The sequence below is a fragment of the Paenibacillus lentus genome (assembly GCF_042714055.1).
Lineage (GTDB): Bacteria > Bacillota > Bacilli > Paenibacillales > Paenibacillaceae > Fontibacillus > Fontibacillus lentus_A.
This window is the reverse complement of record NZ_JBHGVC010000001.1, coordinates 692,060-748,720: the sequence shown is the minus strand read 5'-3', so window position 1 is coordinate 748,720 and position 56,661 is coordinate 692,060. Positions and strand designations below refer to the sequence as shown.

Annotated in this window: 59 protein-coding genes and 2 pseudogenes (1 of these 61 running past the window's edge); 50 read left to right on the top strand and 11 right to left on the bottom strand. The window is 47.0% G+C overall.

Annotation, left to right across the window (positions count from 1 at the left end; all coding sequences use genetic code 11):
- The first annotated feature begins 144 nt into the window (after positions 1-144).
- From ACE3MQ_RS03275 to nrdF, 6 genes are all read left to right on the top strand, one after another.
- The gene (locus tag ACE3MQ_RS03275) at positions 145-1,170 is read left to right on the top strand and encodes an iron-hydroxamate ABC transporter substrate-binding protein (protein WP_379390544.1); all 1,026 of its coding nucleotides are present in this window, start codon (positions 145-147) and stop codon (positions 1,168-1,170) included.
- Positions 1,171-1,228: 58 nt separating this feature from the next.
- Positions 1,229-2,284, top strand: coding sequence for a FecCD family ABC transporter permease (locus ACE3MQ_RS03270; protein ID WP_379390542.1), 1,056 nt, complete (start codon positions 1,229-1,231; stop codon positions 2,282-2,284).
- On the top strand, positions 2,285-3,325 hold the full coding sequence (locus ACE3MQ_RS03265; protein ID WP_379390540.1) for a FecCD family ABC transporter permease: 1,041 nt from the start codon (positions 2,285-2,287) through the stop codon (positions 3,323-3,325).
- Positions 3,326-3,601: 276 nt separating this feature from the next.
- On the top strand, positions 3,602-4,012 hold the full coding sequence (gene nrdI / locus ACE3MQ_RS03260; protein WP_379390538.1) for a class Ib ribonucleoside-diphosphate reductase assembly flavoprotein NrdI: 411 nt from the start codon (positions 3,602-3,604) through the stop codon (positions 4,010-4,012).
- Positions 4,013-4,022: 10 nt separating this feature from the next.
- The gene (gene nrdE / locus ACE3MQ_RS03255; RefSeq protein WP_379390729.1) at positions 4,023-6,077 is read left to right on the top strand and encodes a class 1b ribonucleoside-diphosphate reductase subunit alpha; all 2,055 of its coding nucleotides are present in this window, start codon (positions 4,023-4,025) and stop codon (positions 6,075-6,077) included.
- A 91-nt stretch (positions 6,078-6,168) separates the two neighbouring features.
- Complete coding sequence (gene nrdF, locus ACE3MQ_RS03250; protein ID WP_379390536.1) at positions 6,169-7,164, top strand: class 1b ribonucleoside-diphosphate reductase subunit beta; 996 nt, start codon at positions 6,169-6,171, stop codon at positions 7,162-7,164.
- 120 nt (positions 7,165-7,284) lie between these two features.
- Here the strand turns inward: nrdF and ACE3MQ_RS03245 are convergent, their stop codons facing one another.
- Complete coding sequence (locus tag ACE3MQ_RS03245; protein ID WP_379390727.1) at positions 7,285-7,713, bottom strand: VOC family protein; 429 nt, start codon at positions 7,711-7,713, stop codon at positions 7,285-7,287.
- A gap of 212 nt (positions 7,714-7,925) precedes the next feature.
- Positions 7,926-8,159, bottom strand: a complete 234-nt coding sequence (locus ACE3MQ_RS03240) for a hypothetical protein (RefSeq protein ID WP_379390534.1) — start codon at positions 8,157-8,159, stop codon at positions 7,926-7,928.
- Positions 8,160-8,946: 787 nt separating this feature from the next.
- Here ACE3MQ_RS03240 and ACE3MQ_RS03235 point away from each other — a divergent pair.
- The gene (locus ACE3MQ_RS03235) at positions 8,947-9,219 is read left to right on the top strand and encodes a DUF6809 family protein (RefSeq protein ID WP_379390532.1); all 273 of its coding nucleotides are present in this window, start codon (positions 8,947-8,949) and stop codon (positions 9,217-9,219) included.
- 198 nt (positions 9,220-9,417) lie between these two features.
- Entirely contained in the window at positions 9,418-10,887 is a 1,470-nt protein-coding gene (locus ACE3MQ_RS03230; RefSeq protein WP_379390530.1) for a stalk domain-containing protein, read from the top strand.
- Between the two features lie 263 nt (positions 10,888-11,150).
- On the opposite strand, the pseudogene ACE3MQ_RS03225 reads toward ACE3MQ_RS03230, so the two are convergent.
- From ACE3MQ_RS03225 to ACE3MQ_RS03205, 5 genes and pseudogenes are all read right to left on the bottom strand, one after another.
- Positions 11,151-11,330, bottom strand: a pseudogene (locus ACE3MQ_RS03225) (transposase); the annotation flags it as partial.
- Positions 11,324-11,674, bottom strand: coding sequence for a hypothetical protein (locus tag ACE3MQ_RS03220; protein ID WP_379390528.1), 351 nt, complete (start codon positions 11,672-11,674; stop codon positions 11,324-11,326). The pseudogene ACE3MQ_RS03225 and the gene ACE3MQ_RS03220, both read right to left, overlap by 7 nt.
- 8 nt (positions 11,675-11,682) lie before the next feature.
- Positions 11,683-12,225: a MerR family transcriptional regulator gene (locus ACE3MQ_RS03215; protein WP_379390737.1), complete on the bottom strand. Its 543-nt coding sequence runs from the start codon at positions 12,223-12,225 to the stop codon at positions 11,683-11,685.
- Between the two features lie 30 nt (positions 12,226-12,255).
- Positions 12,256-12,336: pseudogene (locus ACE3MQ_RS03210) on the bottom strand (MerR family transcriptional regulator); the annotation flags it as partial.
- A gap of 66 nt (positions 12,337-12,402) precedes the next feature.
- Positions 12,403-12,756 carry a magnetosome magnetite crystal formation protein family gene (locus tag ACE3MQ_RS03205; RefSeq protein ID WP_379390526.1) on the bottom strand — a complete coding sequence of 118 codons (354 nt, stop codon included), beginning with the start codon at positions 12,754-12,756 and terminating at the stop codon, positions 12,403-12,405.
- Positions 12,757-12,867: 111 nt separating this feature from the next.
- Here ACE3MQ_RS03205 and ACE3MQ_RS03200 point away from each other — a divergent pair, with 111 nt between their 5' ends.
- From ACE3MQ_RS03200 to ACE3MQ_RS03170, 7 genes are all read left to right on the top strand, one after another.
- Positions 12,868-13,236: a helix-turn-helix domain-containing protein gene (locus ACE3MQ_RS03200; protein ID WP_379390725.1), complete on the top strand. Its 369-nt coding sequence runs from the start codon at positions 12,868-12,870 to the stop codon at positions 13,234-13,236.
- Positions 13,237-13,547: 311 nt separating this feature from the next.
- Positions 13,548-14,615, top strand: a complete 1,068-nt coding sequence (locus ACE3MQ_RS03195) for an ABC transporter substrate-binding protein (protein ID WP_379390524.1) — start codon at positions 13,548-13,550, stop codon at positions 14,613-14,615.
- Positions 14,599-15,465: an ABC transporter ATP-binding protein gene (locus tag ACE3MQ_RS03190; RefSeq protein WP_379390522.1), complete on the top strand. Its 867-nt coding sequence runs from the start codon at positions 14,599-14,601 to the stop codon at positions 15,463-15,465. Before ACE3MQ_RS03195 ends, ACE3MQ_RS03190 begins: the two co-directional genes overlap by 17 nt.
- 1 nt (position 15,466) lies before the next feature.
- Positions 15,467-16,321: an ABC transporter permease gene (locus ACE3MQ_RS03185; protein WP_379390520.1), complete on the top strand. Its 855-nt coding sequence runs from the start codon at positions 15,467-15,469 to the stop codon at positions 16,319-16,321.
- Between the two features lie 120 nt (positions 16,322-16,441).
- Positions 16,442-17,800 (top strand): LLM class flavin-dependent oxidoreductase, encoded by a 1,359-nt coding sequence (locus ACE3MQ_RS03180; protein WP_379390518.1) that lies wholly within the window; start codon positions 16,442-16,444, stop codon positions 17,798-17,800.
- Positions 17,801-17,836: 36 nt separating this feature from the next.
- Complete coding sequence (locus ACE3MQ_RS03175; RefSeq protein ID WP_379390516.1) at positions 17,837-18,742, top strand: TauD/TfdA dioxygenase family protein; 906 nt, start codon at positions 17,837-17,839, stop codon at positions 18,740-18,742.
- Between the two features lie 170 nt (positions 18,743-18,912).
- Positions 18,913-19,146 carry a sulfurtransferase TusA family protein gene (locus ACE3MQ_RS03170; protein ID WP_379390514.1) on the top strand — a complete coding sequence of 78 codons (234 nt, stop codon included), beginning with the start codon at positions 18,913-18,915 and terminating at the stop codon, positions 19,144-19,146.
- Here the strand turns inward: ACE3MQ_RS03170 and ACE3MQ_RS03165 are convergent.
- Entirely contained in the window at positions 19,126-20,013 is an 888-nt protein-coding gene (locus ACE3MQ_RS03165; RefSeq protein ID WP_379390512.1) for a LysR family transcriptional regulator, read from the bottom strand. The two genes, ACE3MQ_RS03170 and ACE3MQ_RS03165, sit on opposite strands and share 21 nt — an antisense overlap.
- Before the next feature lie 168 nt (positions 20,014-20,181).
- Here ACE3MQ_RS03165 and ACE3MQ_RS03160 point away from each other — a divergent pair, with 168 nt between their 5' ends.
- The 4 genes from ACE3MQ_RS03160 to ACE3MQ_RS03145 all read left to right on the top strand — a co-directional run bounded on the left by ACE3MQ_RS03160 (position 20,182) and on the right by ACE3MQ_RS03145 (position 23,116).
- Complete coding sequence (locus ACE3MQ_RS03160; protein WP_379390510.1) at positions 20,182-20,871, top strand: YeeE/YedE thiosulfate transporter family protein; 690 nt, start codon at positions 20,182-20,184, stop codon at positions 20,869-20,871.
- A 148-nt stretch (positions 20,872-21,019) separates the two neighbouring features.
- On the top strand, positions 21,020-21,247 hold the full coding sequence (locus ACE3MQ_RS03155) for a sulfurtransferase TusA family protein (protein ID WP_379390508.1): 228 nt from the start codon (positions 21,020-21,022) through the stop codon (positions 21,245-21,247).
- A 38-nt stretch (positions 21,248-21,285) separates the two neighbouring features.
- Complete coding sequence (locus tag ACE3MQ_RS03150; RefSeq protein WP_379390506.1) at positions 21,286-21,834, top strand: YeeE/YedE thiosulfate transporter family protein; 549 nt, start codon at positions 21,286-21,288, stop codon at positions 21,832-21,834.
- 58 nt (positions 21,835-21,892) lie between these two features.
- Positions 21,893-23,116, top strand: coding sequence for an FAD-dependent oxidoreductase (locus ACE3MQ_RS03145; RefSeq protein ID WP_379390504.1), 1,224 nt, complete (start codon positions 21,893-21,895; stop codon positions 23,114-23,116).
- Positions 23,117-23,180: 64 nt separating this feature from the next.
- Here the strand turns inward: ACE3MQ_RS03145 and ACE3MQ_RS03140 are convergent, their stop codons facing one another.
- Complete coding sequence (locus tag ACE3MQ_RS03140; RefSeq protein ID WP_379390502.1) at positions 23,181-26,195, bottom strand: hybrid sensor histidine kinase/response regulator; 3,015 nt, start codon at positions 26,193-26,195, stop codon at positions 23,181-23,183.
- Between the two features lie 340 nt (positions 26,196-26,535).
- On the opposite strand from ACE3MQ_RS03140, the gene ACE3MQ_RS03135 reads away from it, so the two are divergent.
- The 20 genes from ACE3MQ_RS03135 to ACE3MQ_RS03040 all read left to right on the top strand — a co-directional run bounded on the left by ACE3MQ_RS03135 (position 26,536) and on the right by ACE3MQ_RS03040 (position 42,358).
- On the top strand, positions 26,536-27,144 hold the full coding sequence (locus ACE3MQ_RS03135) for a class I SAM-dependent methyltransferase (protein WP_379390500.1): 609 nt from the start codon (positions 26,536-26,538) through the stop codon (positions 27,142-27,144).
- A 207-nt stretch (positions 27,145-27,351) separates the two neighbouring features.
- Positions 27,352-27,987 (top strand): hypothetical protein, encoded by a 636-nt coding sequence (locus tag ACE3MQ_RS03130; protein WP_379390498.1) that lies wholly within the window; start codon positions 27,352-27,354, stop codon positions 27,985-27,987.
- Entirely contained in the window at positions 27,968-28,483 is a 516-nt protein-coding gene (locus ACE3MQ_RS03125) for an accessory gene regulator ArgB-like protein (RefSeq protein ID WP_379390496.1), read from the top strand. Before ACE3MQ_RS03130 ends, ACE3MQ_RS03125 begins: the two co-directional genes overlap by 20 nt.
- Positions 28,484-28,485: 2 nt before the next feature.
- A complete protein-coding gene (locus ACE3MQ_RS03120; RefSeq protein WP_074048639.1) occupies positions 28,486-28,608 on the top strand; it encodes a cyclic lactone autoinducer peptide in 123 nt (40 codons plus the stop codon).
- Between the two features lie 209 nt (positions 28,609-28,817).
- The gene (locus tag ACE3MQ_RS03115; RefSeq protein WP_379390493.1) at positions 28,818-29,843 is read left to right on the top strand and encodes a phosphotransferase; all 1,026 of its coding nucleotides are present in this window, start codon (positions 28,818-28,820) and stop codon (positions 29,841-29,843) included.
- 83 nt (positions 29,844-29,926) lie between these two features.
- Positions 29,927-30,649 (top strand): RNA polymerase sigma-I factor, encoded by a 723-nt coding sequence (sigI, locus tag ACE3MQ_RS03110; RefSeq protein ID WP_379390491.1) that lies wholly within the window; start codon positions 29,927-29,929, stop codon positions 30,647-30,649.
- A gap of 2 nt (positions 30,650-30,651) precedes the next feature.
- On the top strand, positions 30,652-32,214 hold the full coding sequence (locus ACE3MQ_RS03105; RefSeq protein WP_379390489.1) for an anti-sigma-I factor RsgI family protein: 1,563 nt from the start codon (positions 30,652-30,654) through the stop codon (positions 32,212-32,214).
- Positions 32,215-32,295: 81 nt separating this feature from the next.
- Positions 32,296-32,502, top strand: a complete 207-nt coding sequence (locus tag ACE3MQ_RS03100; protein WP_379390487.1) for a hypothetical protein — start codon at positions 32,296-32,298, stop codon at positions 32,500-32,502.
- A gap of 66 nt (positions 32,503-32,568) precedes the next feature.
- Entirely contained in the window at positions 32,569-33,924 is a 1,356-nt protein-coding gene (locus ACE3MQ_RS03095) for an S-layer homology domain-containing protein (RefSeq protein WP_379390485.1), read from the top strand.
- Between the two features lie 163 nt (positions 33,925-34,087).
- Positions 34,088-35,086 carry an HD-GYP domain-containing protein gene (locus ACE3MQ_RS03090; RefSeq protein WP_379390483.1) on the top strand — a complete coding sequence of 333 codons (999 nt, stop codon included), beginning with the start codon at positions 34,088-34,090 and terminating at the stop codon, positions 35,084-35,086.
- 86 nt (positions 35,087-35,172) lie between these two features.
- Positions 35,173-35,730: a cupin domain-containing protein gene (locus ACE3MQ_RS03085; RefSeq protein ID WP_379390481.1), complete on the top strand. Its 558-nt coding sequence runs from the start codon at positions 35,173-35,175 to the stop codon at positions 35,728-35,730.
- Between the two features lie 242 nt (positions 35,731-35,972).
- Entirely contained in the window at positions 35,973-36,797 is an 825-nt protein-coding gene (gene erm, locus ACE3MQ_RS03080; RefSeq protein WP_379390479.1) for a 23S ribosomal RNA methyltransferase Erm, read from the top strand.
- A gap of 70 nt (positions 36,798-36,867) precedes the next feature.
- Positions 36,868-37,971, top strand: a complete 1,104-nt coding sequence (locus ACE3MQ_RS03075; protein ID WP_379390477.1) for a GIY-YIG nuclease family protein — start codon at positions 36,868-36,870, stop codon at positions 37,969-37,971.
- Positions 37,972-38,011: 40 nt separating this feature from the next.
- Positions 38,012-38,479, top strand: a complete 468-nt coding sequence (locus tag ACE3MQ_RS03070; protein ID WP_379390475.1) for an SRPBCC family protein — start codon at positions 38,012-38,014, stop codon at positions 38,477-38,479.
- A gap of 457 nt (positions 38,480-38,936) precedes the next feature.
- Positions 38,937-39,770 (top strand): lytic polysaccharide monooxygenase, encoded by an 834-nt coding sequence (locus ACE3MQ_RS03065; protein WP_379390473.1) that lies wholly within the window; start codon positions 38,937-38,939, stop codon positions 39,768-39,770.
- Between the two features lie 293 nt (positions 39,771-40,063).
- A complete protein-coding gene (locus ACE3MQ_RS03060) occupies positions 40,064-40,267 on the top strand; it encodes a cold-shock protein (protein ID WP_379390471.1) in 204 nt (67 codons plus the stop codon).
- A gap of 98 nt (positions 40,268-40,365) precedes the next feature.
- On the top strand, positions 40,366-40,680 hold the full coding sequence (locus ACE3MQ_RS03055; protein ID WP_379390469.1) for a hypothetical protein: 315 nt from the start codon (positions 40,366-40,368) through the stop codon (positions 40,678-40,680).
- A gap of 138 nt (positions 40,681-40,818) precedes the next feature.
- On the top strand, positions 40,819-41,085 hold the full coding sequence (locus ACE3MQ_RS03050; protein ID WP_379390467.1) for a transcriptional regulator SplA domain-containing protein: 267 nt from the start codon (positions 40,819-40,821) through the stop codon (positions 41,083-41,085).
- The gene (splB, locus tag ACE3MQ_RS03045; protein ID WP_379390464.1) at positions 41,082-42,110 is read left to right on the top strand and encodes a spore photoproduct lyase; all 1,029 of its coding nucleotides are present in this window, start codon (positions 41,082-41,084) and stop codon (positions 42,108-42,110) included. Before ACE3MQ_RS03050 ends, splB begins: the two co-directional genes overlap by 4 nt.
- A 71-nt stretch (positions 42,111-42,181) precedes the next feature.
- Positions 42,182-42,358, top strand: a complete 177-nt coding sequence (locus ACE3MQ_RS03040; protein WP_379390462.1) for a hypothetical protein — start codon at positions 42,182-42,184, stop codon at positions 42,356-42,358.
- A 34-nt stretch (positions 42,359-42,392) separates the two neighbouring features.
- On the opposite strand, the gene ACE3MQ_RS03035 is transcribed toward ACE3MQ_RS03040, so the two are convergent.
- The gene (locus ACE3MQ_RS03035) at positions 42,393-43,265 is read right to left on the bottom strand and encodes an AraC family transcriptional regulator (protein WP_379390460.1); all 873 of its coding nucleotides are present in this window, start codon (positions 43,263-43,265) and stop codon (positions 42,393-42,395) included.
- A 114-nt stretch (positions 43,266-43,379) separates the two neighbouring features.
- On the opposite strand from ACE3MQ_RS03035, the gene ACE3MQ_RS03030 reads away from it, so the two are divergent.
- The 8 genes from ACE3MQ_RS03030 (at position 43,380) to ACE3MQ_RS02995 (ending at position 53,867) form a co-directional block, all read left to right on the top strand.
- Complete coding sequence (locus ACE3MQ_RS03030) at positions 43,380-43,547, top strand: hypothetical protein (RefSeq protein WP_379390458.1); 168 nt, start codon at positions 43,380-43,382, stop codon at positions 43,545-43,547.
- Positions 43,548-43,722: 175 nt separating this feature from the next.
- Complete coding sequence (locus ACE3MQ_RS03025; RefSeq protein WP_379390456.1) at positions 43,723-44,850, top strand: nucleotide disphospho-sugar-binding domain-containing protein; 1,128 nt, start codon at positions 43,723-43,725, stop codon at positions 44,848-44,850.
- Between the two features lie 181 nt (positions 44,851-45,031).
- Complete coding sequence (locus tag ACE3MQ_RS03020) at positions 45,032-46,519, top strand: protein adenylyltransferase SelO (RefSeq protein ID WP_379390454.1); 1,488 nt, start codon at positions 45,032-45,034, stop codon at positions 46,517-46,519.
- 301 nt (positions 46,520-46,820) lie between these two features.
- Positions 46,821-47,990, top strand: a complete 1,170-nt coding sequence (locus ACE3MQ_RS03015) for a radical SAM/SPASM domain-containing protein (protein ID WP_379390453.1) — start codon at positions 46,821-46,823, stop codon at positions 47,988-47,990.
- A gap of 141 nt (positions 47,991-48,131) precedes the next feature.
- A complete protein-coding gene (locus ACE3MQ_RS03010) occupies positions 48,132-49,355 on the top strand; it encodes an MFS transporter (RefSeq protein WP_379390450.1) in 1,224 nt (407 codons plus the stop codon).
- Entirely contained in the window at positions 49,352-50,593 is a 1,242-nt protein-coding gene (locus ACE3MQ_RS03005; RefSeq protein WP_379390448.1) for an ATP-grasp domain-containing protein, read from the top strand. The genes ACE3MQ_RS03010 and ACE3MQ_RS03005 overlap by 4 nt, the downstream gene beginning before the upstream one ends.
- A 41-nt stretch (positions 50,594-50,634) precedes the next feature.
- Positions 50,635-52,920: a hypothetical protein gene (locus tag ACE3MQ_RS03000; protein ID WP_379390446.1), complete on the top strand. Its 2,286-nt coding sequence runs from the start codon at positions 50,635-50,637 to the stop codon at positions 52,918-52,920.
- 5 nt (positions 52,921-52,925) lie between these two features.
- Complete coding sequence (locus ACE3MQ_RS02995; protein ID WP_379390444.1) at positions 52,926-53,867, top strand: agmatinase family protein; 942 nt, start codon at positions 52,926-52,928, stop codon at positions 53,865-53,867.
- A gap of 118 nt (positions 53,868-53,985) precedes the next feature.
- Here the strand turns inward: ACE3MQ_RS02995 and ACE3MQ_RS02990 are convergent, their stop codons facing one another.
- Positions 53,986-54,501: a GNAT family N-acetyltransferase gene (locus ACE3MQ_RS02990; protein ID WP_379390442.1), complete on the bottom strand. Its 516-nt coding sequence runs from the start codon at positions 54,499-54,501 to the stop codon at positions 53,986-53,988.
- Positions 54,502-54,670: 169 nt separating this feature from the next.
- On the opposite strand from ACE3MQ_RS02990, the gene ACE3MQ_RS02985 reads away from it, so the two are divergent.
- The 3 genes from ACE3MQ_RS02985 to ACE3MQ_RS02975 form a co-directional block, all read left to right on the top strand.
- Complete coding sequence (locus ACE3MQ_RS02985) at positions 54,671-55,822, top strand: sensor histidine kinase (protein WP_379390439.1); 1,152 nt, start codon at positions 54,671-54,673, stop codon at positions 55,820-55,822.
- The gene (locus ACE3MQ_RS02980; protein ID WP_379390437.1) at positions 55,819-56,460 is read left to right on the top strand and encodes a response regulator; all 642 of its coding nucleotides are present in this window, start codon (positions 55,819-55,821) and stop codon (positions 56,458-56,460) included. The genes ACE3MQ_RS02985 and ACE3MQ_RS02980 overlap by 4 nt, the downstream gene beginning before the upstream one ends.
- Positions 56,461-56,613: 153 nt before the next feature.
- On the top strand, positions 56,614-56,661 hold the beginning of the coding sequence (locus ACE3MQ_RS02975) for an ABC transporter ATP-binding protein (RefSeq protein WP_379390435.1). The gene runs 885 nt beyond the window's last position; 48 of the gene's 933 nt are visible here — the first part of the coding sequence; its start codon is at positions 56,614-56,616; its stop codon lies beyond the right edge, outside the window.

Genomic DNA, 56,661 nt, shown 5'->3' with positions numbered 1-56,661 from the left:
ACATCGTATTTCCTTGACGATATTTATCTTAGGACATATAATGAGAACGATTATCAATATCATCGGATGTTTGTCGAGGATTAAATTGCTTCTAGTCTAGGATAAGTAATCACTAGCGATATTAAGAAGGGGAGATAAATAGAGATGAGGAGCCATCTAGCACGTAGATTCAGTTTTGCTATGATCGTTATTTTACTGTTAGGAATGTTGTCCGCGTGCGGGAAAAATACGGTAGCTGATCCTGTATCCAGTTCAGGCTCTAACGTTAGCGCCGGGACTGATACTAATTCGCAATCGGCCAATTCTGCGAACAGCGGCAATAATCCCGATCTTACTGGCACGATTACATATCAAGCGGCGAACGGCGAGGTGGAAATACCGAAAAATCCGCAGCGTGTCGTCGTATTGGCGGATAGCTATGTAGGCTACTTCCTTGCGCTGGGTATCGAGCCTGTTGGCGTATCGCAGCATGTATTGAGCAATCCGTACTTCAAAGGTCATTTGGACGGGATTGAAAATTTGGGGGACGGGAAATCCGTGGAGAAAATATTGGAGCTGCAGCCTGATTTAATTATCGAATTTGCCGCTACGGATACGGCACATATCGACAATCTATCAAAAATTGCCCCGACAGTTGGCGTGGAATATGGAAAGCTGCCATTAAGAGAACAAATGCTGGAATTCGGTAAAATGACTGGCAAAGAGGATGAAGCAAAGGAATGGATCTCCAAATGGGAGCAGCTGATCGCTGATAACGAACCTAAAGTGAAAGCCGCTGTTGGGGATCAAACGGTTTCTATTTTACAGCCTTATTCCAAAGGGGTATACGCCTTCGGTCATAATTATGCCAGAGGCGGGGAAATCATTTATGGCGAGTTTCAGCTAAAAGCGCCTGAGCTTCTTCAAAAGGAAGCGATTGACAGCGGTACAGGGTGGGCGAGTATATCGCTGGAGGTGCTGCCTGATTATGCAGGGGACTTTATATTCACCAGTCCATGGTCAGGGGACGATGCTAACCCTGATGTTGTATTTGAGAGTACGATTTGGAAGGATCTCTCGGCTGTCAAAAATAATCGTGTGTTTCCGCTTGATGCTGCGGGCTCCTACTTCAACGATCCGATTTCTTTGGAAGCACAATTGGAGTTCATTGTCGAAAGCTTAACCCAATAATCATTAATTCCGTGAATCGAGCTTACCGATTCGAGCTGATGGATGAGGAGAACTTAGTATGACAGATTTGTTGGAAAGTACAAAGACGGAGGGACGTGTACCTGTATCGAAGCCTCGGACAAGACCGATGGTCACTTCCTTTATCTTATTAGGGGGGATTGCGGCTTTAGTATTTGGAATCGCGTTGTCTGTCTCCTTTGGTGCGGCGGACATCGAGTTCCTCACCGTCTGGGAAGCGGTGTTTCGCTTTAATCCGGAGCTGACCCAGCACCAGATCATTCAGGAGCTGCGACTGCCCCGTGTGCTTGGCGGAGCGATGGTTGGCGCAAGCTTCGCTGTCGCGGGCGCGCTCATGCAAGGAATGACCCGAAATCCAATGGCGGATTCCGGGCTGCTCGGTCTTAATGCGGGGGCGGGCTTTGCGCTGGCGCTGTGCTTTGCATTTTTTCCGGGATTATCGTTTAATTTACTCATTTTGTATTCCTTCTTGGGTGCTGGTATTGGTGCCGGGCTTGTATTCGGGATCGGTTCTCTGGCGAAAGGGGGACTGACTCCGGTTCGTCTTGTATTAGCTGGGGCGGCTGTCAGCGCATTGCTAGTAGCTCTAAGTGAAGGGGTAGCGTTATATTTTCGGATCGGGCAGGATCTGGCATTTTGGTCGGCAGGCGGTGTTGCCGGAACGAAGTGGTTCCAGTTGAAAATTATTTTTCCCTGGGTCGGGGGCGCAATTCTCGGTGCAATGATGCTCTCCAGATCAATTACGATGTTAAGTCTTGGAGAAGAGGTGGCTGTCGGACTAGGACAACGTACTGGGCTTGTTAAGCTGGCAGGAACGATTATCGTGCTGATTTTGGCTGGTTCAGCGGTTGCGGTTGTCGGTTCCGTCGGCTTTGTGGGACTTATTATTCCGCATTTAACCCGGTTTCTCGTTGGTGTTGATTATCGCTCAATCATACCTTGCTCGGCAATTTTGGGCAGTCTGCTTGTCGTCTTTGCCGATCTTGCAGCCAGAATGATCAATCCGCCATTCGAAACGCCGATTGGGGCGCTCATCGCCCTGATTGGCGTGCCATTCTTCCTCTATCTCGCGCGTAAAGAGAGGAGGGAGCTATAGATGGAACCCGTACAAGCAGTGTCTTCATCTTCGAACAAACGTAGAATGAAGCGCGGGGTTGTCGTGATGACGATTTTGGGCATTTTAATTATTAGTGCTTTTATTGTAAGTATGAATACGGGATATATCCGTTTGTCGCCGCTTGATGTAGTCAAAACGCTATTTGGCATGGGAACGGAGAAGCAGTCGCTCATCTTGTTTCAATTTAGGCTTCCGCGCATCGTCATTTCCGTGCTTATCGGTGCAGGACTAGCTGTATCAGGCTGTATTTTGCAAGGGATTTCTCGCAATGCGCTGGCTGATCCGGGTATTCTTGGCATCAATGCTGGCGCCGGGCTTATGGTGATGCTGTATGTTTCCTTCTATCCGACAACATCAGCAGGCTCCATATTTCTGCTTCCCGTGCTGGCGCTAGTTGGTGCTGGATTTACCGCTGCACTGATCTATGTGCTGTCTTATAAGCGGAATGAAGGGATCTCGCCGACAAGGCTCATTCTTACGGGAATTGGTGTAGCAGCCGGGATTAGCGCGGCGATGATCGTACTGACGCTGAAGCTTGATCCAAATAAGTATCAGTTTGTAGCGACCTGGCTAGCGGGAAGTATTTGGGGTTCAAACTGGAAATTTGTACTTGCACTGCTGCCGTGGATCGTTATACTTCTTCCGTATGTCTTTTATAAAGCCCGTGTCATGAACGTGCTGAATCTTGGCGAGAACACAGCAACCGGGCTTGGTGCGCCTGTAGAGAAAGAGCGTCTGCTGCTGCTTGCCGCTGCGGTTGGCTTGGCTGGCTCCTCCGTTGCGGTGAGCGGCGGGATTGGCTTTGTCGGTCTGATAGGCCCTCACCTGGCAAGGAGACTTGTTGGCCCTAAGCATCAACTGCTACTGCCGACATCGGCTTTGATAGGAGCGCTGCTGGTTGTCGTTGCCGATACGATTGGGCGCTGGATATTGCAGCCATCGGAAATACCGACGGGCATTGTTGTCGCTGTCATCGGTGCGCCATATTTTCTTTATTTACTCACTAAAACAAGAGTATAATAATAAAGCTGTGACGACTGCGGATAGCGGGGGTCACAGCTTTTTTTCTGGGGAAATACGGATGCGGAAATGAGCTTTACATTTTGGGGAAATACCTCTTGATTAATTTCGGGAAAACAGGTATATTACAAGCACGCACTATATTTAGTGTGAAATATTGGATGGATACACTATATGTAGTGTGATGTGCAATGATACGGCTTTAATGCAATAGGAAGGATGCTGCCGATGGCTCATCTCCTGCGGGTGGGCTATTTTTTTACGGGAGGGAAAGCAATGCTCGTGGTTTTTGATTCGAAGACGGGTAACGTCAAACGCTTCGTCAGCAAATTGGATGTAGAGCATGTCCAGATTCAAGACGGCTTGATCCTTGATCAGCCATTTGTACTCATTACATATACGACAGGCTTTGGCCAGGTTCCTCAGACGACCCTGAAATTTCTGGAGGACAACGGCGAGCTGCTGCAGGGCGTGGCCTCGAGCGGCAATACGAATTGGGGCGTACGTTACGGACTCGCCGGAGATCAAGTGGCGGAAATGTACTCTGTTCCCTTATTAATGAAATTCGAGCTTAGCGGCACCAAGAAGGATGTCGAGCGATTTAAACAGGAGGTTAAGCAAATTGTCTACACTTACTCAAACCCAAACACTCACCCAAACGCAAATTCCCAATTGGATACAGCTTAATAATGAAATCATGGTGCAAAAGGACGGGCAGTTCCAGTTCCATAAAGATCTGGAGGCGGCTCGCAGCTACTTTGTCGATTACGTGAATCAGAATACGGTTTTCTTCCACGACCTGAAGGAGAAAATCGATTATTTAATAGAGCATCAATATTACGAAGAAGAGCTGTTCGCAAAATACGATTTCGCGGACGTCAAGAAATTATATGAAGCACTATACGCTCGCAAGTTTCGCTTTCCTTCCTTTATGAGCGCCTTTAAATTTTATAATAATTATGCGATGAAAACGAATGACGGCACGAAATTCCTGGAGCGCTATGAGGATCGGATTGCCGTAACCGCACTGTTCCTCGGAGATGGAGATATTCAAAAGGCCCGGGCTTATGCGGATGTATTGATTTCGCAGGAATATCAGCCTGCTACGCCAACCTTCCTGAATGCGGGGAAGAAGCGCCGCGGCGAGCTGGTCAGCTGCTTCCTACTGGAAGTGGATGATTCCATGAACGCGATCGGCTTCTCCATCAATTCCGCGCTGCAGCTCAGCAAGATCGGCGGCGGCGTTAGTCTGAATTTGAGCAAAATCCGCGCAGCCGGTGAGCAAATCAAAGGTCTCGACGGCAAGGCGAGCGGCGTGCTGCCGGTGATGAAGCTGTTCGAGGATGCGTTCTCTTATGCGAACCAGCTAGGCCAGCGGGACGGCAGCGGGGTCGTCTATCTCAATTTGTTCCATGCGGACATTCATGAATTCCTGGACACGAAGAAGATCAACAGCGACGAGAAAATCCGTATCAAAACCTTGTCCCTTGGCGTTGTGGCCCCGAATAAGTTCTTCGAGCTGGTGGAGCAGGATAAGGATATGTATCTGTTCTATCCGCATACCGTCTATCAGGAATATGGCGTTCATCTGGACGATATGGATTTAACGGTCATGTACGATGAGCTCGTGAACAATCCTAAAGTGCGGAAGAAGAAAATCGTGGCGAGAGATCTGATCATCAAGATCGCGCAAACGCAAATGGAATCAGGCTATCCCTATATAATGTATGTGGATAATACGAATGAGCAGCATGCCCTCAAGGACATCGGGCGCGTCAAGTTCTCGAATCTGTGCAGCGAGATTGCGCAGTTGAGCGAAGTATCGACGATTAACGATTACGGGCAGGAGGACGTCGTCAACCGCGATATCTCCTGCAACTTGGGATCACTGAACATCGTGAATGTGATGAAAAACAACCGCATGCGCGAGACGGTTCATCTGGCGATGGACGCGCTGACCGAAGTGAGTGACCGCACGGAGCTGGAAATTGTGCCTTCGGTGGCGAAAGCGAACCGGGAGCTGCATTCCGTCGGCCTCGGAGCAATGAATTTGCATGGATATTTGGCGCTGAACCATATCCCTTATGAATCCAAGGAAGCGATTGATTTTGCGCGTACGTTCTTCATGATGCTAAACTACTACTCGATTGAGCGCTCCATGCTGATCGCGAAGGAGAGACAAGTGACGTTCAAGGACTTTGAGCGCAGCGAATATGCGAGCGGAACGTATTTCAAGCGTTATGAAGAGAATGATTACTCGCCGCGAACCGATAAGGTGAAGGCGCTCTTTGCAGGCCATCCTATCCCTACTCGCGAGGACTGGCTGCGCCTGAAGGAAGAGACGATGAAGCACGGGCTGTATCATGCCTATCGATTGGCCATCGCGCCGACCGGCTCAATTTCATATTTGCAGTCGTCGACGGCTTCGATCGCTCCGATTACGCAGCGCATTGAAGAACGCGAGTATGGCGATTCCAAGACGATCTATCCGATGCCATTCCTGAATGAGAGCAATTACTTCTTCTATAAGGAAGCTTACGATATGGATATGTTCAACCTGATTGACCTCGTAGCCGAGGTTCAGGTGCATATCGATCAAGCGATCTCGACAATTCTATACGTGAAGGACAATCTGACGACGAGAGACTTGGCGAAATACTATATTTATGCACAGAAAAAAGGGCTGAAGACGCTCTATTATACCCGCACGAGAAAAAGAACGATCGAGGAGTGCATCAGCTGCGTCATTTAAAGCAGTAAAGCTGCTGTGGTGCAAGAAATGCAGCTAGTGATGGCTAGCGCGATGAATGAAGCGGGTCGCAGAATACAGGAGGAAAGATAGAATGACAAAGTTCGAAGCTGTCAACTGGAACGCGCCGGAAACGGACTATACGGAAATGCTATGGACGCAAAATACGTCGCAGTTTTGGCTGGACACGGAAATTCCGATATCCAAGGACTTGAAGTCCTGGACGGAGCTGAGCAGCGACGAGAAAAATACGTTTATGAAGGTATTAGGCGGATTGACGCTGCTCGATACGGAGCAAGGAAACGTCGGAATGCCGCTGATTGCGCAGCATGTGGAAGGGAAGCAGAAGAAGGCGATCCTGATTTTTCAGGCGGCGATGGAGGAAATTCATGCGAAGAGCTACAGCACGATCTTTACGACGGTAGCCAGCAGCGAGATGATCAGCGATACCTTTCAATGGGTGCGCAGCAACAAGTATTTGCAGTACAAGACGCACCGGATCGACTCATACTATAGGAATATAGAGCAAGGCGGACGGTTAAGCCTGTACCAGGCAATGGTGGCTTCGGTGTTCCTGGAAAGCTTCCTGTTCTACTCGGGGTTCTTTTATCCGCTGTACCTGGCGGGGCAAGGCAAAATGGTGGCGAGCGGCGAGATCATTAAGCTGATTATTCGCGACGAGAGCGTGCATGGCGTGTTTGTCGGCCTGCTGGCTCAGGAGGTGTTCCAGCAGCTAAGCGCAGAGGAACAGGACTTCGCCGAGAAGTTCGTGAACGAGCTGCTGATGGATCTTTATAAGAATGAGCTGGAGTACACCGAGGAGCTGTATGATCCGATCGGCTTGACCCATGAAGTGAAGAAATATATTCGTTACAACGCGAACAAAGCGCTGATGAACCTGGGGCTTGAGCCGGCATTTGAAGAGGAAGAGATCAACCCGGTCGTGCTGAACGGGATTCGCACGGAAACGAGCACGCATGACTTTTTCTCCACGAAGGGGAAGGGGTACCAGAAAGGAACCGTTGAGCCTCTGCGTGATGATGACTTTGCGTTTCTGGATCAAAGGGTGAAGGAATCGAATATTTGGTAATCGCATTTGCTTTACCTGCGGCAACAATAAAACATCCCATTACACTAGGCCGTGTGATGGGATGTTTGCTTGGATACGTTATTTTTTGCTTGAAATTGTTAAAGTTGTTCCGTCGTTAAGTTACATGGCGTTTTCGCCACTGTCGTGGCTGACCTGCCACTCGGTGCCGAACTTGTCCTTGACGCTGCCATAGCATTTGCTCCAAAATGTCTCCTGCAGCTCCATGTTCACCGTGCCGCCTTCCTTCAATTTATGGAACACGGACTTGATTTCATCCAGATCGGTGCTGACGAAAGCCAGGGTGATGTTGTTGCCCTGAACGTAAGGCATTCCCGGAAACACGTCGGAGAACATCACGTTGCTTCCATTAACGTTGATGCGTGCATGCATGACTAAGTCCTTGGCTTCCTCGGGAAGCTTGTACTCCGGATTCGGCGGCGCTTCTCCAAAGGTCATGATTTGCGGTGCTTCAGTGTTAAATACATCGGCGTAGAACTCAACAGCTTCGCGACAGTTGCCATTAAAATTGAAATACACATCAACAGCCATTTGCCACACTCCTTCTTGAAATAGGGTCATGCTTGACCTACTTATTGTAGCATTTGGCGAAGTGAAAATAAATTAGTTTGAATTTTAGTTTTATTTTTATATGTTGTTGCTGGTTGGGGAAAGTGTTATATTTAAAAAGGGAACATACGTTCTATCTTTGCGAAATGGGATAACGTATGGTTTATAGGGAGATGTTAGGTAACCAATCTTATTTAGTCTCTGTTTATCGGGGGATATTTCTTTAGAAGAAAGGCTGAAATACTAGCAATAACTAATAGAAGGCCGCCGCCGATCGTGAAATTAGGAATTTTCCATATGATGTCAGGCGTAAGGCTCTTAAGGGTTTCATAATCATAGGGGGCCTTTTGTGCAAGCGAGGCAAATATGATGATCTTTTCAAAACCGCCTATAACGATCAATGAGATACCTAGAGAAAATAATTTCAAAGCTAACACTCCTGCAGGATTATTTTTAATAGGAAAAATGAATTGTAACAAACTGGGGTATCAGCCTAGAGCTACCCATATAGTACCATGTATAGTACTATGTGGGTAGGAGGTGGGTTGGTTAGGATGGAGCCCTACAGGAAGTGAATAAGAAGAGTAGGTGAGATTTTAACCAAAAGCGATGGAAAATAAGGATTTGGATTATTTCATGTCGTTGCCCTATACCATACAGATCGTACGGATTGAAGAAGCTTTTTGTTATTTTTATAGTATTCTCTTGGCAGATCCATAGTGAATTCTAAAATGTATTCATCAGTTTCCATCATAGTCAGCAGCATCATATTCCTGGGTTGCTTATTGTCTTTCCAGCCTTCTTCCATAGGAGAGAAGGACATAACGTGGAGCCTATTCTGGAGTCGCTCTTTAGAGTTTAGTACATAAGCCCTTTATAGTAACCCTCCTCTTCACTATAAAAATGACTTTTATATCTATCCGTAGAGAATGAATAGATGTAAAAAATAGCTTTGCCCCTCCTTCGGTATCAAAGTTGTAGCTAAGTTCTCTGCTACTTTCTCCAGAAGGCTCTCCCCATTCTGCCGAAAACTTGAATGATATACCGTTAAACTCCTTGCTGGTATAGTTCTCCTCTGAGCTGTTAAACTCGGAATGGATGGGACTCAATATATTCATGGTTCTTAATATTATTGTTAGCGATAAACTCGCTATTTTCTCTCATCAAGGACATTTTTGAAATATAATTGAGGGCAACAGGAAAGGAGGCCACCAAGTGAAAAGCTTCTTGGAAGAACTGTATTACGGAAACCTTAAGCCGAGCGAACAGATTGTTTCCGATGATCCGAGATACCGTCCGTTGAATCAGCAAATATCCGAGATGATGCAAATGTGGAGGCAGAAGCTGTCGGAAGAGGATTTCAGGCAGCTTGAAGCGATGCTGGATCTACAGGGGGAATCGAATTCGATGCATAATATGGCGACCTTTGTTCAGGGCTTTAAGCTTGGGGCTTCTATGATGATTGAGGTACTGCAAGGGAAAGAGTAGCGTGGTTGAGGCAAATAATGCATTAGGAATAAGGAATGATATTTTATAGCGAAGATACCTAGAGCCAATAGAGCCTATAGAATCAGTAGAGCCGATTCTTAGCGAATCGGTTTTTGGGTTTTGCAGAAACTTTATTGTGGAAGTTTGCGTCTTATTCTTATAACAAGAAATGATTGTAAATGATGAGGAGAAGATTCGATGAGAATAAAGCTAAGGAAATTTGGCCGCCCTCGAGCAGCTCTGGCAGGGATGTTGCTGTCCTTAACCATGCTTATGCCTTTTACAGCCCAAGCAGCTCAAACGGAGCAAGTGCCGGGCCAGAAAGGTAAATGGTTGTCGGATGTCGTGGCAATCTCTTCGGGAGATTATGCCGTATATGCGATCAAGAAGGACGGAACGGCATGGGCTTGGGGAGGAATGCGGGATAGAGGACTCCTTGGGAATGGCTCCATCGTTCCGGTGAAGAGTCCGGTGCGGATGCATATTGATGAGGTGAAGGATATCGCTGGGGGACATATGCACACGCTCATTCTGCGAAAGGATGGAACGGTGTGGGCCACCGGGGCGAATAACGAGGGACAGCTGGGCATCGGCACGACCTCGAACCAACCGGTTCTGGAACCGGTTCAAGTCCCTGGGCTGGACAATATCATCGCCATCGCAGCGAGTTATGATCAGAGCCTAGCGCTTGGAGCGGATGGCACGGTATGGCAGTGGGGGAGAAAGAATAGTGTACACACGCCGTCTCCCGTACCCGAAAAGCTGGAAGGAATTCCTTCGAGCACGGCCATTGCTGCGGGCTCTTTGACGGCAACCACATTGGACAAAGACGGACAGGTATGGATCACCGGATCGGCTGTGACGGATATGAATCCAGATCGCCTATGGGAGCCGACTACGGTGAAGGGTGATGGGATGGGTAAAGCTAAAGCGATTGCTGCAGGAAGTCAAAAAGCAGCAGCACTGCTGGAGAATGGCTCGGTCGCCATTTGGAAAAACTCTAAAACATACCCTACTGCGGGAGAACTGCTTAGCCCGATCAAGGTGCAGAATACTGCGGACACCGTTCATTTGGCAGGGGGCAGCTTCTCGACGTTTAGCACCATCAAGAAGGATGGAACGGTGTGGGTATGGGACAGCTACATGGATGCCAGCGAATACGCGGCCGTAAAGGTGGAAGGAATCAGCAGCGCAATTGATCTTGCGAATACAAGCATGAGGGAGCAATATGCCCTTTTGAGCAATGGGACGGTAATGAAATGGCATTATAACGGCGGATCCAGCACGCCATCGAAGCCGCAGCTTGTAGAGGATGCCATTCACGTCGAGATCAACGGTGAAAGTGTGGATTTCAGTTATCCGCCAGCACTCGTCAATAACGTGAGCTATGTTCCGCTTCGCGGAGTTTTTGAGCATATGGGCGCGAAGGTGACCTGGATGAATCAAACGAACTCCGTCATTGTGAGCAAAGATAAGATGAAGATTGAGATCGATCTCTATACGCTGAACACGATGATCAATGGGAAGAAAATTGCTGCTAGCCTGCAGCCGTTCAATGAGAACTATACGACGATGGTACCCCTGCGCTTTATAGCCGAAGCGTTGGGAGCCAAAGTGACTTGGGTCGAGGAGCAGCATGCGATACGTATTGAGCTCCCTCATCCTTAAGGCAGAAGGAAGGACATCCTCTAACTGATATGCTCCCCATACGGTAGACAGGTGAAATAATAAAACTTGGGGTAATCGGAAAATGTGTGGAAAGAGGGTTGAAAAGAACCCTCCTCCATGGCCTTAATCAGTGTGGAAAAATCAGCACCATAGGTTTCTTCATATACCCATTCGTAGCCAGTCTGTGACCAACCTGGAAATTGATTAGGTAACATTTTCCCGAAAGTAAATTCAACTTCTTTGAATTTCTTTTTCCTTTTAACTTTACGATAGCCTTGAGTGAATAAAATCTTTGCTCTGAGAGCTTCAAAAGAGTATCCACGACTAATATGATTCATTGTTTTAATTAAGCGATTTAGGGACTCTGTATAGGCGTTTGTTATGGGTGAATTGAAATAGTTGAATATCTCTTCTTCCCAGTTGTTTATTGCCTTAATCAGATCGCTTTTTGAAAACGCCTATTAATAAAACGATCAGAATTACTCCTTGCTTTTTCAGAAAATAAAGACCTTATAAAAGAAGAAAATACTATTACAGCCATAACAGACAGCCAATTGGCAGTAACCCCCACTAAAACCACAAGAATAAAAGGTAGGTCTAAAAGCACCCCGATTGGTACAGCTACGAAAGCCTCAAGAAAAGGCACAAATCCAATTATAAATACAGCTATATATTGATAAATAACGTTTACTTCTTCAACCCTTTGAAGAATTTCTTCAATCCATACTAATTCCTCCCTAAATGAACTTTGTTTTTTATTTAGTGATTGTGGATACTGTCTTTCCATAAAATATATTATTCTTGTAATTTTGACATATGAGCAAAAGCATTTTTAAGAAACGTTCTTTCTTCTTCAGTGAATGGATTTAGTATATTGGGTTCATCATATTGATTCGCTAAATTTATTTCCTCCGTCTCCATCTTTGATAACGTTTGGTTAGAAAGAGCCACCAACTGTTTGATAAACATTAATGCTTCATCAGATTCAGGATTTATTTCGTTAGCTACAAGTTTTTTCAAATTCATAAATAATGAAAAATACTCTTTATCTAAATTAACTCTTTCTTCATTTCTAAAATTGTGAATAGAACCTTTGACTTGACTATATTCATTAAGATTTTCTTCTTCAAAAAGAATTGAATGAATAATAAAGCAAAATAATTTTACATCTATTTTTTCATAGCCTGAAATAATAGCTTTCATATGGTCTAACTGGTCAATAGTTTGTCGGATTCTCTCTTGTTCTGCGATAAGTTCTCTTTTTTTGAATACAATTGAATGGATAAGTTGCTGTTCTTCTATATAATGCGATTCTAATAAATCTGCAATATCTTTCAAAGAAAATCCTATGAATTTAAGAGATTGGATTTGCTGTAAACGTAAGAGATCATTAAGACTATAAAGTCGGTGTCCTCCTTCCTTGTAGTCCGTTGGTATAAGTAAACCCAATCGTAATATCTAAGTGTCCGTATGGTAACGCCCGTTCGTTTAGCCAATTGTCCGATCGTCAACATATTACCTAACATGCGAATACCTCTCTTCTATATTTTCTTCTTTGCTTTTAATGTAGGGAATGGCTGGATAATAATATGATTTTTGAAAAGCTATTCGAATAATAGCATACATGATTATTAATGTTTCTATAGCCAATATAGCGTACTTAACCCACGTAGGAAGAAGACTGCTGATAATAAATAATGGAAAAATCGTCAAGTGGAAGTTAAGAGCTTTCCGACTTGATTCACAATAATATAAATTTTTCTTCCTTGTCATTAAAAACATAATAAAGGGAGGTATTACACCAAGAAGCAGTGAGACTCCGAGCATTAATTGGACTGAAAGTATTTCCTTTTTTGATGGTTTATTCATTTTTTCACCTCTCTAATCTTTTCTTAAATATAAGTATAAAAGGTGACGTGGGTAGAGTATCAAGGAAATATAATTTTAGTTTTTCTACACGATAATCCGTTTTGTGATTCCATGAACACAAATTTATTATTATTGATTTTCCACAGGATAATCCGAATACCCAAAACTTGTTACTGTAAGGGGAGTGCGGTTAAGGATTATCTGGATGGGGAATTGTCGCAGAACCAAATTATCGAAAAATATATGATTGCGAGTCGAACGCAACTTGCCGACTGGATTAAGAAGTATAATGGTCATAGCAGTTTAAAAGCTTATACAGGGGGAACCTTGAAATGCGAGAAGTATTATTTGCATACCTACCGAAGCTTTGAGGAACTCAAAAAAAATATTGATGACTATATACACTTTTACAATTACGAACGACTACAGATAAAACTAAACGGCCTCAGTCCAATGGAATTCAGGATCAAGGCCGCTTAACTGACTTTTATTTTTTGTACTGTCTACTTGACAGGGAGCGGTTCTAACATGGCGAGGGTGTCCTTTTTTTGAGAAGAGAATTTGTGATCATTTTATGAAAAAAATGGTTGACAGCCGTTAGAAGGGAGGGTAGTATGTTCAATAAATCATAGTAATCAGATAGGGATTAAATAACAACCAATCGACCGGACCTCCGGAGAGACCGCCATCAGCAGATGGGTGCGTCTCTTTTTTTTCGCTTATGAGCAAGGCTGGCGGCAGGCGGCTGTCTGATTCGCATCGCGATCAAGGTACTGAAGGAGGTAATCTTTATGAATCATTTATTTCGTAAATCGGTATGCATCACCACGGCTCTGCTGCTTGCAGCGTCCATTCTGCTTACGGGCTGCGGCGATAAAGGGACGTCAGCGTCGAGCGCGGCGAACCCGGATGGAATCGAGGTTGCCGAGCTTCGTTATCAGGGCGGCGTTGGGGCTGTTACTTTTCCGGAGCTGGCCGAGGATTTGGGCTATCTCGCCCCGCTCAAGCTGAAGTTCATTGGCACGACGATTAGCGGGCCGCAGGATATTCAGGCAGTGGTTACCGGGGACACTGATTTTGGCGGGGCATTCAATGGCGCCATAGTGAAGCTGATCGCGGCCAAAGCGCCGATTACGCCTGTCATTTCCTACTATGGCGTCGATGAGAATACTTGGTCTGGCTATTATGTGCTGGAGGATAGCCCGATCCAAACGGCGAGAGACTTGATCGGGAAGAAGATCGCAGTCAATACGCTCGGGGCGCATCATGAGTTCGTCATCAAAGAATATTTGCGCCGTGAGGGGCTGACAGCGGAAGAGATTGAGCAGGTGACGCTAGTCGTCGTGCCGCCGGTGACCGGGGAACAGACGCTGCGAGCGAATCAGGTAGATATGACCACGCTTGGCGGTGTGCTGCGGGATAAGGCGCTGGAGCGGGGCGGGATTCGTCCCTTGTTCACGGATAAAGATTTATTCGGTGTCTTTAGCGCCGGAAGCTATGTGTTGACCAATAAGTTCATACAGGAAAATCCGAAGGCGACGCGCAAATTCGTTGAGGCGACGGCCAAGGCGATCGAATGGGCAAGAACGACTCCACCGGAAGAGGTGAAGGCCCGCTACGTGAAGATTATCAAGGAACGCGGCCGTAAGGAGGATGACAGCAACATTAAATATTGGAAGAGTACCGGGGTAGCAGGCACGGGAGGGCTAATCGCCCCTGAGGAATTTGAGACCTGGGTGAACTGGCTGGTGAAGGAGGGGACGATTCAGGAAGGCGAAATAGACGGGAGCCGCATTTTTACAAATGAATTCAATCCTTATCAGGATGGAGGCGAGCAGAACGATGACGGCAAAAATTAATATCCAGCACGTGCACAAGGCTTTTCGGATCAAGCGGAACTTAGGACATCTGCAGGAATCCTCGCAGCCCATCTCCGCGCTGCAGGATATTCACCTGGAGGTGAAGCAGGGAGAATTCATGGTTATTGTCGGCCCAAGCGGCTGCGGGAAATCGACGCTGCTCGATCTGCTGGCGGGACTGACCAAGCCGAACAGCGGCCAGATTCTACTGGATGGGAAGGCAATTACGGGGCCTGATTTGGATCGGGGGATCGTTTTTCAGCAATATGCGTTATTTCCGTGGAAGACAGCGCTGGCCAATGTGGAGTTTGGCCTGGAGGCCAAGGGAGTCGGGAAGAAGGAGCGTCGTGCTGCCGCGCTTGAATATATCCAGCTCGTCGGGCTGTCGGGCTTCGAGAACCGCTACCCGCATGAGCTGTCAGGAGGAATGAAGCAGCGGATCGCCATCGCGAGAAGTCTCGCTTACGATCCCGAGGTGCTGCTGATGGATGAACCGTTTGCCGCGCTGGACGCGCAGACCCGGGAGACGCTGCAAAGTGAACTGCTGCGCATTTGGGAGGCAACGAAGAAGACGATTATTTTCATTACGCATGGCATTGAAGAGGCGGTATATCTTGGGCAGAGGGTGGCGGTGATGACATCCAGGCCTGGACGGATTAAAGAAGTCATCGACGTGCCTTTCCAGGCGCGATCCTCAGAGGAGGATTTGCGGGCTCACCCTGAGTTTGTAAAGCTCCGGCATCAAATTTGGGATTTACTCAAGGATGAGGTGCATAAGGCGCAGGAGCAGGAGAAATCGACTAGTCTTCATCAGCGTCATTCGAAATTTAAAGACAAAGGAGGAGCTTGAAGTGGCTGGTTCAGGTACGGGAGAGGTATTGGTTCGCTTTGAAACGGAGCAAAGGCTGCAAGGGCGCAGGCTGAATCTGGTTAGATGGTCATTTGGCAAGCTGTATCGAGGGATCAAATCATCCATCGCGATTATCGCCTTTCTATTATTGTGGGAGTTCGCACCTCGTTTGGGGATCGTGAACGTGACCTTTTTGCCGCCTCTGAGCACGGTGGTTACTGCCTGGTGGCAGCTGCTGCTCTCGGGAGATCTTGCCGATCATCTATTAGCCAGTTTAACGCGATCCATTGGGGGATTTCTCCTGGCGGTAGCCGTAAGCATTCCGGTTGGCTTAGCCATAGGCTGGTGGAAGGGGGTGGCCGAGTTCCTGAATCCGCTGCTGGAAATGTTTCGCAACACACCCGCTCTGGCGATTTTACCCGTTTTCATTTTGCTGCTGGGCCTTGGGGAAACGTCGAAAATTGCCATCGTCTTCTACGCCTGCGCCTTTCCGCTGCTGCTGAACACGATTAGCGGAGTAAGGAATGTCGATCCGCTATTGATTAAATCGGCGCGCTCGATGGGGCTATCGTCCGTGAGCCTGTTTTGCAAAGTCATTTTACCCGCGTCCGTACCGACGATCTTCGTTGGCATTCGGCAGGCGGGAGCCAGCTCGATTCTCGTACTGGTTGCTGCGGAGATGGTCGGCGCAAAGTCAGGGCTGGGCTATTTGGTTCAATATACGCAGTTCAGCTTCCAAATTCCGCAAATGTATGCGGGCATTCTAACCATTTCGGTGATTGGCCTCGTCGTTAACTACTTACTAGTTCATCTCGAGAGAAAACTGACATCCTGGAAACAGACCTATAGCGAGTAATCACACCAGCAGGATCGGGCAGTTAACCTTAAAAATCGAGCAACCCAACTATCAACATGGAGCAACCAAGGCATTCAAGCGCAAACATCCAAACCATCAAGCGGTGAAAGGAAGAGGTACATGGCGAAGAAGCAGCGACAAATGAACTTAAACGTATTCATTATGAACGCGGGACATCATGAAGCGGCCTGGCGGCGCTTAGATACCAAGGCGGAGCGGATTACGGATATCCGGTATTTTCAGCGGCTTGCCGAGATTGCGGAGCAGGCGAAGTTCGATTCGTTATTTCTGGCGGACATATTAGCCGTCGGTAAAAATGTGCAGCATGGCGTATCCTCATTCGGGCTGGAGCCGTTCACGCTGCTCTCGGCGTTAGCCGCCGTCACCGAGCGAATCGGATTGATCGGAACCGTATCGACTACCTATAACGAACCGTTCCATGTCGCGCGCAAGTTCGCCTCCCTGGATCATATCAGCCAAGGGAGAGCGGGCTGGAACATCGTCACATCAGGCAATGACATTGAAGCAAATAACTTTGGCCAAGAGGCTCATCTAGAGCATAGCAAGCGCTATGAACGCGCAAGAGAATTTTTAGAGGTGACGACGGGCTTGTGGGACAGCTTTGAAGACGATGCTATCGTGATCGATCGCAGCACGGGCCAATTTACGGATGGCACTAAAGTGCATGAGCTGAACCATTCAGGGCCGTTCTTCCGGGTCAAAGGCCCGCTCAATGTGCCCCGAAGCCCACAAGGGTATCCGGTGCTCGTTCAGGCCGGCTCGTCCGAGGACGGCAAGGAATTCGCCGCCGAGTATGCGGAAGCGATCTTTACGGCTCAGCAAACGCTGGAGGAGGCGCAGAAGTTCTACAGTGACGTTAAATCCAGACTGGTTAAGTATGGACGGCATCCCGATGAGCTTAAAATATTGCCAGGCATCTCCGCGATCATCGGCGAGACGGAGTCGGAGGCTAAGGAGAAGGAGCAGGAGTTAAATGAGTTAACAATTCCTGCATATGGATTGAACCAGCTATCCAACATGCTGAAGGTGGATTTGTCGGGCATTTCGCTCGACGGGCCGCTGCCTGAGCTGCCGAGTGTGGAAGCGATTAATGGAAACAAGAGTCGGTTCCAGCTTGTAGTTGATTTGGCCAAACGAGAAAATTTGACGATACGGCAATTGATCCATCGGTTGGCCGGTGGACGCGGACATCGTACGTTCGCCGGGACTGCCGTACAAATCGCAGATCAGTTGGAGGAATGGTTCACGAACGGAGCAAGCGATGGCTTTAATGTTATGCCGCCGTATTTGCCCGGCGGTCTGGAGGATTTTGCCCGGCTGGTCGTACCTGAGCTGCAGCGTCGCGGGCTGTTCCGCACCGAATATACAGGCCGAACCCTACGGGAGCATTACGGGCTGAAGCGGCCGGCCAACCAATACGCCCTAAGGCAACTTGTATCCAGGCTAGCTGGCTGCTAACGGAACCACCAAAATTTATAATATGGAGGAATGGAAATGAGTACATTGGAGAAAAGTCACGTCATTGAGGGAACGACGGTTGAGGTCGTGCCTGTAGCTGGACGGATCGGGGCAGAAATTCGCGGGGTTGTCCTGTCCCCGGATTTGGATCCAGCGACGACCACGGCAATCCGGGAAGCGCTGCTGAGCTATAAAGTCATCTTCTTCCGCGGACAGCAGCATTTGGACGACGCCGGGCAGGAAGCGCTGACGCGCCTGTTCGGCGACGCGGTCGCCCATCCAACGGTTCCGATCAAGCAAGGGACGGACTATGTGCTGGAGCTTGACTCGCAGCATGGCGGACGGGCGAATTCCTGGCATACGGATGTCACGTTCGTGGATGCTTATCCCAAAGCCTCGATTCTCCGCGCTGTTGTCGTTCCCGATTCCGGCGGCGATACCGTATGGGCAAACACGGCCGCGGCCTATGAGCATTTGCCTGAGGATTTGCGGAATTTGGCCGATCAGCTTTGGGCGGTGCACTCCAATGAATATGATTACGCAGCTCAGCGCGAGAGCATTTCAGATGAGGCTGTCCAGCATCATAAGAAGGTGTTTACGTCTACGGTATATGAGACAGAGCATCCCGTCGTTCATGTGCATCCGGAGACAGGAGAGCGCTCGCTCATTCTGGGGCATTTTGCGAAGAAGATCGTCGGTCTCTCGACGGCTGACTCCCAGGCGATTATTGGCCTGCTGCAAAATCATGTGACCCGCCTGGAGAATACGGTGCGCTGGCGCTGGTCCGTCGGAGACGTCGTCATTTGGGATAACCGTGCGACTCAGCATTATGCGGTCAATGACTATGGCGATCAGCACCGGGTTGTGCGAAGAGTGACCGTCGACGGGGACGTTCCGGTCAGCATCGATGGCCGCAAAAGCGTGACGCGTGTCAGAGAATAAATAGATTGGATCCCTATGTCCATGTCCAGGCCGCCTTGGAATTCAGCATCTAATAGTATCTCGGGATAAATTGTCTCCCGTGTGAACGAGCTCATAATCCCCAATTGAAGGTTAACGTTATACTAGGTTCATCAGATAATCCTAGTGATACGAAGGGATGGTGGCAGCGTATGCTTGAAATCGATTGCTTGGGAGAAATATGTCCTGTGCCTGTGATGATGCTGAAGAAGCACCACCAAGCGATTCTCCGCGGCGAGAAAGTGCTGCTCATAACGGATCATAGCTGTGCGAGAAAATCGATTACGGAGTATTGCGATCAGGCCAATCTGCGCTGCTCCATCCAAGAAGTCATCAACGGTGTATGGGAAATTAGCATTGAAGCTTCAGCACAACGTATCAATTAAGGTTTGTTCGATATAATGGATCAGTTGTTTCGTATCACGATCACATCTTTGATTTTTTTTCTTGATCATATGAACCTCATTATAAACCTGAAAATTACGAATATGGATCGTTTTGAGCTGTTTGCTGTACAGCTCTTTTTTTATGGACATGTACGGCAGAAATGCAGCGCCATGCCCTTTGATCGCAGCCAGCTTGACGGCTTCGATGGAATCGAGATTATAGAGAATATTCAGCTTCACGTTCTCTGCCAATGCCTGAGCCAGCGTCCGTTGGACGCAGCAGAGCTGTGCCGACCAAATGAGCGGATAACGTGGCAGCTCCTCTAATGAAATTTCTTCGGGGCAAAGCCTGGAGCTGCTCGAAACGAGCATGACTTTGTCTGAAAATACCTTATATGAGCTCACATCGGGTTTTGAGGAAGGGCCGGAAATGAAGCCGATATCGCCTTCTTCCAGCAGAATATGCTCCTCGATTTGCGGAGTGAGTGATTCGTTTAACGTGATATTGCAATGGGGAAAATGTCTCTTTACTTCAAATAAAGTACAGGGCAGAGCGTAGTTGCATACCTCCGGGATCGCGTAAATGGATAGCTGGTGCTGGCTGGGCCGCAATTGCTCGATTTCCGTAACCATATCCTCGTATAATTTGCAGATTTGAGCTGCGTATTTCTCCGCGATTACTCCCGCCTCGGTCAGCTTAGCACCTTTATTGCTTCTTTGCAGCAGCTCCGTGCCAAGTGAGGTTTCCCAGGATTTTAATTGTTGACTGAGAGCGGACTGTGTAATATGAGATTTTTGCGCCGCCTTGGAGATGCTCTTGAGCATGGCAATATCAAGAAATAATTTAAGCGTTTCCAAATTCATCATATGCTCCTCCTGTTGCCAGCCTTTGATCAAAGTATATCACACGTGTCTATGACTAATTTGCCATTAGAAAAACTTATGCAGCATCAAAAAAGCAGATAACCACAGGCTGAAAAAGAATGTTATTATTTTCACATAGTCAATTGACATCAATGTTGGAGGTGTTCATTCATGGGACAAAATGCTAGTCCCGCAACGAAGCCCGCTCGCACTAGAGCACCGAGAAAACCTAAAAAGAGTCAGCTGCCCATCGCATTGCTGGCTACGGCTCTCGTCATTGGATTTGGTTTTTTCCTGAATCAGTACAATGACAAAATGGTTGTCTATTTGCTCTTCGGGCTTTCGTTTGGCGTGATTTTACAAAGATCACGATTTTGCTTTACCGCTTCAATGAGAGATCCGTGCATTACGGGGAGTACTTCCGTGACGAGGGCGGTTTTAATCGCTTGCTCCATTGCAACGATTGGTTTCACGGCGATTAAGTACTCCGCATTTGCGGGAGGCAACCCGATTCCGGGCATGGATAATGTCGGCCAGATCAGTCTGGCATTGGTCATCGGCGCCGTCATCTTCGGAATCGGGATGGTCATTGCCGGCGGCTGTGCCTCCGGTACGCTGATGCGGGTAGGGGAAGGCTTCACGATGCAGATGATTTCACTGCTGTTCTTCGTGATCGGCTCCCTGTGGGGCGCGCATGATATGGGCTGGTGGCGGGCGAATGTGATCAAGGATGCGCCGGCCGTATTTTTACCAGATGTATTTGGCTGGTTGGGAGCATTGGTGGTTCAGTTCCTGATCATCCTGCTGCTCTATATCGCTTCTGTCAAATGGCAGGAGAAAAAGATGGGCAGCGCGGAGTAAGAAAGTACAGCGAAGCAAAGAAGGTTACCTTGACAGATTGCTTGATTCTTTTTCACTCAAAAGTGAATTATTTCACAAATAATCCAGAGCGAGATCAAAAACAAAACAGTCGAACGATTCACAAAAAAAATTAAAGGTGGTTTTCAAAATGGCAGAATTTACGTTGGATTGCATGGGAGAAGCTTGTCCGGTTCCTTTGATGAGAACAGAGAAGAAAATGACGGAGCTGAAGGTCGGCGATGTGCTGGTCGTTGCGATTGACCATAGCTGCGCGATGAAGAATGTTCCGGAGTGGGCTAGGAAGCAGGGCCACAATGTGGAAATCGAAGAAATCGATGACGGAGAATGGGAAGTTATCATTGAGAAGGCCAAATAGAATTTTCGAAATGAGGAGAAAGGAGGGGGATTCGAGCGATGAACGCATTTTGGTTGAAAATATCCTCTAACCGTTTCTACAAGCAGCTGTTGAAGGAGCCCTTTACCTACGTTACCGGAGCGGTGCTGCTCGCAGTATTTGCTATAGCCCATCTCGCTGTGTTCTCGAAAGGCTGGGGGGTAACGGGCACCTTTGCCGATTGGGGAGCCTGGCTGTACCAGCTGGTGGGCGGCAATGCCGATCAATGGGCGTATTTCAGCTCGGAAAAGGCGCAAGAGAAGCTGTCTGCCGGATTTTTGAACGATGGCGGCTCAATCCGCAACCTAGGTATTATTCTGGGGGCGCTGCTAGCTACGCTTTTTGCCTCTGAGTTCAAGCTGAAGAAAATCCGATCGATGAAACAGGTGCTTGCGGCCATACTGGGCGGACTGCTGATGGGCTATGGGGCGAGACTTGCGAATGGATGTAATATCGGGGCATTGTTTACCTCGATATCGTCGCTGTCGCTCTCCGGATGGATTTTCTGGTTATTCTTGTTCGCTGGAGCTTTTATAGGCAGTAAATTATTAGCCAAGTTCTTTATGTAAAGAGAGTTCGAGCAGGCTGACGCAGGTCAGCCTCTTTGATTACAGGAGGGTGAATGGCATGGAGAAGAAAACGGAACAGTATGATGTCGTCATTATCGGCGGCGGGGCAGCGGGATTAACGGCGGGTATTTACTGTGGGCGCGCCAAGCTCAAGACATTGATCCTGGAAAAAACTTTGGTTGGCGGTCTTGCCACCTATACCAATGAGATCGAAAATTATCCCGGTTTTCCAGAGGGAACGACGGGGACGGAGCTAATGGGTCTTTTTCATAAGCAGGCTAAAAAATTCGGCGTGGATTTTAAGATGACCGATGTAAAAGCGGTGTCCGCTGCCGGGGAGGTGAAGGTCGTCGAAACATTCCGGGTTCGTTACGAATGCAAAGCGATCATCGTTGCCAGCGGCGGGAAACCGAGGCTGACAGGGGCGAAGAACGAGGAGAAGTATTTGTATGATAAAGGGATTTCCTTCTGCGCCACGTGTGACGCCGCAGCCAATACGGGAAAAACGATAATGGTCATCGGCAGCGGGGACGCCGCGATTGAAGAAGGGATTTTCCTGACGAAATTTGCCGATAAAGTTATCGTCTCCGTCATGCATGACCATGGCAAAATGGATTGTAATGAAATTGCCAGAAACCAGGCGCTCGATAACCCGAAGATGGAATTTATGTGGAATACGATGGTGAACTCTTTTGAAGGCGAGGAGAAATTGGATACCGTTGTCTTGAAAAATTTGAAAACCGGTGAGCTGCAGCCCGTGAAAGTCGATGCCTGCTTCCTGTTCATTGGATATACTCCGAATACCGAAGTATTGTCCGGTGTGCTGGAGCTGAATCGAAACGGTTACGTACTCGTTAACGAGAAGATGGAGACGAGCATTCCCGGCGTGTTCGCAGCAGGGGACGTATGCGACAAATTCCTTAAGCAAGTGGCTACTGCGGTAGGAGATGGCGCGATTGCCGGTTATGGGGCCGAGAAATATATATCTGAATGCGAAGTTTATGAAAATCAGATTCAAAATCACGGCAAGCCTTCGGTCGTCTATTTATGGAATGCGACGGAGCCGCAGTGCCGCGAGCTGCTGCCGTTGATCGAGAAATTCGAGCAGCTTCATTCTGGGGAGCTGCGGATGACTAAGGTGGACGTATATAAATCCCCTGGACTTGCTGCCAAACTGGGGATAGACACCGTACCGGCCGTGGCTTACCTAACGGATGGGAAGATTCAAAGGGTTCTCACCGGGAAGATAAATGAAGCACAGTTAAACAGCCTCTTATCCTAGGAGCATAGGGAACAACGAAGCAAGAACCCGATCAGGTAATGATTCGGGTTCTTGCTGCTCGCGTTTATTTCCTAATCGAAAAAGAAACCGTGGTTCCCTCGCCAAGCTTGCTTTCGATCTTGAGGCCGCTCCCATAAAACTGCTTCAGCCGCCTGTCCGTATTATGAAGGCCGATTCCAGTGCGCTTGTCGAACTGGCGATCAAGAATATACGCAAGCCTTGCTTCATCGATGCCCTCCCCGTTATCTGAAATGCGTACCTCGACGTCGTAGTCGCTCTGCGTAATGCGAATTCTTACTTCTCCGCCTGCCGCACGATTCAGAATGCCGTGGGTAATCGCGTTCTCTACGAGTGGCTGGATTGTGAGCGGGGGAATATCGATCTGAATAGGATTATCGACCTCCCAGACGATCTGCAACCGGTCGCCGAAGCGTTCCTTCTGAATGTATAGGTACGAACGCACCAGACTAAGCTCATGCTCCAGCGAAGCGGTCTGATCGAAGTTCTGGAAATCGATGCTGAGCCGGATATAATTGTTCAGCTCCTCAACCAACGCATCCATGCGCTCCATATCCACTTTGCTGAGTTCCGCAATCGCCGTAAACGTATTTAAAATGAAATGAGGCTTGATTTGCGCTTGAAGCCAGGCCGCTTCCAGGCGCAGCCGCTCGTTCACGGATTTTTTTAGCTTCGTTAATGATTTAACTCGCGATTTCAGCTCGGTTGCTTTCATTGGCTTGGTGACATAATCGTTGGCCCCGGCCCGGAAGCCAGCCTCAATGTCCTCGTCTCTGCTGCATGCTGTCAGCAGCAATACAGGCAGTTCGGACAACGAATGACGCTCCCGAATCCGGGACGTCAGCTCATAGCCGGACATGTTCGGCATCATGACATCGCTGATAATTAAATCCCAATCGAGCTGATCGAGCAGGGACAATGCAGCCGGGCCGCTTGTTGCTGTTAATATTTCATATGGTTCGGCCGCAAATATACTCTCCAGCACCTTCAAATTGACCGGGTCGTCATCTACAGCCAGCAGATGGATGCGGTCGCTTAGCTGCTCGGAAATCAACTTGGCCATCGGCTCAGGCAGCGGCTTGGACATCGAATTTTGCAGCGGACTTTCTTTGGTAACGGCATATTGCTCTCCTGGAATGTCCACTATGGCTGGCTGCTCCTGCGCCAATGTGACGTCCTTCGTTGGTTGTTGAAGCATTGGTTCTTCGAGCTGATCGACTGGAGCGGCTAATTTCATTGTAAAGGTAAATACCGAGCCTTCGTTTAGCTTTGAGCTGGCTTTTATGGTTCCGCCGTGCAGCTCCACGAGCTGCTTGCAGATGCTGAGCCCAAGGCCGAAGCCGCTTCCCAGCGCGGTTATGCCTTGAGCTGCCTGCTCATAAGGCTCAAAGATTCTCTCCAGCACCTCCGCCTCGATGCCGATGCCTGAATCCGCAACGGAAATAACCGCCCAGCCGTTCTCTACCGAGGCTTGAATCGACACCTCCCCTGCATACGAATACTTCACGGCATTGTGCAGGAGATTGACGAGAATTTGAATCGAGCGGTTCTCATCAGCGATGACGAGGGGGAAGGTGCTGGGAATCCGATTGCTGAACTTGATTTGCCTACCATCGGTCATAAATTGCAGCATGTCGATAACGGTTGACGTTACGCTATGAATGGAGACAGGGGCCGGCGACAGTTCAATGCGATTTTCCTTTAGCCGTCCGAGATCGAGTAATTCATTCAGCATATATGACATGCGGCGTCCGACAGTAAGCAGCAGCTCGAGATCTTTAGCGCTTTTATTTCCAAGGCTGTCTTTCTCCCGCTCCGACACCGATTGCGAGATATTTAAAATGCCATGCAGTGGATTGCGCAGCTCATGGGCGACCGTGGCGAGGAAATCGTCTTTATGCTTGTCGGCTCTTTGCAGCTTTGTTGTGAGCTTTTGGGTTTCGTTCAGAACTTGAAAATATCGTTTAAACCAATACGACGCAAAACAGATGGTGGCGATGATAAGATCGAACGGGTAGGAAACCATCTCGATGCGAAGCGCATAAATGATAAATAGCCAGATCAAGCTGCTAATCGCCGCGATGGCAGCAAGCAGCAAAAAGATATTCTCTCTGCTGTTCCGGATCGTTGAGCCGAACATGACCGTTGGGGCCAGCAGACAAGGGATAGACATGATCAGTAAGTAGACGGGCTCCAATATAAATATGTAGGAAGCTGGCAGCAGCAAAATCGACATTATGGCCGCAGCGCATGCGATGATAAAGATGAGAGAGCCCGTAGTTTTTAGAAAATATGGCAGCCGATACCGAATCGTTTGCAGCAGGAAATAGCCGCCGGAAATGACGACGATATATTGGAATTTAATCCCCCATTGATAGTCGAAGGGGAACCACACAAACAGCAGCCTCTCGCCATCCAGCAGCGTACCAAGCACGATGCAAGTGATCATGCCCGAAAAGTAAATTAAGCGCTTGTCCCGATTGCCGATAAAAAACAGCACAACTCCATAAAGCGCATGGATCATGTAAGCTACACAGGCGAAACGAACCATATCGTTGGCAAAATGTATCTTCCGATTCAATGTATCTTCCAATCCAAACTTAATAGACCGATCAATACCGCCCTTACGGGTGTTATCAAAATTAGCCACTTGAATGACGAGATCGAGAACGCCCTCGTTTTCCAATGTGTAGTAAGCTGTATAAGGGATATTTTGCGGCTTGTATGCCTCTTTATGATCCGCGGGCTGTCCGCTTTGTGCGAGCAATTGGCCGTTGACGTATACCTCAGAGGAGGTCGAGATGTTTGTAATATGGAAACCGTAGGACTTGCCCAGGTCAGGATCGACTAGAATTCGCAAGCGGTAAGAGCCGTATCCATAATAAGAGTTGGTATTCGGCTTCTGGAGAAATTTCCAGCTGCCCGGAACCGGTATGTAATCGGCTTTATCCTCTAAAGCCATGTTAATATCGCTGTTTTGCATGAATAGTGTATACGGATAAAATTCCCACTCGCCGTCCAGTTTTATCGGGTGCTCTGTCAGCTGATCCCAATTCCTCAAATCCAATTCTCCTTGAATTGCAGTCGGCTGAGCCGGTGCGGTGAAGAAATACATCCACACAAAGCGAAAGCCCGTTAGGATGGATAGAAATAATAGGGATATAAGAAGTGTTTTTCTTTTAGTCATCATAGTCTACCTAAATTCGACAATTTCGCCAAACCCCTCTAGTTAAATATGAGAACACTCAAACGCGCTATCAAGGATATATTAACATACCTGAAACCCCTAAAATCATCCTGTTCCCGATTTAAAGTTTTTTCGGGGTAAGCGGTTGAATAAATATAGGATATAATATTGGGAGTCAGCACAAAATCAATGATCATGGAAGGAGAGATGCCATATGACGCAGCCCTATCATTCTTGGGATGAGCGATTTAAATCAGAGGAATACGTGTACGGGAAAAGCCCAAACGTTTTTCTGGAAGCGATGCACTCTAATCTCGTCGCAGGGGGAGAGACGCTCACGATCGCGGAAGGAGAGGGGCGTAACGCTGTTTTTTTGGCGGAGAAAGGAATGCGGGTAACGGCTTGGGATTATGCTCCCTCGGGCATCGAGAAAATGAATGCCTTGGCGACGGAGCGAGGAGTAACCCTTCAGTCTGAGCTCGTAGATTTAAATACAGCAAGCTGGGAAAAAGAAAGATGGGATCAGGTTGTGAATATTTTTGGTCACTTTCCGGCTACGCTCAGAGAGAAGACGCTTTTCGCCGTGAAGGATGCGGTAAAGCCCAAAGGTCTATTCATCAGTGAAGTATACTCCGTTCATCAGCTTGCTTATCAAAGCGGCGGGCCAAAGGAATTGGACATGCTGTATCGTCCGGAGGAATTTCTTGAAATCTTTGCAGGCTGGCGGATTATTCATTTTTTTATGGGGGAAGTGGAACGACGGGAGGGGAAGCTTCATCAAGGACTCTCCCATGTTATACAATTTATAGGCCAAAAAGTATAGGATATCAGGAGAAACGTCTCAAATATACCAAAAATAGAAAAATATTCTTGTAAAATAGGCTCGTTTATCGTATATTCTAATTAACTCGATAGTCCATATTTTCCCAAAGATAATTACTGGCTTCCAGTAATTTCGGACGAGGTCATTTAGAAGGCGACCGCAAACAAATAGAAAGATGTTTTATCGCTAAAAGGGTGATCTCTAACTATGGAATCAGTCGCATTTATGGTTTTTTCAACCATCGAAGGCCTGGGTATTTTCGCGTTGATGATGACTATTTTCAAGATTAACCCGTTTCATTATTTCTGGCAGGCCTTATTTGTTGTCCTGTTAATGTCACTGCAGAGCTATCTGCTGCGCAGCGAGCTTTCTCTCTATTATTTAGCGCCGATTACCAATATTATGTTATTTATATTTTTTGTAGCTACGGTGGTTAAAGAGCCTTTGGTTGGATCTGCAATTATTACGTTCATTGGTTATACAGCATTCAGTTTGCTGCAAACGATGATTGTAACGATCGTATTCGACTCCATCATTGAATCACAGACCGTTCTGATTTATGGATATGCTCTGCAGACGTCCAGCGCAATTACGATCGGGCTTGTAGCTTGGCTGCTCTATAAGCTGGGAATCGGATTTACATGGAGCTTCGAGAAGGTCAGATTCAAGCGGGAGGATCTAATCGTCAGTTCTGCGATTTTTGTCGTATTGATATTTTTCACCATTATTCTTTACCGGAATGAGATATGGTCTAATATATTGTTTTTCTCTATCACGCTCTCCTTTTTTCTATTTTATGCGGTAAGGAAGGAGAAGAAGGATTATGATCCATTTGATGGCTGACAAAATTGCGATCAAAATTAAAAGAACGGCTCCCGATCATCCGGCCTCCATTGCCGTTCTGCGGTATTCCATCGCCCTGTTGCTGAATGCCGCTCTGATCATATCCATAACGCTGCTGCTATCGGCGTTAACAGGCAGGACGAAGGAAGTAATCATGCTACTTGTATCGTTTGCCGTCCTTCGTCAGGTTTCGGGCGGGATTCATCTCAATTCCGGCATGAAATGCGTCCTTTCAACGACAGCGCTGTTTACATTGCTTTCTTTAATCGAGCTTAGCTTTCCCTTGGCGATGACGATCAACGGGATAGCTGCCATACTTTGCCTCATCTTCTCCCCATCCAGAATACAGCAGCAAACGCGTATTCCCGTGAAATATTATCCACTGCTTAAATTGGCTTCCGTGCTGATCGTATGCTCCAATTTTCTAATCATGTCACCCATTCTTAGCCTTTCCTTTTTTGCTCAGTCGATGCTGTTAATCAAACTAAGGAGGTGAAAATGATGAAAAAAGTAGCTTATGCCAGTGCTTCCATGTTGTCTCTCTTCGCTGCGTTTGTTGTATCCACTGCTAGCTTCTTGTATATCTATCAAGGCGAAACGCCGGAAGAATTGCTCAAATAATTAAGCATGGTAACTGAATCAAAGCAGTCATGCATGAAGGTTGGGAAACTGTTGAAATGCGAAATTTTAAATTGAATACTAGGCAAGGCAGGAAACCCAGTGGCGCTGTGAAGAGCTATTGGGTTTCTTTGTTTTGAGTTTTATTTTTATTAGAGTAAAATAGTTTGATATGAAATCCCTTCCATTAGGGAGCCAGAAAGGATAGAGAGATGCTGAAATCAATTCTGAATCATTATCCGCTGGAATACAGCGGGGATATACGGCAGGGAGCAAGCGGCTGGAACAATACGACTTATTTTATTGAAGGCAGCCTGCATCGCAGTGTACTGCGGATTTATGAAACGCATCGCGATATCGAAAAAATACGATTTGAACACGCGGTGCTGCAGGCGCTGAATCAGCTTGCCATGAGCTTTAGCGTTCCGCTTCCCATTCAAACGATGACCGGTGAGACGATGGTGCAATTGGAGGATGGCAGCGGCAGATATGCCTGTATGTTTGAGTACATTGAAGGTATGCGGTCAGAAGGGGAGAGCGGTAGAGCAGCCTTTTCATTCGGGGAGGCCGCCGGAGAATTATTGAGCTGTTTGGCTGAGGTTGAGCCCGGTGTGCAGCCGGCATATCGACCCTATTATGAATTGCCCCAGTCTTATCCTTCATGCAGCCGTGAAATCGTTCTGAAATTTTGCGGGCAGCCTCCCGAACCGTTCAAGGATTTGCAGGAATCGTTGAGCGAGCTGGGACAAGCCTATACCGGTATGCTCCAGCAGCTGAACGGGCTGGGGAAGCTGCCGCAGCAGCTCATACACGGGGATCTCAATTATTCCAATCTGCTGATAGATTCACATGATCCCGCGCAAGTGACGGCGCTGCTCGATTTCGAATTTTGCACAAAGGATGTACGGGCGATGGAGCCTGCAGTCATTATTTCCGGGCTGCTGGGCCAGGGCAATGATGAGGGACGGGAGGCTGTAAGGCTGTTCTGCCGAGGCTTCGGCGGCCGGATTCGTCTTACACCTGAAGAGGTTGAAGCTATTCCGGTACTTATGCGCTTGCGCCAAATCGATGTATTCCTGCACTTTATGAGCCGCTTCTTAAACGGTATCGACGGCGCCGAGGTGCTGCGTAAGCAAGTGGGGTATATCTCGTCCGAGCTCAGGCAGCTAGAGAGGAACGAAGGCTGGTTTGCTGAGGCGTTGATGAGTGATCTCCATCCTAAGACTTCTCAACTCTAATTACGATATATATCTTATATAAGTTTTAAGAGCACCCCCATAAACAGCTATGATACACACGTAATAGGAAGTGATTACTTTTGATGGACAGGCCGATAGAACATATTCTTAAAATAGTCCAAGAAGAGGGCAATGCAGCTGAGAGAGAGAGGCTGATCGAGCACTACCGCCCCTTTATTCTTCGGACGGTTTCCCATGTGTGCAAACGGCAAATCGGATGGGAGCATGACGAGTCCAGCATAGGCTTGATCGCTTTTAATGAGGCGATTGACCGTTATAACGATACGATGGGCAAATCCTTCGATAACTTCGCTTTTATGCTGATCCGCAATCGCCTGGTTGATGAATTTCGCAGGCAAGGAAAAATATTGCGGGCCGAAAGCGTCGTATATGATGACGTTCAGGATGAGTTTGATCAAACAGCAATGGAAATCGCCAGCTCGATGGAAGCTTATGAACGGGAGCAGTCTGCGTTCGAATTGGCGCAGGAGCTCATACTCTACGGTGAAACCTTGCAAGAATACGGTGTAACCCTAGAGGAATTAGAGGATTTATCACCCAAGCATCGGGATACCCGCAAGCAATTCATTCAGATAGCCAAACAATTTAGCGGGCATTCGGACTGGATTGATATTTTACATAAAACCAAGCGTCTTCCTATGAAAGAGATGCTGGATCTTTTTAGAGTCAGCCGTAAAACATTAGAAAGAAACCGCAAGTATTTGATTGCGCTCGTCCTGATTTATTCGAACGATGAATTTGGGCGAATTCGTAGCACTGTCTCGTTTGCGGATGTAGGAGAGTGATAATGATGCAAGGCACAGTGATGAAAATAACAGAACATTGTATCGTTGTCCTCTGCCAGGATGGGACTTTTCGTAATTTGCCGCATCCGCCGGCAATGCCCGGCTTAGGGGACAGCATTGTCGTCCCTTTATCGGATCAGCCGAAACAGAGGAGCAGCTACAAGCGTTATTTGAAAAAACAATGGATTTATGCCGCTTCTTTAGTATTGCTACTAGGAGTAGTCTTTGTCTTTAATTATTTGCTGGGATCGAAGCAGCCGGCGACTTTGGTAGCTATAGATATTAACCCGGGCATTGAGCTGATTGTGAATAAACAGGGAATGATCGATCAGGTGAACCTGCTGAATGACGAGGCCAAGCAGCTATTGTCTGAGGAAGAAGTCGTAAACCAGGATTTCTATCAGGCTGTTCAGTGGATTTTTACACAAGCGGAGGTACAGGGATACCTGGATATAGAAACCGAGAAAAAATGGATTTGGCTATCGATCGTTGATCTTGGCCAGGGAGCTTATTCCATTGATCCGCAGAAAATTTCCGCTCCAAACCAAGGCTATGAGGTTGAGGTTTTTACCGCGAATGAGCAGCAGCTGGAGCAAGCGAAGGACGCGAAGCTGACACTGAACAAATACATCGTTCTGGAGCTGGCGGAAGAAAAGGGAATCCATCTAAGCGCGGAGCAGCTGCGCAGCCAATCGATTCTGCACTCGCTCCAGCAAGCAGAGGTTGATCCAGAGGAGTTATTTAAAGGGTCTCCGCCATTAGGCGGGGAACCGCTAACGAATGAAGCCTTGAATCAGGTTCAAGACAAATCTGTTTCAGAAAAGGATAAGCCAAATGAAGAGCAGGGGATGAATTTGGATAAAGAAATTCCGGCGAAGGGCAGTCAGGGTAAACCGGAAGGTGCCGGCAGCATAATGAACAACAACAGCAGTGTGCGTCCATCCGATGAAAGGGATTTACCTGCACAGAAGCAGACCGATGAATCCATCAAGGCTCAGGAGCAGTCGGCAGCCGATAAAGCGGAGAAGACGCCGAAGGCGAATTCAAAGCCGGAAATTCAAAAGCTGAAGCTGGAGGTTAAGCTCGCTGAGGACGGAGAGATCAAGCTAGAATATAAGAACAAAGATGGGCATGCGGAGGCCAAGGTAGAGAAGAAATCCAAGCAGCAGGAAGAGAAACAGGAGGGACAGCAGGCTATCACCTTCGCCGAGAAGGTGATCAAGCATTTGGATCTTCAGGAGAAGAGCGAGAGGAGCATCGTGGTGAGCCGGGTTATTTCATCGTTAAATCTCAAACAAAATGAGTGGCATGAAATCGAATTCGAGGTTGAATTTTCAGATGGCAGTGAGTTTGAGTTCGAATCTATTAATCCGTTAAAGACTCGGGAGGAAGCCAAGGGGAAGAAGAAGGCGCAGGAGCAAAAGGAGCATGAGAAGAAAGAGAAGAAAGCGGAACAGGATAGAAAAAATCAAGAGAAAGCGGATAAGCAAGTAAAAGAAATCGAAAAGGAAAAAGAGAAGGCTAGAGAGAAAGCAAAGCAGACAGAGGAAGAAGAGAAAAATTAGGTTTTATAGCGCCCCCCACAAAATGATCTGATCCGACGTAATAACAGTTGTATGGAAAACGGCTGGATTGGAGGGTTGTGAATGGCGCTGATCAACTGCGATAAATGCGGAGTACTGATGATTTGGAAGCCAACCCATTTATGCAGTGAATGTCTGAAGCTTCAGCTTGAGGAAGTAAATAAGGTGAAAGACTATCTTGCCAAGCATCCTCAGGCCAGCATGATGGAGGTGGAGCGAAAGACGAAGGTCTCTTTGAAGACGATTCAAGAGATGGCTTCGAAATCATAGACGCGACATTCATATGCAGAATGTGGGTCAGCTCAAAATTATTGCTTTGAAAAGGGGAAGAACATCATGAAAAAATTAAAAGGATTGCTCTGCTTGCTGCTTGCCTGTTTTCTTACCTTCGGGTACACCAGTCAAATTATGGCATCGAAGGATGTACGGACGAATGGATTGGAAAACGGACGCGTGCAAGTGGTGTTGGAATTTGACGATATTCAAGAAGCGGAATGGGCTGCGGGTTACATTACAAAAATGCAATCGAAAAAAGTATTGCAGGGCTTTGAGGACGGTACTTTTCGCCCGAATCAGCCGGTGACCCGCGTTGAGGCGATTGTTACGGCAGTTCGCCTAATGGGACTGGAAGGCGAAGCCAAATCGAAAGCTTTGGATACCCAGCTTCATTTCAAGGATGCGGATCAACTGGACAAGCGGTTTCCATGGGCTAAAGGTTATGTCATCGTAGCGTTGGAACGCGGCCTGTTCGATGCGGCAGAGGAGAAAATTATTCCGGATAAGCCGGCAAGCCGCGTATGGGTATCGAGCTTACTGGTAAAAGCCCTGGGCCTCCAAGACGAAGCGCTTAACCAAATGACGAAGATTCCTGAATTTAAGGATGCGAAGGCTATTCCTGCCGGCGCTGTCGGCTATGTCAATGTGGCCGTGGCGAAAGGGATCGTCAGCGGTTATCCCGATGGTACTTTTAAGCCGAACAAGAACGTGACGCGTGCGGAGATGGCGGCATTATTGGATCGTACGAATGATGGCCTGCTTGAAAATCAAGGAGCCGTGTCCGTCAGCGGTACCGTAAAGGAGATTCAATTTACGACTGACAGTGCCAATCATCAAGTCAACGGTCAGATTAAGATCGAAACCTGGAATAAAGAATTGTTTTCTTACGGCATTTCTTCCAAATTGCCCGTAAAGTATGACAAAAAGTTCATTCTGGCCGATCAAATTGCCGTAAATGACCAAGTAAGATTGGTTGTTCAAGAAGGCAAAGTCGTAGAAGCAGAACTGCTCGATGCGAAAAATCCGATCAAGGACGAAGCATCTAAAAACGAGCCGAAGCCGAATCCAGAACAAAAAGCTGGCGTGGTTATGGAGTTTGAATTCGAGGTTGAATTAACTGGCAAGGAAAAAATAAAGCTGGAGTACAAAAACAAGAAGGGATCGGCTCAGGCACAGGTAGAGAAAAGCTCCAAAAAAGATAAAGAAAAGCTAAACGGCAGCAAAGCCGTTCAGTATATGGAGGAGCTTATTGCTAAAGTGGGTCTCGCCGACAGCATGAGCAGCAAAGAAGCTGTCGATAAGCTTATGACAGCCCTGGATATCGACAAGAATCAGGTGGAAGAGCTGGAGCTTGAGGTTAAATTTTCAAACGGGAAGCAGCTGAAGATCGAAATCGAAAACGATGATAAGGATTAATTCAATAAGCTAACAAAAGAGACCAGTGAATCGCGGCATGCGAGGCTGGTCTTTATTTTGTTATAAAAATAGGACTAAAGTACCACCCATAAAATAAATGGTTATTTCGTATTAGGTAACTGGTGGTATAAGATTTTAGATAAGTCATATAGGAGGCAATACATTGAGGTTAATTAAACTATCTGAGTATGATGAACAAACCATGCAATTAGCAAAGGCGATTTATGATGGGCAGGGCCGGATTCTACTTACGGCCAATCATACGATTCATCCCAAAATCGTGGACAGATTGATCCGTTTGGGGATTTCTCATGTTGTCGTCGAGGATGCGGAATCGAAGGGAATTACTTTGGATGAGATGCTTGAGCTGCCTACCTGGCTGGATATTATCCACGCCGTGAAGGAGGCATATGATGCTGCCGCTGGGAATAAGCCCTTGCCTTTACGGCATATTTTAAAGGGAGTTGATCAGCTGATTGACGAGGTTAAGCGCCGTCCCGTCGTCGTGCTTATTCCGGCGACCACGATTGCAGATGAATTGCAGCTGTACGCACACTGCGTAAATGTTGCGCTGCTATCCCTGCAGATCGCCAAGCAAATGGGTTATCACGAGCTGCAGCTTAGAGATTTGGCGGTAGGCTGCTTGCTGCATGACATTGGCAAGGCCGTAGCGGCAGATGAGCGAAAACACCCGGAGGCCGGATTCAATATGCTGCGACAAATTCGCGAGATTAGTCTGTTATCCTCGCATGTCGCTTTTCAGCATCATGAGAAATTCGATGGAAGCGGGTATCCTAGGGCGATTTCAGGCAAGGATGTCCACGAATATGCACAGGTCTGCGCTGTAGCAAATACGTACGAGAATGCATTGTCCAAAGAGAAAATGTCTCCCCATGAAGCCGTTGAAGTGATCATGGCTTTGAACGGCACATCGTTCAATCCGGAAGTCGTTGATGCGTTCATTAAATCCATTGCCCCATATCCTCCGGGGACGAAGGTCGTCTTAAGCAACGGTGAACAAGCTATCGTTATTAAAATCATTTCGCATATGCAACGCCCCGTCGTCCGTATATTGGCGACCGAGCAGGAGATTTCGCTGGCAGACCATCCTTCGCTGATGATTACCGGTGAACTTACCCTCAGCACGACTTCATCTGGATAGACAGTTAGGCCAGGGCAGTATTGTGTCAAATCCATCCTACTAGGCATATCTTAGATAGACGTTTACCTATCAAGGAGGATACTCATATGATCGATCCTGTTCTGCAATCTCCAGATCTTCGGCTGGCGGCTGATTCCAACCAGGTGCTTAACTACCGCCGCGATCCGCAAAATTATATTACTCAAGTTTTCGGCGCACAGCTTCCCGCGATAAAAACCGGTTTTTTCAATGTCCATTTAACCAGGGGCATTATCATCCAGCCGCATTGGCATACGAATGTCAACGAGATGGTCTATGTGATCAGCGGAGATGTTATTACTTCCGTTTTTGATCCATTCACTCAAAGGCTGATGACTTATTATTTGAAGCCCGGCCAGATCTCTCTGTTGCCAAAGGGCTGGTTTCACTGGATTATCGCGGAAAGCGATCATGCGCATCTCCTAACCATCTTCGATCAACCTACACCGGATATCGTATATGGCTCCGACTTTCTGCGCTTCGTCCCCAAAGAAGTCATGCAGCGGGCTTATTGCGTGAATGAAGAGGATTATGCCAGAGCGGTAGCGCCTATACGCGAATCCGTTATTCTGGGGCCTCCGGTCGGATGTGGCAGCAGTATGGCGAATTCTCCCTATCCGAGATAGTTTTAAAGACGAGCCTAATCCAAATTGTACAATTCAGCATAAGCTGCTATAATTGGAACGTTATTTCATGGAGAGATATCCATGGAGGAGGGGCAGCTTTGTATTATAGGTGCATCATGTTCATTCGTTTAAGGTAGTGAGAGGTACAGAACTATAATCCCCCATTTTTTATGAAATGGCTTGGGTTTATTTGTTGTGTACCTTTTTCATTCCTTAATCCAAATGAATGAGGTGCATTTTTTGTGTCCAAAAATAAAATAAATTTCTCCGCGCAGCATTTGTTAATCAACAAGCGACTGGTGGGAGAATTAATTGAGATGGCCCAAATAAGCCGTAAGGATACGGTACTGGATATCGGTGCTGGGGTAGGGGCAATCACCTTCCCTTTGTCCGAGAAAGCAGGTACGGTTGTAGCTATTGAGAATGATTCTGCTTATATTAGCAAGTTGTTAAGAAAGACGGAGGGAAAAAAGAATATTCGCGTCAAATCTATAGATTTTTTGCAATATAATCTACCGACAGGATCGTTTTCGGTGGTTGCCAATATTCCATACTCGATTACGACACCCATTTTCGTTAAATTGCTGGATCAGCCAAATAGCGGGCTGCAGCGAGCCGTGATTATCGTTGAAAAAGGGGCGGCCAAACGTTTCACTGCTGTTCCAACGATAAACCCGCGCATTTTGAAATGGAGAATGTGGTATGATATCCGGCTTGTCAGAGCCGTATCGCCAAGCCATTTTTCTCCACCGCCCAGCGTGGATTCTGCGATCCTCCTTGTGACTCGAAAGCAGCGACCTTTAGTTTCTCCGAATCACCATGCAAAATTTATGGGGCTGGCCGCTTACGGGCTTCAATTTCCGCAAATGCCGTTTTTTGCCGCTTTAGCTGGGATCTTTACAGCGCCGCAAATTACGCGCTTGGTGAGGCTCCTAAGCGTCGATCGAAATCAACCCATCGGCTCTCTGAGCGAGCAGCAGTGGGGGGAACTGTTTCTCGCTATGCTTCAGCATGTGGATCCGGTTCGCTGGCCGAGGGTTCCGAAGCGTAAAAAACAGAGAAGATAGCACGTATATGACACTAAATCATCATGCTATAATTATCTTAAGTTTTATCTTTGAGAGGATCGACTTTTCCATGAAAGAGAAAATACGAGACCTTCCGGTTTCGCCGGGTGTATATCTGATGAAAGATTCCCAGGGCGGAGTGATATACGTTGGCAAATCCAAAAATCTCAAAAAAAGAGTGCAATCCTATTTTTATAATAATAATTCGCACTCCCCCAAGATAAAGAAGCTGGTTCATCACGTCAAAGACCTGAAGTGGATCGTTACGGACACCGAGTTTGAGGCCTTTATGCTCGAGTGCAGGCTCATCAAGGAGATGAAGCCGATGTACAATCGGAAGATGAAAAATCCGCTAGGCTACTCTTATATTGTCTTGCGGCAAAAGGATGGCTTTCGCCGGCTTGAAATAACGAATACTCTTGAAGTGAAGGGTACCGACAGCCCTATCATCTTCGGACCCTATACAGCAGGCAGGAATACGGTAGAAAATGCGATGCAGAGAATTCAGGAATGCTGCAAAATCGCTTGCAATAAATCCCTCGCAGCCCCTGCTTCAAGCATTCCTTGCTTGAATTACTCGCTCGGCCTGTGCCTGGGGATGTGCCTCGGCGGGGCGGCCGCCCAGCAGTATCATGAGATCCTGGATCGACTCATTGCTCTGCTTGAAGGAACGGATCGGAGCCTGTACGAAGAGATGGAGCGCAGTATGCTGGAGGCAGCAGAGCAATTCGATTTTGAGCAGGCGGCGAAGTACAGGGATGCGATTGAGGCAGTAAACCTGCTTTTAAGTAAAAAGCAAGTAATTGAATTCACCTCAGAGAACCACCGCATCGTCGTCTTTGAATATTTAGAGGAAAACTTAATAAAGCTATTTCTGATTAAGCGGAATGAGGTGCTGTACAGCGGCAAATATTCTGTAGCTTCGTCTGCGGAAATCGAGATGCTGCATACGAGGGCCAGAGATCTCATTCTCAGTTATTTTCAGGGAGATCATCGATGCGGCATGAACGAGGTTTCCCGGGATGAAATCGATGCCGCACAGATTATTTACAGCTATCTGCAGAGCAGCGCGTGCCATCATCTTGTCATTCCGGAAACATGGATGGAAACAGAAGGACAATGCGAGATGGACGGAGCGCTTCAGCAATTTTTAAGTTTCGACCAGCCAGCTTAATTAAGTACAATATGAGCCAGATGCCGAAAGGAGAAGCACGATGATCCATATGAAGGAAGAACCCGTTGTTAGAACCGGGATGTTAATTCGCCGACCGGTACAGGAGGTGTTTGAGGCGATCATCGAACCATCGATTACGACTAAATTCTGGTTCACCAAGAGCAGCGGCAGGCTGGAAGCCGGCAAGCGAGTACGTTGGGAATGGGAGATGTATGGCGTCGGCACGGACGTGGATGTATTGGAAGTAGAAGCGAATCGTCGTATTCTGCTCAATTGGTCACCGCCGGACATCAATTCTGTAGAATGGATCTTTACGCCGCTCGGAGATAGCGAAACGTACGTTAGTATTATTAATGCGGGCTTTAAGGGGGAAGGAGATCGTATAGTAAGCGAAGCCCTGGACTCGATGGGCGGCTTTACCATGGTGCTATGCGCATTAAAAGCGCTGCTGGAGCATGGCATCGTGTTGACTGTCGTTGCGGACAAGGCTCCTCCCGATCCCATTTAATGAACGTTTCTGAATAGAAACCCACACACTTCCTTTATGGTTGCATTCGACCGATGAAGGAGGTGTTTTTTTATGACTGAAAAGTGTATTTTTTGTGCTAGCCTAGACTACCTTCTCTATAATTGTCACAAAATTGACAAATATAGGATTATAGTATAATATAAATAAATCCATAATATTCCATATACCAAATCCTCGCTACTTATATCCCCCAATGATCGCACTAGTCATCTATTCATCTCTCTTAATCCCTGTCATCAATTCCTGAACAATGACTTCAAGGAATTAGACCCTCCCTCTTCAGGATTTGATAATAAAGTATGAAGAAAGGAGGAATGCGGGGCTTTTTCAAGCTTGTATTTCCGTTATCTTTGCTAGAAAGAGGTGATTCTAAAATTCAAATAGAGTTGGTCGTGAAGCAATCTTATCCTATCCCAATTATAAGGAGGAAGATGGAATGACAGCTCATGTGATGATTGAACGTAAATATTCGAAAGTAAAAATGTTTCTGGTGGCTGCGGGTGCAATGCTTGTTATGCTGGCTTGTTCAGCGATCTTTGCTGATAGCGCTTCCGCGCATGGCCATGTGACCGATAGCCGTGCGGATTTATGTGCCAGAGGGGAGAACGTGAACTGCGGCAGGGTCATCTACGAGCCGTTCAGTGTAGAAGGGCGGGGGGATTTCCCTGAGATCGGGGTACCTGATGGCCAAATTGCCAGTGCCGGAATATTCCTGGAACTGGATGAGCAGACCGCTACGCGTTGGAAAAAAGTCAATTTAACGGGTGGAGAGCATACGTTCCACTGGGATATCGTAGCGAACCACAGCACGAATACTTGGGATTATTATATTACCAAGAAAGGCTGGGATCCGAATTCGCCGCTTAAGCGGGCGGATCTGGAGCTGTTCTGCAGATATGTTGATGATGGCGCCATCCCGCCGGATGATGTAGACCATGATTGTTTCATCCCGAATGATCGCGAAGGCTATTATGTAATTGTCGCTGTATGGGATATCGCCGATACCGATAATGCCTTCTATCAGGTCATCGATGCGAATCTGAGCATCAACCCGTCAGCGCCGACTACTCCGGAGCCAGGTTTCCCAGGTGACCCGAACCGCTTCGGTGAGCATTTGGTCTGGAATGCGATCAGAATCTATAATACGGGCGAAGTCGTCATTCATAATGGGCAGTTCTGGGAAGCCCTGTGGTGGACACAAGGCCAGGAGCCGGGAACTACAGGCCAGTGGGGGCCATGGAAGCTGATCGGCGACGCTCCGCCTCAGTAAGGCTCATCACGCTTTAAATAATGCATAATAACGAGCTTGTCTAATATCCACAAGCAAGCAGGTGCCCAAATGAGCGATATTTGGGCACCTTTATGAATTCGGCAATACGAAATTGATAAATCGTAAGGAGCCTTGATGTTTAAAGATATTTGTGGTATTATTAAATTTATCGAAATTGAAACGAATTCACACGTTGAACAGAGTCTCATTTTATGATGGAACTTTTCTCAATGTGTGAATTTTTTTGTTTGTGGGAAAATGATCATGTTAAATAATATTTTGGAGGTAATGACATGCAAACAGGTACAGTAAAATGGTTTAACGCAGAGAAAGGCTTTGGCTTCATTGAAATCGAGGACGGAAATGACGTATTCGTGCATTTCAGCGCGATCGAAGGCGAAGGCTTCAAATCGTTGGACGAGGGTCAACGCGTTCAGTTCAATGTAACGCAAGGCAATCGCGGACCTCAAGCTGAAAACGTGACGAAAATTTATTAATTTTTGATTAGGGCTGCTCCTGAATAGGGAGCAGCTTTTCTTCTAGGGGGAGAACTGGCCATCGTTTTCTAAACTTCATAGAAATGGGGAATGTTTAAGTGAAAGTTAACTTGAATTTTACAAACAAAGGACAAATCGCTATTGATAATTTCGACAACAGTGAACTGATCGAAATATTCTCAAGATACATGAAAACCCTAACGAAACAATTTGCCATAGAGACTACGGTTCCGGTTGAAGCCAATCCGAATATCAGTGAAGAAGGCCTTTTGAGAGTATCTTTGGCGAACGTCAACTGCGACGTAAATATTTTCTTTAAGGAGCTGGGGAAAGATATTAAAGTTCCTTTGAAGAAGAGACTCGATAAAAACGGAAAATTGGACGGCGTATTTAAATTAGAAGTTGTCGAATAACCGAAAAAAACCACTTATTTATGCAAGTGGTTTTTTTTGTGCTTGTTAGAGTTCCACAAATAGGCAACATACTTCTTGGCACCGTAGGAAATAATGGTGGTTAACTATAGCCATCTATATCACAGAGAAGGTGACCAAGTGGAATTACATAACGATAACAACACCTATAAGCCCGGAGATATCGTCTACGTTTTTTACCGTAACCCGCATACCCAGGATGTAGCCCAGATCCAACAGGCGGCGGTTGTGAACAATCCGGACAATCCGAAGGAGCTGGCTATGTTTCTATACGAAACGTATTATCCGCTCTCCCGTGAAATGGCGGTGTATGCAACAGAGGAAGAGGCAGAGCTAGCCTATCAGCATTATTTCGGTTCTGCTGTGTCCGAGGGGAGCTTTGAATGATTAAGCCTTTTACGCCGAAGCTGGTCTATTTTGAACCGGATGCCCTGGAATATCCGCTCGGTAAAGAGCTGTATGATAAATTCTCCAACATGGACGTCGAAATCCGCTACACCACCTCGCATAATCAAGTCAGGAATTTGCCCGGAGACAACGACTTTCAACGATACCGGGTCGCAAAATCTACACTGGTCGTCGGCATTCGCAAAACCCTGAAGTTCGATACGTCCAAGCCTTCGGCGGAATATGCGATTCCCTTTGCGACAGGCTGCATGGGACATTGCCATTACTGTTATTTACAAACAACGATGGGGAGCAAGCCGTACATTCGAACGTATGTCAACGTAGAAGAAATATTGGAGGCGGCGGATCAATATATAGAGGAGCGGGCGCCTGAGGCGACCCGATTCGAGGCCTCCTGCACGTCGGATATCGTAGGAATCGATCATCTTACGCATACGTTGAAAAGAGCCATCGAGCATTTCGGTCAATCCGAATATGGAAAACTGAGGTTCGTCACGAAATTTCACCACGTGGATCATTTGCTCGATGCGAGGCATAACGGCAAAACGCGGTTCCGCTTCAGCGTCAATGCCGACTATGTCATTAAAAATTTTGAGCCGGGAACCTCTCCTTTGGATAAAAGGATCGAAGCAGCGGGCAAGGTGGCCAGAGCCGGATATCCCCTGGGATTTATCGTAGCTCCCATATATCTTCATGAAGGGTGGGAGGAAGGCTACTATCACATGTTTGAGCGCCTGGATGCCGAACTGCCGGAGGATGCGCGGGAGGATATCACGTTCGAGTTCATTCAGCATCGGTTTACCAAGCCGGCAAAGCGGGTGATTGAGAAAAATTATCCGATGACCAAATTGGAGCTGGATGAGGAAAAGCGAAGATACAAATGGGGCAAGTATGGGATCGGAAAATACATTTACCCGAAAGAAGAGGAAGAGGATCTAAAAAGTCATCTTTACGGCTATATGGAGAAATTTTTTCCTAAGGCGAAGCTGGAGTATTTCACGTAAGGAGGATGTGACTTTTCCCATAGCACGACACTTCCTGTTTTGTTATTCCTACTATAGGAGGTGGATTTCGCATGAAAGTCAGTTATCCATTAAAAGAAACGGCCGATTTGAAAGAAATCAAAGAGTCTCTAAAGCCATTTGGCGGCCGTTGCGCCAAAATTGTAGAAGGAACGCTGGAATATCAAATCAAGGAAGAGAACGAGAGCGCAGCCTATGACGCGCTGAAGGATAAGGGCTATATCGATTAAAAAGTCAGGAATGATCCTGACTTTTTTTTCGCCATTATTTTTTCAAAACGGGTATCCATATCTCGCTTTTAAAAACGGGGGAAGAAACATCCTTGCCCTCATTCCACAGCATCTCCGGTCCGATCGCTAATTCATAATTCGAGGAGGGGAACCATTCCGAATAAATGCGGCCCCACACATTTTGCAGCGTTTCTGGAAACGGCCCAACGGCTTCGAACACAGCCCATGTTGAGGCCGGGACATCAAGCTGTGCCAGGTGATCCGGACACGGCTTGGTGGTCGCTGCGCCGATATAGTGATCAAGCTCCCCTTGCTCCTCCATGCGTCCTTCCGAGAAGTTCGTCGAAGCGCTGATCAAGCCGATCGGCTCCACATTAGACAGTTCTTTGAGCTGCCCAATCGTTTCCAAGTCCAGGCTTTCCCACATCGAAGCAATCTCCGGATTAACCCCGTTGAATAGGATCGGAACACGCTTCATCAGTCCCACAATGCAAAAAGCTTCTTTCTCCTCGATGCGATAATTCATTTCGCTTCCTCCTTTAATGGATAACTGGAAGGTCATACGCGGATAAGCTTTAAGGGAATGACCGTCTCTTCTCGCCTCGGACGGCGTGATGCCATGCAGGCTTTGAAAAGCCCGCCCAAAAGCATCCGGTGAGCTGTAGCCATATTTGATGGCAATATCAATCACCTTGACACGGCTGTCGCGAAGCTCAAAAGCAGCAGCTGTAAGCCGTCTGCGGCGGATGTACTCCGATAACGGAACTCCTGCAAGAAAGGAGAACATCCTTTTGAAATGATATTCGGAGCAGGCGGCCAGCCTAGCAACCTCTTTAAAGTCGATATCGCTCGTAAGATGGTCTTCGATATACTTCATCGCTTCATTCATTTTTTTTAGCAAATCCACGCAGTTGACCTCCTTTATCCTTACAATACCAGGGTTGAGTTCAGCATTCCCGACATTTTGTGCACAGCTTTGCAGGGTTTCTTCAGGAATGGATATTGATCGAGGAGCCTTCGGATGAGCCCATTACGTGCCTTCTTCCTAGCCCTCGTGAATTCGGGCACTGTAAATATTGCGCTCCCTTCTATTATGAACGACTTGCAAACAAATGTTAATTCCATCCAGTGGATCGTTACAGGATTTATGCTGGCCATTGGATCGATCGCAAGAAAAACCAATGCATAAAGGCTTCTGGCCTTTTATTTATAAGGCCTGCAAGGGCCTTTTTTTGTCGCGATATGGAAGGTCAAGAACTGGAGTTAATCCAATATGAGGGAATTTTGTATGAAAAATACAACTTTTGCTGCATACAATTTGTTTATAGAGATGAAGTCTATTTTGGAGAGGAGAAGGATCAGGAATGAAGCTGCTGTTTTTTATGCTGCCGTATCATGGTCATATTAATCCGACTTTATCCGTAGCAGAAGAGCTGGTTCGCCGCGGAGAGCAAGTCGTGTACTACACGACAGAGGAGTTTGCCGCTAAGGTTGGAAGCATTGGGGCAGACCTCCGAATTATCGGAAAGGAATACGGGTTTCAAATGGAGGGGCCGGATGATCAGCCATTGACGGCTGCCCTTCGTTCAGGAGATTATTATGTGGACAATCTGAACCGCCATGTTGAAAAAGCCTACGAACTCCTGGAGCATGTACGCCAGGAGAAAGCGGATGGTGTTGTTTGCGATCCGATGTGCTTGTGGGGACGTACTATTGCCGAACGGCTTAAGCTGCCGCGGGCCTTATTCTTTTCTGGGATTGCCGTAACCGCGGATTCTCCCGTATTTGATTATTTCTCTCGGTTGTTTGATGGGGATATTCCGGAAATCGTGATAAACATGTTCCTGAAGCGGGAGCCGCTAATGCTCGCTCCGATTCCAAGGGAATTCCAGCCAGATTCGGAGTATTTGGAAGATGCCTTCGAATTTATCGGCCCAAAGGTCGTGGACAGGGGCATGGAGACGGAGTTCCCGCTTGAGGAGATAGCCGGTCATCCCACGATATATATATCGCTTGGAAGCGTGATTAATAATCCTCGATTCTATGAGCTTTGCATCGAAGCCTTTGCGGGTACTCCCTGGAAGGTTGTCATGGTCTCTAAGACGCCGCTGGAGAAGGTTCCGGCCAATTTCCTCGTCTCTCCCTTTGCTCCCCAATTGAAGATTCTGCAGCAAGCGGATTTGTTCATATCGCATGGGGGCATGAATTCAGTCATGGAATCGCTCTGGTACGGCGTACCACTCCTGATGGTGCCGCAAAGCTCTGATCAACCGCTCGTGGCCGCTCGGGCCCAGCAATTAAACTTAGGCCGGAAGCTCGAGCTGGAGACGATTACGCCAAGTCGGCTGCTGGAGAGCGCTGAGGAAGTTCTCGCCGACCCTGTGATACGGAAGAGCGTACAGGAGATGCAAAGAATCCTGCACCACGGCGGCGGAAGCAAGCGGGGCGCTGACGTATTACAGCAGTATTTTGCGGTGCCGGTATTCGATTAAACTGAATCGGGCGACAGCAAGCCTCCCAAAGTAGCTTTGGGAGGCTTTGTTCTGTTGTATCTTTTTAGAGCATAAAGCACGAATTTGAAATACAATAGGGTGTAAAGGTACATAATAAATGGGTAATCATGATTACCGGTTCGGGCCAAATAAAATAACTTTTGAGAAAATAGGAGATACGATGACCGAGAACAAAACAACCGCAGAAGCAGGATGGAACTTTGATAACAGTTATGCTGGGCTGCCTGAGGTATTTTATACCTTGCAGAATCCGGCGCCTGTTCGTGAACCTAAGCTGGTCGTTCTAAATGAATCGCTGGCGGAATCACTTGGGTTGAATGCCCCAGGACTAAAGGATAGTGTAGGCGCAGCCGTGTTCGGCGGCAACGAAATCCCCGAAGGCGCCTTGCCTCTGGCTCAGGCGTATGCCGGGCATCAGTTCGGCTATTTCACTATGCTGGGCGACGGTCGCGCCGTGCTGCTGGGCGAGCAGCTGACACCCGGAGGGGAACGGGTAGATATCCAGCTGAAGGGGTCAGGCAGAACACCCTACTCCCGAGGCGGGGACGGCCGCGCTGTGCTTGGGCCGATGCTGCGCGAATATATCATCAGCGAAGCTATGCATGCGCTCGGCATCCCGACGACGCGGAGCCTTGCGGTAGTGACGACCGGGCAGCCGGTCATGCGCGAGTCGGAGCAGATCGGCGCGATATTGGCTCGCGTGGCCGCTAGTCATATCCGGGTCGGCACTTTTCAATATGCTGCGTCCCGAGGAGAGCGAGAAGAGCTTCGCGCCTTGGCGGATTATACCCTGCAAAGGCATTATCCCGAGGCAGCGGCAAATATGGAAGCAGGCAAGAATCGTTATTTATCTTTGCTTCGGGAAGTGATTAGCCGTCAGGCCGAGCTTATTGCGAAGTGGCAGTTGGTTGGGTTCATTCACGGAGTCATGAACACCGACAATATGACCCTGAGCGGAGAGACGATCGACTATGGGCCATGCGCGTTCATGGATGCATACGATCCGGCGACCGTGTTCAGCTCCATTGATCGTGAAGGACGTTATGCCTATGGCAATCAACCCTATATCGGCGCATGGAACCTCGCAAGATTAGCGGAAGCTCTGCTGCCGCTGCTGCATGAGGACGAGGAGCAGGCCTTGAAGCTTGCGGAGGAGGAGATTGCCGGCTTTACCGAGCAGTTCCATCGCCACTGGCTGGCCGGGATGAGTGCAAAGCTGGGACTATTTAACGCAGAGCCGGAGGATGAGTCTCTCATAAAAGAGCTCCTTAAGCTCATGCACAAGCACCGTGCGGATTACACGAATACGTTTCGGGCTTTAACCTTCGGTAAATGGGAGGAGACGGAGCTGTCCGAAGCTGCGGAGCTTGAACCGTGGTTGAAGCGGTGGCAGGCGAGGCTTGACAGACAGGAGGAGACCCGGGAAGCTTCGCATCAGTTGATGCGAGACAGCAACCCTGCGGTCATCCCCCGCAACCACCGGGTGGAGGAAGCGCTCGAGGCCGCGGAGAAGGAAGGGGACTACGGCGTGATGGATCGGCTGTTGCGTGTTCTCGCGAATCCTTATGCGCATACAGCGGAACAGGAGGAATATTGTTCGCTCCCCGAACCTTCTCTGCGCCCTTACCGAACCTACTGCGGAACCTGATCGTCGTAAATAATCGTGGGATATCTGATAAAAAAAGTAGTAAACAACAGTTGATGTTCATAAGAATATAAAGGTCGTATATATAAAGGGCTTAGTGATAAGCCCTTTTTTGCTGTACATACAGCTAGCAAGGTGCAGCAATTAGGGTGAAAGGAGGAGTTGCTCAGGGTGATATGAATTAAAAAAGTATAACATATAAGTAAAAATATTCAATTTTAGTATTGACGGAGCCCTTTATTTATAATATAACCGATGTATGAATGGAAAACTATGTCTTTAATGATAAAAGGAGGGATTTGATATGAAGCTTAAAGATTTTTTAACGACAGATGAGCACTTGGTTAAAGCTCGTGAAAAGATTGAAAATCTATGGGCCTACGGCATTGATTTCTCCAAAGAAGAAGTACAGGAAGCAAAGGAACAAAATAGGATGCTGCTTCTCGATATGGATTTCACCAGCGAATGTAAGCTGCACTGTTTTTACTGTGATCGTACGCCAGATCGGTTTAACCAAGGAGAACGTAAGAAGCTTACCACAGCCGATCGCAAGAACCTGATTTTGCAAGCCAAAGCTTTGGGGGCCCGTACCGTTGAGTTTCCAGGCTCCGGCGAGCCCATGATTGATGAGGGCTTCTGGGAAGTCATTGAGTTTGTACATCAGAATGATATGACCCCTGTCATATTTACGTCGGGCTGGCACTTGGATGATGAATCTATCGATCGGCTATATAACCTTGGTGCAACTATCTTTTTGAAGTATAACTCTTCCAGCGCGGAAGTTAACGACAAGATAGTTAAAGTTAAGGGGTATGGGGAGTACGTTGAGAAAATATTGGAAAAGCTCGTTGCGAAAGGCTTCAGTAATTGTGTCCCGACTCGATTAGCGATCGACATCGTCATCACGCCTAAAAATGAAGACCTGGAAGATATAGAAAATATTTTCCGCTGGTGTCGGCGTAATAATGTTCATAACTATATTGTGACCTTGATTCCTGAGGGAATCGCGGATAATAAGTCAAAACTGTTCGAGAAAGATCGAGCGAACTTTTTTATAGAACGGTTAGCCGAAATTGATCGCGAGGAATTTGGACTGGAGTACGACGCGGTTCTCCCGATGGCCGGCGGATATCGTTGTCGTCAAGTAAATGTGGGCTTATTCGTTAATCTATATGGGGAAGTATATGATTGCAATGGATTAGGCCGATTCTTGGGTCATATCAACGTAAATAGCATGGAAGAGATTTGGAAGGCAAAGTATGCAACCCATTTGCGTCAGCATGATCAAGATGGCCATTGCGTGGTTCGCGAACGCGTGTGGGAGGAGACGAATCTGAAAGGCTTTGACCGCAAATTGGAAGAGTACTATGAATGGGAAACTGCAAACGGTTCGGATCATATTCTCATCCAAGGACTTGAGGAGCGCGAGAATCCTAGCAAATCTCTTTCTTCTGCACATGAAATCACTAAATAATAAGGTTTAAACAAGGCACAGCTGAAGGTAGTCACCTGATTACCTTCAGTGATCTATTTTATTGAGCTTTGTACATAATGAAGGAGAAAACGGTACATACTTTTTCACTTATAATCATTTAGGAAAATGAAGGTGAAATGAATGAATTGGAAAAGAAATGCTTGGCTGCTGATCGGCGGTCAGAGCATATCCATTGCGGGCGATAGCCTGATGATGATGGTTTTACCGCTGATGGTTTTAGATTTAACCGGGTCAGTTTTTCAAGTAAGTATTGTTTTTATATTGACCCAATTACCTACATTTTTTGGTTTTCTCTCAGGAACTTTCCGCCGCTTCTACCGACCTAAAATATTGATTGTAAGTTATGACTTTATTCGCTTCATCATACTCCTGATTACCAGCGTATTTATGATCTTTCAAGTGTCCATTTATGCTGTTTATGTCATGGTCTTCTTATTTAATATTTTTTCAACCCTTTTTCGTCCGACTCGGATCGAATTTATTACACATATTGTGCCGGAAGACTCCTTGCAGAGGTTTAACTCGGTAGACCGTACCTTTGAGGCAGTAGCCTACGCAATTGGCTTCGGGCTCGGTGGATATGCCTATTTCTATTTATCCATGCCTCAGATCTTTGCATTAAATTCTCTTCCTTTTTTACTTTCAGGAATCTCTCTGCTTTTTATGCGCTCAAAGGAGCTAGCCGAAAGTGGCGCGGGGAGCCAGCCATCCGATAAAGTGAAATCGTCATTTTGGCGAACTGCGTTGTCTGTGAATAAGCGGCCAATGTTATCGTTTCTTGTATATGGCGAGACGTTGGCTGGTTTAGCCTTTGGGGTTTTTATGTCTTTATTTGTCGTGTATGGCCGCCAATTTTTAGGCGTAGATTCAATTATGCTTGGCCACTTAGAAATGGTTCAAGCCCTTGCGGCAACGATTGCCGGACTTTTATTATCATTCGGCCTATTAAAAATATCCGAGAGAGCGCTTGGTTTTTTTGGCTACTTCGGGATGGGGCTTTCCATGCTCCTTTTAGGTGTGAATTCCATGATATGGATGACTTTTTTGTTAATGACCTTCATCGGGGCTTTTAACATGTTATACAGTATCGGAGTTCGTACTCTTTTGCAGAAGAACAGCTCTAATAAGGAAATGATTCATATTTTCGCTCTTGAATCCATTCTTTCGCGCTCCTCGCTGATTGTAGGCTCTGGTCTGGCGGGTTTTATTTTAAGTACAACCAACTTAACCGTAAATTGGGTCATCTTCGCTTCAGGCATCCTACTTATACTGGTTAGTATATGGGCGATTAGAGCATTATTTACAAGAGGATTTGAATCCAAGGGGAAGGATGTGGGGGTATGAGCAAGCACATCGTTTTTATTGAAATGAGTCTAACAGGTGCTGGAGAAAAGGCCGTAGAATATGCAGTAAATTGTGGTTACGAAGTGACTATCGTTTCCCGTACTCCTCATAAATATGATTCCACCATCTTAAAAACGGCAAAAGTTTTTGAATGCGATACTAACGATCTTGAACAACTGGCCATCGGAATTTGCAAATTAAATGACAGGAAGAAAATTGATGGCATCACTACCACCGCTGACTTTTATGTACCGCAGGCTGCATATGCTGCCGAGAAGCTTCATCTAATTTCGATGTCATACGATGCAGCTGTAAGTGCTCGTAATAAATATTTGATGCGGCTGCGCCTTCAAGAGCATTGTCCTCATTTGAACCCGCCCTTTCGCTTGGTCAATTCAGTAGTAGAGGCTCTGGATACAGCAGGAGCATGGGGCTATCCCATTATAGCCAAGCCGCTGGATGCCAATGATAGCTTAAATGTAAGACGAATAAAATCGCCTGTTGAATTAGAGCAATATATGGAGGAAGCCAAAAATTGGGGACATTATGGGGCTGCGAAGGATTATGCGGGTTCTGTACTTCTTGAGGGTTATATTGAGGGCGAAGAGTACAGCATAGAAACAGTGCAGCATAAAAATGGAGACATCCAATGCATGGGGGTTACCGGGAAAGTGTTGATTGGCGGAGAGAGGGGCTTCTTTGTTGAGGCGGGTGTTCTATTCCCGATTCGAACTCCCGAGGCTGATCTTTTGTACAAAGAGGTTGCTCAAGCGCTTGGCAAACTGCAGATTGATTGTGGCGTTATTCATACGGAATGCCGCATTAAGGACGGCAATGTTAAAATTCTGGAGATCAATCCGCGTTTAATGGGAGATATGGCTGGCAGTCATATGATTGAAGCTGCATTAGGGGCAAACCCCATTCAGCAGGTTGTAGAGATTGCGTTAGGAAATGAAGTGCCATGGAAGCCTTTGAAAGAGGAAGGTGCTGCCATGTTTGGAGCTATTATTCCGAGCACGGGCATCTTTGCAGGAATTGAAAATCTGGAGGAGATCCAACGCCTTCCCGGAGTACAGGCCATTAAAATTGTTGCCGAGGAAGGGCAGCGATATGTTAATCCACCGGAATCAAACGGCGATATGCTGCTGCGTCTAGTGACAGGAGCCGAAACGCCAGAGAAGGCTCTGAAATTAGCTATGGAAGCCGCTGCTGCCGCAAAAATTAAGGTTCTTTCATAAATGCTAAGGCTGCAAAATGTAAATTTTAGGGGAGATAGCTAATGTCATTCGTTCTATGTGACAACATTAGAAGTTATTATGCTTCTTATCTCCAATCCGTCATTGGGGACTCAGCAAGCATTCCTATTTTTACCCGCCGAGTGGAGGCAACTCGAGCTTACCTTGAACGCATGGGGTATGTCATAAATTCGGAGCACAGCCTCTCTCAAGAGTCTATGACTTGTGCAGATGAATTAAATGAGCTAATCGATCGGGAACAATGGGAGGAAATTGCAAGCTTTTATCAGCGCTATTCAAAAGGTAAATCCGTAAGAAGTGGAGCTTATATCGTAGGTGTAGGGCGCAGTGCCGGATTAGGCGTTCTTCGAGCTTTAAGTGATGGCAGAGAATTTGTGGCGGTAGGTTCTTTGAGGGATGAAGCTTTATCGAAGCTGTATGACGTTGCTCAAAGTATTTATATTGTCATGGAAGAGCTAACGGATCAAGATGCCAGCTATATCATAAACAGGTCACAAGAAATATCTAAACGTGAGGCGTTAATTGACGTTTCCATCGGCTTCTTGCACGGTAGAACCTTCGAAACTATGACATTACTAGATGCGAAGCAGAGGATGGAGGTACTAACCTCTGCAAATCATGAGTTATCTGTCAATGTCATCGTCGATTCCTTTTTGACGGAAGCTCCCCAAGAAAAGGCCGATGATTTGGTAGTAAAACCGTATTTGGAACTAAATAAAGGGGCGATTACTGACAGAGATTCGATTCATGTTCTGTCCATTACCTCGCATGGAATGAGCGATTTAATCCATTTAAATGCTGACTTCATTTGCGGGAAGAGTCCGTTCCTTGGCATTGACCCATATACGACTAACCGTTTGCCATCTTGCATGGAAGACGGCGGGTTTTGTTTGTTCAAGAGGAATGGAAGCCCATTACATGGATATGAAATTAAAGCAAATCACGTTTTCATTAACTCCTGCGGTTCATTACGTTTTCTTGAATCTACCTTTGACCCGCTGTTTAACATTGGCTATTCCATGCTCGAAGGTTTTGCCACAAGCTTTGTCGGGGCTCTTCGATGGAAGGATGGTCACGGCTCAGAAAGCTTATTGTACTATCATTTGCTAAAAGCCGGATTTAGCATCGGTGAAGCGGTAGCCATTCTTAATCGGGCCTTGCTGGCTAATCAGTTCGAGAATTCCTCCAATGTCTTTGGGCTGATCGGCGATCCGGAAGCAAGACCATTTGAAAGTCCTTCCAATATGGATTGTTATGAAATTACCGATTATAGTGAACAGGTGAAGGTAAATATTAAGAATGGATTTTCACATGTTAAACTTATTTCTCCGGAGCTGACTGAAGGCTACTTAAATCAAAAGATATTTTTATATGTCAAAGACAAAACCACTTATTATATTACATGCATCCCCACGAGAGATAAGACTGCTCTTCATATCTTCTTATACAGCTACGAGCATAGAAACTCAGAAATTGATCTTGAAATCGAGGATTTCAATCAGACATTTACGCAAATTCTTCATAAATACCATCTAATCGATCAAAACTTGAACAATACGCTTGGATTAAATAAGCTTTATCCCTATTGGATAAAACAAGGAGGAAAAAAGAATCTAGAAAACCGCCTTCTAAATATTTCAAGGCTGTATAAGTCTTACTATACGAACAATGGTATTGTTAATAAATTATTGAATTCGAGTCGCAAATTTATTGCTGAAGTGGATAAAATTGATTTTGATATTGCCAAGGCTCTATATGATTCGGTATCCAGTACTTCATTTCGTTTCTCTGAATACTATCAAGAGAATTTTTTCCTGCAGCCTGGTGAAGCCGAGCACAGCTGTTACATTTGCGGAAACAAACTAATACTGCGAACACTAAAACATATTTTAAGGCCTGACGTGCAGCGAACAGAAGCCATTTGTACGAATTGCGGCGGAATAGAAGACAAGCCAGACCATGCCATCTCTCTTCAAATTGACTTTAATGCGTATTTTGTAAGGGGAAGTAAGAGCAGGGTGAATTTAAAGTTACAAAATCATTCCCATACAACATACGATGGTTACTGTTTAGTGTCGATTCGCAAGAGCTCTGAGTTTGAACTCCGGCCGATCATGCCGATTCAAAAAATAACGATTCCCCCACACGAAAGTAATGTGTCCGAATTTGAGATCGTGGTAGGCGCTGATGTACCTATTCACCAGTATTCTATGCAGGCGGCCTTTATCACAACCAGTCAGATTTATTTAGGGGGACGCGGGTTTTGGGTCATAACAGAGGCGTCAAACACTAATTTAATTGGAGGATAAATAAGATGGATATTGACAAAGTAAGAGTTGTTAATGATCCAACCGTGAAATGGATCGCAGATCATTGGCATGACAATCATGGAAACAAGTCAAACGATTTGACGTTTGGTTTCCTGAGCATTCCATTCGACTATGCAGTTAGCCATCGCCCTGGAACACGGATCGGTCCCCAGACCATCATTGATACTTTAAACAGCTATAGCCTCTATTGCGCCGACAAACGTGTATCTCTCGAAAATACCGTATTTCGTAACTTAGGCGCGGTTGATATCGTTCATGATTTGCAGCAATCCTATGCCAACATGGTGGAAGCAGTCAGCACGATACCCAAAGACATTCTGCCGATCTTTCTTGGAGGGGATCATTCCATTACTGATCCTATTATCCGTGGGATGAAGAAGCGCATAGAAGGCAAGTCTATGGGCATTATTATGTTTGATACTCACTTCGACTTCCGGGATCCCTTGCCAGGCAAAGAGCACTCGGGCCATTGGCTAAAAACGCTTGAAAATGAAATTGATTATAATAGTTTAGCGATTATCGGGATCAGTGCCCCCATTTACTCGCCGGCCTACATGCATGAACTTGAGAAGCGTGGAGCACTGATAAAAACCGTGTACGATTTACGTAGACAAGGACGTGAGTCTGTTGTAAAGGAAGCTGTTGACCATGTTCTGAATAATGCGGACGGCATCTATTTCACGGTTGACATTGATGGCATTGATCAGGCGTTTGCTCCGGGATGCAGCGTACCTAACCCGAGTGGGTTATATCCTTTTGAGGTAATGGACAGTATTTTTGAAATCTCCAAGATGGCACCGGTTTTTGGCATGGATATCAATGAAGTAAGCCCTTGGTTTGATCATCCGCAAAACTTTACAACCCATGTAGCCGCGCACATTCTGTTGAATTTTATGGCTGGAAACGTGAAGCGGCTATCCGAGTAATGAAAGTTGGAAGTTACTTTTAACACGAAAAGGTTAAGCATTTATTAAAGCGACCGCATCCGGGGAATTCAACAAGAAGCGGTCGCTTTGATTTAAAATAATAGTAAAAGTCGCTTGCTCAAGACTCATACTCGGATTTCAATATCGACATAATATGCAGCGATTCATATGATTCTCCATTTTTTACGCACTCCCTAAGCGTTCCTTCTAAAGTAAAACCCTCGGCTTCATACGTGCCTTTCGCCCGGCGATTAGTGACTTTTACATCTAACCATAATCGATGGGCTTTTAAATCCTCAAATACCCATTTTTTGATCCATTGAAGAGCCTGTTTGCCATAGCCCTTTCCTTTCTCATCAATCACGATCCTCGTAAATTCTACATTATTGTTATTATTATGTAGATCAGAGATAATGACGAAACCAACAGGTTTGCTCAGCTGTTTATCTTCGATGATCATGTGCGCAATATTTTCATCATGGATGGCATGTTCATGCTGTCTTCTTTCCCAAATGGTTATGTATGGCTTATTCTCTTCTTTGGATTCTAAGGTTAGAATAAATTCTAAGTCACTTAAGTTACTTCTGCGAAGAAGAATTTTCGAAGAATATTCAACATCACGATAAAAGCTCATTTATTGTACCTCCTGCGAATGCAAATTAATGTGGGAACTATCAGATGATTGGATTAGTTTTAATTTATACCAATTCGTCCAATTTTTAAAGTTGATTTATGATTATGCTGATGTAGTAGACTGGAAAGAAAGGATTATCCATATTATTCCCTGAGATTAGGAGCTTCCTATGCGTACATATTGGGTTTGGCTGGTTTTATTGAGTGTGGCCTGGATTTGTGCACTTCAGCATGTATCCTCGGAAGCGGCAATGCTGGCTCCCAGGCTGATGGGCAGTGCTTTGTTTTTTGCCGCTTATTTTATTTCTCCGGTTCTGCGAGCGAAGCCGATTCTGCTTGCGATCAATCTAAGCCTGGCTTCGATCGTAGCTAGCAGCGTATTCTGGCCTAACCCTCTGGGTACGGCTAATCCCTACACGATCCTCGTGCTGTCCATGCTTGCCGGGAAGGCTGTGTTCCGGCTGCCGCCGGTTCATGCCAGTCTCGTCGGCATCGTACTTCTCTTAAGCGCAGCGGCTCCGGCTGCTGCCGGTTATCCTTCGCTGCCGCTTGTTTTTATCGGTTTGTATGCTCTTATGCTGACGGCGGCGCTGACCGCATTTCGCATGATTTGGCAGCAGGGCGAGGCGGCGGAAGCACGGAACGAGGCGCTGTTAAGCGAGTATCGGCGAATGAAGCGGCATCTCGCTTCTGGTGAGGAGCTTGCCCGTCAAGAAGAGCGTGCCCAAATCGGCCGCGAAATTCATGATTCGGTGGGACATAAGCTGACGGCTCTGATGATGCAGCTCGAAGTGTTTCGCATGCAGGCCGAGGGCGAGGCGGAGGTTCAGGCTCGGAATCTGAAGGAGCTGGCGCGGGAGAGTCTGGAGGAAACGAGAAGCGCCGTCAAAGCCTTGAAGAGCAATGAGCCCGGCGGATTGCCGGCGATCATGAGGCTGATCCGCAAGCTGGAGGCGGAGAGCTTGATCAAGATTCACTTTACGGTGAAGCATGGGGCGATGTCCGCGCCGTTAACGAATGAACAGTCCATTGCGGTATACCGCGTTGTGCAGGAGGCATTGACGAACATTATGAAGCACAGCAATTCCCGGGAGGCCGAGGTCGCATTCGAAGCGCCCGGGGGCAGCGTGTTCCGCTTTGAGGTTTCGAATCCCGGCGCAAGTGCGGATCATTTCCAGGAAGGCTTCGGCCTGCAATCGATGCGGGAACGAATCGAGCGAAATCACGGCCGATTCGAGGTTATTCAACACCATGATCGCTTTATCGTGAGCGGTGTATTGCCGTTAAATTTACATATGAACCAAGGGGAGACGACCCGATGATTAGAATTTTACTTGCCGAGGATCAGGCCATGGTACGCCAGGGCTTAAAAATGATGATAGAGACAGATGAGGGGCTTCGCGTTACGGGAGAAGCGGTGAATGGCCGGGAGGCGGTTAAGCTTAACGAGCTGCATTTATTCGATCTGGTGATCCTGGATATTCAGATGCCGATCATGAACGGTTTGGAAGCGGCCCGAATCATTCGCAAGAGGTGGCCGGAGCGGAAGGTGCTTATGCTGACGACATTCAATGATGACGAGTATGCGCTGGAGGCATTGAAAAGCGGGGCGAGCGGGTACTTGCTCAAGGACGCCGAGCCTGAGGCGCTAATCCGCTCCATTCGCAGCTGCATGTCCGGCGGACTATCCTTGCAGGATGACGTTGCGGCCAAGGTGATTCCGCGGCTGCTCCGCCGAACGGAGGAGGAGGAAGAACGTGCTGTCGATCCTTCCATTACTCCGCGTGAGCTGGATATTCTGAAGCTTGTCGGCGAAGGGCGCAGCAATCGGGAAATTTCCGAGGAACTGGGCTTGTCCGTGGGAACCGTGAAGAACCATATGAGCCAGCTCATGGATAAGCTGGAATTGCGTGACCGGACGCAGCTCGCCATTTATGCGATCCGCCATAATGTCGTGTAGTCCGCAGGATGGTTGAAGCAAATTCAAGGATACATGACTAGAGTCATGGGTAGAGCGTGAACGAATGACGAAGGACAGTGTGAGCACTGTCTTTTTGTTTGTATACTGACGAATATAAAGCATTGGCGTGCGGATTTAAAGGAGGCAGACGATATGATTGAAGCACTGGAGTTAAGAAAAGTATTTAAAGGGAAAACCGCA

Excerpts from the sequence above, each read along its gene's own strand:
- ACE3MQ_RS03275 (WP_379390544.1), top strand. The coding sequence starts at position 145 with ATGAGGAGCCATCTAGCACGTAGATTCAGTTTTGCTATGATCGTTATT.
- ACE3MQ_RS03270 (WP_379390542.1), top strand. The coding sequence starts at position 1,229 with ATGACAGATTTGTTGGAAAGTACAAAGACGGAGGGACGTGTACCTGTA.
- ACE3MQ_RS03265 (WP_379390540.1), top strand. The coding sequence starts at position 2,285 with ATGGAACCCGTACAAGCAGTGTCTTCATCTTCGAACAAACGTAGAATG.
- nrdI (WP_379390538.1), top strand. The coding sequence starts at position 3,602 with ATGCTCGTGGTTTTTGATTCGAAGACGGGTAACGTCAAACGCTTCGTC.
- nrdE (WP_379390729.1), top strand. The coding sequence starts at position 4,023 with ATGGTGCAAAAGGACGGGCAGTTCCAGTTCCATAAAGATCTGGAGGCG.
- nrdF (WP_379390536.1), top strand. The coding sequence starts at position 6,169 with ATGACAAAGTTCGAAGCTGTCAACTGGAACGCGCCGGAAACGGACTAT.
- ACE3MQ_RS03245 (WP_379390727.1), bottom strand. The coding sequence starts at position 7,713 with ATGGCTGTTGATGTGTATTTCAATTTTAATGGCAACTGTCGCGAAGCT.
- ACE3MQ_RS03230 (WP_379390530.1), top strand. The coding sequence starts at position 9,418 with ATGAGAATAAAGCTAAGGAAATTTGGCCGCCCTCGAGCAGCTCTGGCA.
- ACE3MQ_RS03220 (WP_379390528.1), bottom strand. The coding sequence starts at position 11,674 with ATGGAAAGACAGTATCCACAATCACTAAATAAAAAACAAAGTTCATTT.
- ACE3MQ_RS03205 (WP_379390526.1), bottom strand. The coding sequence starts at position 12,756 with ATGAATAAACCATCAAAAAAGGAAATACTTTCAGTCCAATTAATGCTC.
- ACE3MQ_RS03200 (WP_379390725.1), top strand. The coding sequence starts at position 12,868 with ATGAACACAAATTTATTATTATTGATTTTCCACAGGATAATCCGAATA.
- ACE3MQ_RS03195 (WP_379390524.1), top strand. The coding sequence starts at position 13,548 with ATGAATCATTTATTTCGTAAATCGGTATGCATCACCACGGCTCTGCTG.
- ACE3MQ_RS03190 (WP_379390522.1), top strand. The coding sequence starts at position 14,599 with ATGACGGCAAAAATTAATATCCAGCACGTGCACAAGGCTTTTCGGATC.
- ACE3MQ_RS03180 (WP_379390518.1), top strand. The coding sequence starts at position 16,442 with ATGGCGAAGAAGCAGCGACAAATGAACTTAAACGTATTCATTATGAAC.
- ACE3MQ_RS03175 (WP_379390516.1), top strand. The coding sequence starts at position 17,837 with ATGAGTACATTGGAGAAAAGTCACGTCATTGAGGGAACGACGGTTGAG.
- ACE3MQ_RS03170 (WP_379390514.1), top strand. The coding sequence starts at position 18,913 with ATGCTTGAAATCGATTGCTTGGGAGAAATATGTCCTGTGCCTGTGATG.
- ACE3MQ_RS03165 (WP_379390512.1), bottom strand. The coding sequence starts at position 20,013 with ATGATGAATTTGGAAACGCTTAAATTATTTCTTGATATTGCCATGCTC.
- ACE3MQ_RS03160 (WP_379390510.1), top strand. The coding sequence starts at position 20,182 with ATGGGACAAAATGCTAGTCCCGCAACGAAGCCCGCTCGCACTAGAGCA.
- ACE3MQ_RS03155 (WP_379390508.1), top strand. The coding sequence starts at position 21,020 with ATGGCAGAATTTACGTTGGATTGCATGGGAGAAGCTTGTCCGGTTCCT.
- ACE3MQ_RS03150 (WP_379390506.1), top strand. The coding sequence starts at position 21,286 with ATGAACGCATTTTGGTTGAAAATATCCTCTAACCGTTTCTACAAGCAG.
- ACE3MQ_RS03145 (WP_379390504.1), top strand. The coding sequence starts at position 21,893 with ATGGAGAAGAAAACGGAACAGTATGATGTCGTCATTATCGGCGGCGGG.
- ACE3MQ_RS03135 (WP_379390500.1), top strand. The coding sequence starts at position 26,536 with ATGACGCAGCCCTATCATTCTTGGGATGAGCGATTTAAATCAGAGGAA.
- ACE3MQ_RS03130 (WP_379390498.1), top strand. The coding sequence starts at position 27,352 with ATGGAATCAGTCGCATTTATGGTTTTTTCAACCATCGAAGGCCTGGGT.
- ACE3MQ_RS03125 (WP_379390496.1), top strand. The coding sequence starts at position 27,968 with ATGATCCATTTGATGGCTGACAAAATTGCGATCAAAATTAAAAGAACG.
- ACE3MQ_RS03120 (WP_074048639.1), top strand. The coding sequence starts at position 28,486 with ATGATGAAAAAAGTAGCTTATGCCAGTGCTTCCATGTTGTCTCTCTTC.
- ACE3MQ_RS03115 (WP_379390493.1), top strand. The coding sequence starts at position 28,818 with ATGCTGAAATCAATTCTGAATCATTATCCGCTGGAATACAGCGGGGAT.
- sigI (WP_379390491.1), top strand. The coding sequence starts at position 29,927 with ATGGACAGGCCGATAGAACATATTCTTAAAATAGTCCAAGAAGAGGGC.
- ACE3MQ_RS03105 (WP_379390489.1), top strand. The coding sequence starts at position 30,652 with ATGATGCAAGGCACAGTGATGAAAATAACAGAACATTGTATCGTTGTC.
- ACE3MQ_RS03100 (WP_379390487.1), top strand. The coding sequence starts at position 32,296 with ATGGCGCTGATCAACTGCGATAAATGCGGAGTACTGATGATTTGGAAG.
- ACE3MQ_RS03095 (WP_379390485.1), top strand. The coding sequence starts at position 32,569 with ATGAAAAAATTAAAAGGATTGCTCTGCTTGCTGCTTGCCTGTTTTCTT.
- ACE3MQ_RS03085 (WP_379390481.1), top strand. The coding sequence starts at position 35,173 with ATGATCGATCCTGTTCTGCAATCTCCAGATCTTCGGCTGGCGGCTGAT.
- ACE3MQ_RS03075 (WP_379390477.1), top strand. The coding sequence starts at position 36,868 with ATGAAAGAGAAAATACGAGACCTTCCGGTTTCGCCGGGTGTATATCTG.
- ACE3MQ_RS03070 (WP_379390475.1), top strand. The coding sequence starts at position 38,012 with ATGATCCATATGAAGGAAGAACCCGTTGTTAGAACCGGGATGTTAATT.
- ACE3MQ_RS03065 (WP_379390473.1), top strand. The coding sequence starts at position 38,937 with ATGACAGCTCATGTGATGATTGAACGTAAATATTCGAAAGTAAAAATG.
- ACE3MQ_RS03060 (WP_379390471.1), top strand. The coding sequence starts at position 40,064 with ATGCAAACAGGTACAGTAAAATGGTTTAACGCAGAGAAAGGCTTTGGC.
- splB (WP_379390464.1), top strand. The coding sequence starts at position 41,082 with ATGATTAAGCCTTTTACGCCGAAGCTGGTCTATTTTGAACCGGATGCC.
- ACE3MQ_RS03040 (WP_379390462.1), top strand. The coding sequence starts at position 42,182 with ATGAAAGTCAGTTATCCATTAAAAGAAACGGCCGATTTGAAAGAAATC.
- ACE3MQ_RS03030 (WP_379390458.1), top strand. The coding sequence starts at position 43,380 with ATGAGCCCATTACGTGCCTTCTTCCTAGCCCTCGTGAATTCGGGCACT.
- ACE3MQ_RS03025 (WP_379390456.1), top strand. The coding sequence starts at position 43,723 with ATGAAGCTGCTGTTTTTTATGCTGCCGTATCATGGTCATATTAATCCG.
- ACE3MQ_RS03020 (WP_379390454.1), top strand. The coding sequence starts at position 45,032 with ATGACCGAGAACAAAACAACCGCAGAAGCAGGATGGAACTTTGATAAC.
- ACE3MQ_RS03015 (WP_379390453.1), top strand. The coding sequence starts at position 46,821 with ATGAAGCTTAAAGATTTTTTAACGACAGATGAGCACTTGGTTAAAGCT.
- ACE3MQ_RS03010 (WP_379390450.1), top strand. The coding sequence starts at position 48,132 with ATGAATTGGAAAAGAAATGCTTGGCTGCTGATCGGCGGTCAGAGCATA.
- ACE3MQ_RS03005 (WP_379390448.1), top strand. The coding sequence starts at position 49,352 with ATGAGCAAGCACATCGTTTTTATTGAAATGAGTCTAACAGGTGCTGGA.
- ACE3MQ_RS03000 (WP_379390446.1), top strand. The coding sequence starts at position 50,635 with ATGTCATTCGTTCTATGTGACAACATTAGAAGTTATTATGCTTCTTAT.
- ACE3MQ_RS02995 (WP_379390444.1), top strand. The coding sequence starts at position 52,926 with ATGGATATTGACAAAGTAAGAGTTGTTAATGATCCAACCGTGAAATGG.
- ACE3MQ_RS02990 (WP_379390442.1), bottom strand. The coding sequence starts at position 54,501 with ATGAGCTTTTATCGTGATGTTGAATATTCTTCGAAAATTCTTCTTCGC.
- ACE3MQ_RS02985 (WP_379390439.1), top strand. The coding sequence starts at position 54,671 with ATGCGTACATATTGGGTTTGGCTGGTTTTATTGAGTGTGGCCTGGATT.
- ACE3MQ_RS02980 (WP_379390437.1), top strand. The coding sequence starts at position 55,819 with ATGATTAGAATTTTACTTGCCGAGGATCAGGCCATGGTACGCCAGGGC.